This window comes from Roseomonas sp. KE2513 (assembly GCF_016107305.1).
In the GTDB taxonomy this organism is placed as follows: Bacteria; Pseudomonadota; Alphaproteobacteria; order Acetobacterales; family Acetobacteraceae; genus Roseomonas.
Genome location: NZ_RCVR01000005.1, coordinates 1 through 55,169, shown reverse-complemented (window position 1 = coordinate 55,169; position 55,169 = coordinate 1). Strand labels below are relative to the sequence as shown.

Annotated in this window: 56 protein-coding genes and 2 pseudogenes (1 of these 58 running past the window's edge); 33 read left to right on the top strand and 25 right to left on the bottom strand. The window is 69.7% G+C overall.

Annotation, left to right across the window (positions count from 1 at the left end):
* The 9 genes from D9599_RS06840 to D9599_RS06800 form a co-directional block, all read right to left on the bottom strand.
* Positions 1–1,181, bottom strand: the 5' portion of a protein-coding gene (locus D9599_RS06840; RefSeq protein WP_198380479.1) for an FGGY-family carbohydrate kinase. Its footprint begins 310 nt before the window's first position; the window shows 1,181 of its 1,491 coding nt (coding positions 1–1,181); its start codon is at positions 1,179–1,181; the stop codon falls past the left edge of the window.
* A 230-nt stretch (positions 1,182–1,411) separates the two neighbouring features.
* Positions 1,412–2,365 carry a tripartite tricarboxylate transporter substrate binding protein gene (locus tag D9599_RS06835; protein WP_198380478.1) on the bottom strand — a complete coding sequence of 318 codons (954 nt, stop codon included), beginning with the start codon at positions 2,363–2,365 and terminating at the stop codon, positions 1,412–1,414.
* A 54-nt stretch (positions 2,366–2,419) separates the two neighbouring features.
* Positions 2,420–3,376, bottom strand: a complete 957-nt coding sequence (locus tag D9599_RS06830) for a tripartite tricarboxylate transporter substrate binding protein (RefSeq protein WP_198380477.1) — start codon at positions 3,374–3,376, stop codon at positions 2,420–2,422.
* A gap of 27 nt (positions 3,377–3,403) precedes the next feature.
* Entirely contained in the window at positions 3,404–4,387 is a 984-nt protein-coding gene (locus tag D9599_RS06825; protein ID WP_198380476.1) for a VOC family protein, read from the bottom strand.
* Positions 4,384–5,238 (bottom strand): fumarylacetoacetate hydrolase family protein, encoded by an 855-nt coding sequence (locus D9599_RS06820; protein ID WP_198380475.1) that lies wholly within the window; start codon positions 5,236–5,238, stop codon positions 4,384–4,386. Before D9599_RS06820 ends, D9599_RS06825 begins: the two co-directional genes overlap by 4 nt.
* Positions 5,239–5,254: 16 nt before the next feature.
* Positions 5,255–6,745 (bottom strand): bifunctional 3-(3-hydroxy-phenyl)propionate/3-hydroxycinnamic acid hydroxylase, encoded by a 1,491-nt coding sequence (locus D9599_RS06815; RefSeq protein WP_198380474.1) that lies wholly within the window; start codon positions 6,743–6,745, stop codon positions 5,255–5,257.
* Positions 6,742–7,383 carry a nuclear transport factor 2 family protein gene (locus D9599_RS06810; RefSeq protein ID WP_198380473.1) on the bottom strand — a complete coding sequence of 214 codons (642 nt, stop codon included), beginning with the start codon at positions 7,381–7,383 and terminating at the stop codon, positions 6,742–6,744. The genes D9599_RS06815 and D9599_RS06810 overlap by 4 nt, the downstream gene beginning before the upstream one ends.
* A complete protein-coding gene (locus tag D9599_RS06805; protein ID WP_198380472.1) occupies positions 7,380–8,366 on the bottom strand; it encodes a tripartite tricarboxylate transporter substrate binding protein in 987 nt (328 codons plus the stop codon). Before D9599_RS06805 ends, D9599_RS06810 begins: the two co-directional genes overlap by 4 nt.
* Positions 8,367–8,465: 99 nt before the next feature.
* Positions 8,466–9,239: a helix-turn-helix domain-containing protein gene (locus D9599_RS06800; RefSeq protein ID WP_198380471.1), complete on the bottom strand. Its 774-nt coding sequence runs from the start codon at positions 9,237–9,239 to the stop codon at positions 8,466–8,468.
* Between the two features lie 94 nt (positions 9,240–9,333).
* On the opposite strand from D9599_RS06800, the gene D9599_RS06795 reads away from it, so the two are divergent.
* Positions 9,334–10,296 (top strand): hydroxymethylglutaryl-CoA lyase, encoded by a 963-nt coding sequence (locus D9599_RS06795; RefSeq protein ID WP_198380470.1) that lies wholly within the window; start codon positions 9,334–9,336, stop codon positions 10,294–10,296.
* Positions 10,293–11,495 carry a CaiB/BaiF CoA-transferase family protein gene (locus D9599_RS06790; RefSeq protein WP_198380469.1) on the top strand — a complete coding sequence of 401 codons (1,203 nt, stop codon included), beginning with the start codon at positions 10,293–10,295 and terminating at the stop codon, positions 11,493–11,495. Before D9599_RS06795 ends, D9599_RS06790 begins: the two co-directional genes overlap by 4 nt.
* Here D9599_RS06790 and D9599_RS06785 read toward each other — a convergent pair.
* Positions 11,492–11,692, bottom strand: a complete 201-nt coding sequence (locus D9599_RS06785) for a hypothetical protein (protein WP_198380468.1) — start codon at positions 11,690–11,692, stop codon at positions 11,492–11,494. The two genes, D9599_RS06790 and D9599_RS06785, sit on opposite strands and share 4 nt — an antisense overlap.
* 285 nt (positions 11,693–11,977) lie before the next feature.
* Here D9599_RS06785 and D9599_RS06780 point away from each other — a divergent pair, with 285 nt between their 5' ends.
* From D9599_RS06780 to D9599_RS06765, 4 genes are all read left to right on the top strand, one after another.
* Complete coding sequence (locus tag D9599_RS06780) at positions 11,978–12,715, top strand: DUF2189 domain-containing protein (protein WP_309228563.1); 738 nt, start codon at positions 11,978–11,980, stop codon at positions 12,713–12,715.
* Positions 12,716–13,011: 296 nt separating this feature from the next.
* Positions 13,012–13,443 (top strand): cytochrome c family protein, encoded by a 432-nt coding sequence (locus D9599_RS06775; protein WP_198380466.1) that lies wholly within the window; start codon positions 13,012–13,014, stop codon positions 13,441–13,443.
* 156 nt (positions 13,444–13,599) lie between these two features.
* Positions 13,600–13,941: a hypothetical protein gene (locus D9599_RS06770; protein WP_198380465.1), complete on the top strand. Its 342-nt coding sequence runs from the start codon at positions 13,600–13,602 to the stop codon at positions 13,939–13,941.
* A gap of 255 nt (positions 13,942–14,196) precedes the next feature.
* Positions 14,197–15,090 (top strand): dioxygenase, encoded by an 894-nt coding sequence (locus tag D9599_RS06765; protein WP_198380464.1) that lies wholly within the window; start codon positions 14,197–14,199, stop codon positions 15,088–15,090.
* A gap of 6 nt (positions 15,091–15,096) precedes the next feature.
* On the opposite strand, the gene D9599_RS06760 is transcribed toward D9599_RS06765, so the two are convergent.
* From D9599_RS06760 to D9599_RS06750, 3 genes are read right to left on the bottom strand one after another with little or no spacing between them, the layout of a single operon-like run.
* Entirely contained in the window at positions 15,097–15,375 is a 279-nt protein-coding gene (locus tag D9599_RS06760) for a hypothetical protein (protein ID WP_198380463.1), read from the bottom strand.
* A gap of 3 nt (positions 15,376–15,378) precedes the next feature.
* On the bottom strand, positions 15,379–17,664 hold the full coding sequence (locus D9599_RS06755; RefSeq protein WP_198380462.1) for a molybdopterin cofactor-binding domain-containing protein: 2,286 nt from the start codon (positions 17,662–17,664) through the stop codon (positions 15,379–15,381).
* An 11-nt stretch (positions 17,665–17,675) separates the two neighbouring features.
* Positions 17,676–18,140 carry a (2Fe-2S)-binding protein gene (locus D9599_RS06750; protein WP_198380461.1) on the bottom strand — a complete coding sequence of 155 codons (465 nt, stop codon included), beginning with the start codon at positions 18,138–18,140 and terminating at the stop codon, positions 17,676–17,678.
* A 134-nt stretch (positions 18,141–18,274) separates the two neighbouring features.
* On the opposite strand from D9599_RS06750, the gene D9599_RS06745 reads away from it, so the two are divergent.
* The gene (locus D9599_RS06745; RefSeq protein WP_198380460.1) at positions 18,275–19,741 is read left to right on the top strand and encodes an MATE family efflux transporter; all 1,467 of its coding nucleotides are present in this window, start codon (positions 18,275–18,277) and stop codon (positions 19,739–19,741) included.
* Positions 19,742–19,966: 225 nt separating this feature from the next.
* On the top strand, positions 19,967–20,152 hold the full coding sequence (locus D9599_RS06740) for a hypothetical protein (protein ID WP_198380459.1): 186 nt from the start codon (positions 19,967–19,969) through the stop codon (positions 20,150–20,152).
* A 52-nt stretch (positions 20,153–20,204) separates the two neighbouring features.
* Here the strand turns inward: D9599_RS06740 and D9599_RS06735 are convergent, their stop codons facing one another.
* Positions 20,205–20,432, bottom strand: coding sequence for a hypothetical protein (locus D9599_RS06735; protein WP_198380458.1), 228 nt, complete (start codon positions 20,430–20,432; stop codon positions 20,205–20,207).
* 142 nt (positions 20,433–20,574) lie between these two features.
* Here D9599_RS06735 and D9599_RS06730 point away from each other — a divergent pair, with 142 nt between their 5' ends.
* From D9599_RS06730 to D9599_RS06710, 5 genes are read left to right on the top strand one after another with little or no spacing between them, the layout of a single operon-like run.
* Positions 20,575–21,114 carry a hypothetical protein gene (locus tag D9599_RS06730; RefSeq protein WP_198380457.1) on the top strand — a complete coding sequence of 180 codons (540 nt, stop codon included), beginning with the start codon at positions 20,575–20,577 and terminating at the stop codon, positions 21,112–21,114.
* Positions 21,115–21,116: 2 nt separating this feature from the next.
* Positions 21,117–22,736 carry an FAD-dependent monooxygenase gene (locus tag D9599_RS06725; protein WP_232480254.1) on the top strand — a complete coding sequence of 540 codons (1,620 nt, stop codon included), beginning with the start codon at positions 21,117–21,119 and terminating at the stop codon, positions 22,734–22,736.
* Between the two features lie 11 nt (positions 22,737–22,747).
* Positions 22,748–22,933 (top strand): hypothetical protein, encoded by a 186-nt coding sequence (locus tag D9599_RS32225; protein WP_198380455.1) that lies wholly within the window; start codon positions 22,748–22,750, stop codon positions 22,931–22,933.
* Positions 22,930–23,913, top strand: a complete 984-nt coding sequence (locus tag D9599_RS06715; RefSeq protein WP_198380454.1) for an amidohydrolase family protein — start codon at positions 22,930–22,932, stop codon at positions 23,911–23,913. Before D9599_RS32225 ends, D9599_RS06715 begins: the two co-directional genes overlap by 4 nt.
* Positions 23,906–24,886, top strand: coding sequence for a tripartite tricarboxylate transporter substrate binding protein (locus tag D9599_RS06710; protein WP_198380453.1), 981 nt, complete (start codon positions 23,906–23,908; stop codon positions 24,884–24,886). The genes D9599_RS06715 and D9599_RS06710 overlap by 8 nt, the downstream gene beginning before the upstream one ends.
* A 13-nt stretch (positions 24,887–24,899) precedes the next feature.
* Here D9599_RS06710 and D9599_RS06705 read toward each other — a convergent pair whose 3' ends face one another.
* Positions 24,900–25,373 (bottom strand): MarR family winged helix-turn-helix transcriptional regulator, encoded by a 474-nt coding sequence (locus D9599_RS06705; protein ID WP_043834138.1) that lies wholly within the window; start codon positions 25,371–25,373, stop codon positions 24,900–24,902.
* A gap of 146 nt (positions 25,374–25,519) precedes the next feature.
* On the opposite strand from D9599_RS06705, the gene D9599_RS06700 reads away from it, so the two are divergent.
* On the top strand, positions 25,520–27,130 hold the full coding sequence (locus D9599_RS06700) for a thiamine pyrophosphate-binding protein (protein ID WP_198380452.1): 1,611 nt from the start codon (positions 25,520–25,522) through the stop codon (positions 27,128–27,130).
* A gap of 44 nt (positions 27,131–27,174) precedes the next feature.
* On the opposite strand, the gene D9599_RS06695 is transcribed toward D9599_RS06700, so the two are convergent.
* Both D9599_RS06695 and D9599_RS06690 read right to left on the bottom strand, forming a co-directional pair.
* A complete protein-coding gene (locus tag D9599_RS06695) occupies positions 27,175–27,321 on the bottom strand; it encodes a hypothetical protein (RefSeq protein WP_232480236.1) in 147 nt (48 codons plus the stop codon).
* A 201-nt stretch (positions 27,322–27,522) separates the two neighbouring features.
* On the bottom strand, positions 27,523–27,768 hold the full coding sequence (locus D9599_RS06690) for a hypothetical protein (RefSeq protein WP_198380451.1): 246 nt from the start codon (positions 27,766–27,768) through the stop codon (positions 27,523–27,525).
* 179 nt (positions 27,769–27,947) lie between these two features.
* Between D9599_RS06690 and D9599_RS06685 the strand changes: the two are divergent.
* A pseudogene (locus D9599_RS06685) lies at positions 27,948–28,649 on the top strand (IS6 family transposase).
* A 94-nt stretch (positions 28,650–28,743) separates the two neighbouring features.
* On the opposite strand, the gene D9599_RS06680 reads toward D9599_RS06685, so the two are convergent.
* Positions 28,744–29,553 (bottom strand): IclR family transcriptional regulator, encoded by an 810-nt coding sequence (locus D9599_RS06680; protein ID WP_198380450.1) that lies wholly within the window; start codon positions 29,551–29,553, stop codon positions 28,744–28,746.
* Positions 29,554–29,679: 126 nt separating this feature from the next.
* On the opposite strand from D9599_RS06680, the gene D9599_RS06675 reads away from it, so the two are divergent.
* The 6 genes from D9599_RS06675 (at position 29,680) to D9599_RS06650 (ending at position 36,236) form a co-directional block, all read left to right on the top strand.
* On the top strand, positions 29,680–31,770 hold the full coding sequence (locus tag D9599_RS06675; protein ID WP_198380449.1) for a hydantoinase/oxoprolinase family protein: 2,091 nt from the start codon (positions 29,680–29,682) through the stop codon (positions 31,768–31,770).
* Positions 31,767–33,593 (top strand): hydantoinase B/oxoprolinase family protein, encoded by a 1,827-nt coding sequence (locus D9599_RS06670; RefSeq protein WP_198380448.1) that lies wholly within the window; start codon positions 31,767–31,769, stop codon positions 33,591–33,593. Before D9599_RS06675 ends, D9599_RS06670 begins: the two co-directional genes overlap by 4 nt.
* A gap of 7 nt (positions 33,594–33,600) precedes the next feature.
* Positions 33,601–34,011 carry a hypothetical protein gene (locus D9599_RS06665; protein ID WP_198380447.1) on the top strand — a complete coding sequence of 137 codons (411 nt, stop codon included), beginning with the start codon at positions 33,601–33,603 and terminating at the stop codon, positions 34,009–34,011.
* Positions 34,012–34,034: 23 nt separating this feature from the next.
* The gene (locus D9599_RS06660) at positions 34,035–34,880 is read left to right on the top strand and encodes a fumarylacetoacetate hydrolase family protein (RefSeq protein WP_198380446.1); all 846 of its coding nucleotides are present in this window, start codon (positions 34,035–34,037) and stop codon (positions 34,878–34,880) included.
* Between the two features lie 83 nt (positions 34,881–34,963).
* Complete coding sequence (locus tag D9599_RS06655) at positions 34,964–35,236, top strand: hypothetical protein (protein WP_198380445.1); 273 nt, start codon at positions 34,964–34,966, stop codon at positions 35,234–35,236.
* 19 nt (positions 35,237–35,255) lie between these two features.
* Positions 35,256–36,236 carry a tripartite tricarboxylate transporter substrate binding protein gene (locus D9599_RS06650; RefSeq protein ID WP_198380444.1) on the top strand — a complete coding sequence of 327 codons (981 nt, stop codon included), beginning with the start codon at positions 35,256–35,258 and terminating at the stop codon, positions 36,234–36,236.
* Between the two features lie 181 nt (positions 36,237–36,417).
* On the opposite strand, the gene D9599_RS06645 is transcribed toward D9599_RS06650, so the two are convergent.
* Both D9599_RS06645 and D9599_RS06640 read right to left on the bottom strand, forming a co-directional pair.
* Positions 36,418–36,588 carry a hypothetical protein gene (locus D9599_RS06645; RefSeq protein ID WP_198380443.1) on the bottom strand — a complete coding sequence of 57 codons (171 nt, stop codon included), beginning with the start codon at positions 36,586–36,588 and terminating at the stop codon, positions 36,418–36,420.
* 209 nt (positions 36,589–36,797) lie between these two features.
* Positions 36,798–38,132 (bottom strand): FAD-dependent oxidoreductase, encoded by a 1,335-nt coding sequence (locus tag D9599_RS06640; RefSeq protein ID WP_198380442.1) that lies wholly within the window; start codon positions 38,130–38,132, stop codon positions 36,798–36,800.
* 181 nt (positions 38,133–38,313) lie between these two features.
* Here D9599_RS06640 and D9599_RS06635 point away from each other — a divergent pair, with 181 nt between their 5' ends.
* The 5 genes from D9599_RS06635 to D9599_RS06615 all read left to right on the top strand — a co-directional run bounded on the left by D9599_RS06635 (position 38,314) and on the right by D9599_RS06615 (position 42,487).
* Positions 38,314–39,438, top strand: a complete 1,125-nt coding sequence (locus tag D9599_RS06635) for an amidohydrolase family protein (RefSeq protein ID WP_198380441.1) — start codon at positions 38,314–38,316, stop codon at positions 39,436–39,438.
* Positions 39,435–40,538 (top strand): amidohydrolase family protein, encoded by a 1,104-nt coding sequence (locus D9599_RS06630; RefSeq protein ID WP_198380440.1) that lies wholly within the window; start codon positions 39,435–39,437, stop codon positions 40,536–40,538. Before D9599_RS06635 ends, D9599_RS06630 begins: the two co-directional genes overlap by 4 nt.
* Positions 40,538–40,948 carry a Rieske 2Fe-2S domain-containing protein gene (locus D9599_RS06625; RefSeq protein ID WP_198380439.1) on the top strand — a complete coding sequence of 137 codons (411 nt, stop codon included), beginning with the start codon at positions 40,538–40,540 and terminating at the stop codon, positions 40,946–40,948. Before D9599_RS06630 ends, D9599_RS06625 begins: the two co-directional genes overlap by 1 nt.
* A 1-nt stretch (position 40,949) precedes the next feature.
* Positions 40,950–41,444: a MarR family winged helix-turn-helix transcriptional regulator gene (locus D9599_RS06620; RefSeq protein ID WP_198380438.1), complete on the top strand. Its 495-nt coding sequence runs from the start codon at positions 40,950–40,952 to the stop codon at positions 41,442–41,444.
* 176 nt (positions 41,445–41,620) lie between these two features.
* Positions 41,621–42,487, top strand: coding sequence for a tripartite tricarboxylate transporter substrate binding protein (locus tag D9599_RS06615; protein WP_198380437.1), 867 nt, complete (start codon positions 41,621–41,623; stop codon positions 42,485–42,487).
* Between the two features lie 97 nt (positions 42,488–42,584).
* On the opposite strand, the pseudogene D9599_RS32425 reads toward D9599_RS06615, so the two are convergent.
* The 4 genes and pseudogenes from D9599_RS32425 to D9599_RS06590 all read right to left on the bottom strand — a co-directional run.
* A pseudogene (locus D9599_RS32425) lies at positions 42,585–42,881 on the bottom strand (transposase); the annotation flags it as partial.
* 12 nt (positions 42,882–42,893) lie between these two features.
* A complete protein-coding gene (locus tag D9599_RS06605) occupies positions 42,894–43,154 on the bottom strand; it encodes a hypothetical protein (RefSeq protein WP_198380436.1) in 261 nt (86 codons plus the stop codon).
* Between the two features lie 87 nt (positions 43,155–43,241).
* A complete protein-coding gene (locus D9599_RS31210) occupies positions 43,242–44,933 on the bottom strand; it encodes an SMP-30/gluconolactonase/LRE family protein (protein ID WP_232480235.1) in 1,692 nt (563 codons plus the stop codon).
* A 10-nt stretch (positions 44,934–44,943) separates the two neighbouring features.
* Complete coding sequence (locus D9599_RS06590; protein WP_198380665.1) at positions 44,944–45,942, bottom strand: tripartite tricarboxylate transporter substrate binding protein; 999 nt, start codon at positions 45,940–45,942, stop codon at positions 44,944–44,946.
* Between the two features lie 127 nt (positions 45,943–46,069).
* On the opposite strand from D9599_RS06590, the gene D9599_RS06585 reads away from it, so the two are divergent.
* From D9599_RS06585 to D9599_RS32420, 7 genes are all read left to right on the top strand, one after another.
* Entirely contained in the window at positions 46,070–46,750 is a 681-nt protein-coding gene (locus D9599_RS06585) for an RraA family protein (protein ID WP_309228562.1), read from the top strand.
* 45 nt (positions 46,751–46,795) lie between these two features.
* Positions 46,796–47,809: a hydroxyacid dehydrogenase gene (locus tag D9599_RS06580; RefSeq protein ID WP_198380434.1), complete on the top strand. Its 1,014-nt coding sequence runs from the start codon at positions 46,796–46,798 to the stop codon at positions 47,807–47,809.
* A gap of 19 nt (positions 47,810–47,828) precedes the next feature.
* On the top strand, positions 47,829–50,891 hold the full coding sequence (locus D9599_RS06575; protein WP_198380433.1) for an FAD-binding and (Fe-S)-binding domain-containing protein: 3,063 nt from the start codon (positions 47,829–47,831) through the stop codon (positions 50,889–50,891).
* Between the two features lie 31 nt (positions 50,892–50,922).
* Positions 50,923–51,915, top strand: a complete 993-nt coding sequence (locus D9599_RS06570) for a tripartite tricarboxylate transporter substrate binding protein (RefSeq protein WP_198380432.1) — start codon at positions 50,923–50,925, stop codon at positions 51,913–51,915.
* A complete protein-coding gene (locus D9599_RS06565) occupies positions 51,903–52,883 on the top strand; it encodes a tripartite tricarboxylate transporter substrate binding protein (protein ID WP_198380431.1) in 981 nt (326 codons plus the stop codon). The genes D9599_RS06570 and D9599_RS06565 overlap by 13 nt, the downstream gene beginning before the upstream one ends.
* A gap of 4 nt (positions 52,884–52,887) precedes the next feature.
* Positions 52,888–53,937, top strand: coding sequence for an amidohydrolase (locus tag D9599_RS06560; RefSeq protein ID WP_232480233.1), 1,050 nt, complete (start codon positions 52,888–52,890; stop codon positions 53,935–53,937).
* Between the two features lie 149 nt (positions 53,938–54,086).
* A complete protein-coding gene (locus D9599_RS32420; RefSeq protein WP_198380430.1) occupies positions 54,087–54,287 on the top strand; it encodes a tripartite tricarboxylate transporter substrate-binding protein in 201 nt (66 codons plus the stop codon).
* 366 nt (positions 54,288–54,653) lie between these two features.
* Here the strand turns inward: D9599_RS32420 and D9599_RS06545 are convergent, their stop codons facing one another.
* On the bottom strand, positions 54,654–55,046 hold the full coding sequence (locus D9599_RS06545) for a MarR family transcriptional regulator (protein ID WP_198380428.1): 393 nt from the start codon (positions 55,044–55,046) through the stop codon (positions 54,654–54,656).
* Positions 55,047–55,169 lie beyond the last annotated feature (123 nt).

The following is a 55,169-nucleotide window of genomic DNA, read 5'->3' as shown; positions in this document are numbered from 1 at the left end:
CGGATCTCCCGCACGGGGAGGCCCAGCGCGGCCTCCGCGCGGGCGAGGACAGTGCGGTTGAGGAAGGCCACGCCTTCAAGCACTGCCCAGGCAAGGTCCGTCGCCCCGTGCCGTCGGTTGAGGCCGAGCCAGGCCCCACGCAGGCGCGGATCCCAGTAGGGCACTCTCTCTCCTTGAAGGAAGGGGAGGAACAGGGCCGGAGAGGCGTCCCGTGGCAGCGCGAGCAGGCGTTGCAGCCCGTCCGCAGCCGGCCCTGCGCTGCCCTCGGCCAGGAGGCCGAGGAGCCACGGGACGCTGTCCGCGCCGGACTGGCTCGGGCCGCCGATCTGCTGCAAGCCGGGCCCCCAGTCGACCGAGAGTAGTCCGGGCGCCTCGACCGCCTCGGTGCCCAGCGCGCCCAGCACCTCCGTCGTGCCGGAGATGTTGTAGGCCAGGCCAGGGCGCAGCGCGCCGAGCCCGGCCACGGCCGCCCAGGTGTCGTTGGCACCGGCGAAGACCGGCTGTCCCGCCAGCCCCGCGAGCGCCCCGGGCAGATCGGACCGGACGGTGCCCAGCACTTCTGTAGGCAGGAGGAAGCGCGTCGAGGCAATTGCCGGTGGCAGGCCGATTATTCCTGCCAGACTGCCCTCACCCGGCCACGGGGCGAGCGTCGCCCGCAGCCGGGCGCCCGACACGCTGTCCGTCGCCATGCGCCCGGTGAGGCGGAAGTTGAGGTAGTCCTTGGGGTCGAGGACCGCGTGCAGCCGCTCCAGCACGCCCGGTTCGCGTGCCGCCAGCCATGCCAGGCGTGCGGCGGGGTGGAAGGCGTTGAGCTGGGCACGTTCCGGCCAGTCCCCCGGCACGCGGGCGAGCAGGGCGTCGGCCTCCGCCACCGCGCGAGTGTCGCGGAAGGTGATCGCCGGCCGCAGCACGCGGCCCTCCGTATCGAGGAAGATCTGCGTTCGCGTGAGGCCGCAGAGAGCGACCCCACGGACAAGGCCGAGATGGGCGTCGCTCTGCGCGAGAGCGTCGACGGCCTGGAGAAGCAGGCGCCACCAGTGATCAGGATCGGCCTCCATCGCGGTGGCGCCACCCGGCAGGTCGGCCGCCGCGGTCGCCTCAGCGACGGTCCGCCCGGCGGGGTCCAGAAGGGCGGCGCGGAAGGTGGTGGCGCCGAGATCGCAGGCGAGGATGAGGCTCATGAGGGCTGTGATGCATGGATCGGGCTTGAGTCCAAGGTGGGGGCGCGTGGGGCAGGAACTGTGCGCGCCCTCCCTGATGCGGCGCCGGCTGATCGTATCCGCTGGCGGGTGACGGCAGGTCCGGCGCGCACCGACGGCAGCCAGACTACCGAGCCACCCTGTTCAAGGCATCGCCGTGGACCGCCCGCCTGCGTGGGCAGCCGGCATGGTCACAAGTCTGCGCGGCCAGTCTACCGCACCAGGTTCATCTCCCGTAGGAAAGAGGCAGCGTTGCGGTATTCGGCGGACAGGCGTTCGCCGAAGGCTGCGGCGTTCAGGGGCGGCGCGATCTGGCCGGTGTTGGCAGCCATAGCGCGGTAACCCTCGCTCCGCACAGCGTCCAGGCAGGCGGCCTCCAGACGGTGCACCAGCGCGGGGGGCGTACCCTTCGGGGCCATGACGCCACCGAAGCCGCGCCAGTCCACCTGATAGCCAAGCTCCTTCAGCGTGGGCACCTCGGGCAGGCTGGGCTGCCGCTCATCCGCCACCACCGCGAGCGGGCGGATGTCCGTCCCGCGAATGGTCGCATAAGTCGGCATCGAGAAGGCGAGCGCGCCGGACTGGGTGTCCAGGATCATCTGAGGTGAGCTGCGGTAGGGCACGTGCGTCATCCGCGCGCCCGTGAGCTTCGACAGTTCCAGCGCGACGAGGTTGCCGACCGTGCCCGGCCCTGCATCGCCCCAGGAAATCTGCTCGGGCCGCGCGCGCCCGTCCGCCAGCAGTTCGGTGGCGGAGCGATAGGGTGAGTTCGCGGGCACGCCCAGGACGAAGATGTTCTCGAAGGTCTGGCATACCGGCTGGAGTGCGCCCCAGGCGTAGGGAAGGTTCGGCACGAGGAAAGGCAGCGTGGTGAGCATGCCGGACGGGCCGAAATAGAGGGTCGCGCCGTCCGGGCGGGCCGAGGCGGCCGCGGCGGCGCCGACCGCCCCTCCCCCGCCGTCCCGGTTCAGCACCACCACGCTCGCGCCGCCGCCGAGCGCGGCGCGCATCGCCTCCGCGAAGGGCCGCGCCATGATGTCCACGACGCTCCCGGCGGAGAAGGGCACGATCAGCGTGATATTGCGCGGCACTCCCTCCTGAGCCAGTGCCGGCCCGGCACCGGTGAGGGCCAGCGCGGCCGCGGCCAATACACGACGTGCGATCATCCCGTTTTCCTTTCCTCCTGCCTTCATGCTTCACGCCCCCGCTTCACGTGCGGGTTAGGGGCTTAGGTCGATGCCCTTCAGCAGCTCCGCCTTCTCCGCGACATCGCGCGCAAGGCGCTCGGCGAAGGCAGAGGCGCCGCTGTGATAGGCTGCCGGCTGTAGGGCGCGCCGCGCCGCGGCGCGGTACAGCTCCTCCGGCGCCACGGCGGCGCAGGCGGCCTCCAGCACGGCCACGCGCTCGGGCGGCGTGCCGGCAGGGGCCATCAATCCCCCGAAGGAGGTGGGCGCCACGTCGTAGCCCTGTTCCATCGCGGTGGGCACGTCGGGGAAGGCAGGGTTGCGCGCCGTGTCGAACACCGCGAGCAACCGCATGTCGCTGCGGCCCGAGGCGGAGCCGAGCACGATGGCGGCGAAGTCGATGCGGCCTGCCAGCGCGTCCGTCAGCACCGCGCCATCGCCCCTATAGGGCACGTGGGTCATCTCGATGCCCGCGACACGCGCCCATTGGAGGATGGCGAGGTGTGGGATGGAGGCGATGCCGAGGGAGCCGTAGGTGACCGCGCCCGGTGTCGCCTTCGCGGCCGCCACCAGGTCGGTCAGGCTGCGGAGCGGTGAATCCGCGCGCACGGCGATTGCCTGCGCGTTGGCGAACATCTGGCACACCGGCCGCAGCGCGTTCGGCCGCAGGCCAGAATTCGGCTGCGTCACCGGAAGCACGGAGAGTACCAGCGCCGGCACGAAGGCCAGGGTGTAGCCGTCCGGGGCCGCGCGCGCGACCGAAAGGGTGCCGACCGAGCCCGCCGCGCCGTCGCGGTTCACCACGACGACGGGCTGGCCCAGGCGCTCCGACAGGCCGGCCGCGAGGGCGCGGGCCATCAGGTCGGTCGCGCCACCGGCGGGATAGGGGTTGATCACCTGAATCGGCCGGGCGGGGTAGCTTTCCTGCGCCTCGGCCACGCGCAGCGCCGGCAGCGCGAGCAGCGCGCCGGACAAGATGCGCCTGTTGATCATCCTTCCCTCCCCTTCCGCTGTTCTTCGCTATTCCGCGCGGATCACGGCGTCGGCCCAGGCACATCCAGTGGCGAAGGGCGCGGGGCGTGGGTTGGGCACGCGCACGCCGCGGGCGGCGGCGTCCATGGCGATCGCGCGCATCCTCGCGCGGTCTTCTTCCGGCAGGTTGAAGCGCTCGTGGCCCCAGAGGGTGGGTCCGTCGAAGGTCTCGTGCGGCTGCCAGGTGGCGGGATCGATGATCTGGCCACCCCAGCCGTACTCGACGAAGAAGTCGGAGGGCGTGCGGGCATAGAAGGAGGTGACGTGGTCGTTGGTGTGGCGGCCGAGGCCGTAGGCGAGGCGCCCTTCCTCCGTGCGGGCAATGTCGTGGCCCTGGCCGACATCGTCGAGCGCGCCGAGCTCCACCATGAAGTGGTGCAGCCCTGTTTGCCCTGAGCCGACCATGGCGAAGGAGTGGTGCCGGCCGTTCACGTGGAAGAAGTAGAGTGGGTAGGGCTTGCGCGACCAGTCGCTGACGCCGAAGCCCAGCAAGTCGCGGTAGAAGGGCATGAGGGCGTCGGCGTCGGCGACGTGCAGCACCGCGTGGCCCATGCCGAGCGGTCCCGTGAGGAAGCCGGAGATGGGGCGGCCGGGGGTGAAGGCCGTGTCCGCGCGCAGACCGCCGTGGAAGACCTCCAGCGGCGTGCCCTGGGGGTCCTGGAAGAGGATGAGGTCGGTGACCTGGCGTTCGCCGGCCAGGGCGCGGCTGCCGCGGGACACCTTCGTGCCCGCGGCCTCCAGCCGCGCCGCGAGCGCGTCGAGCGCTGCGGCGTCGGCCACTTCCCAGCCGATGGTGGCCGGCGCCGCCTCCCTCGAGACGAGCAGGCGCTGGGCGCGGTCATCCATGCGGAAGGCCCGCATGCCGGCGCCGCGGTCCACGCGCTGCATGCCGAGCAGCCCGGTCGCGAAACCTTCCCACTCCGACAGCCTGTCGGAGCCGATGACCATGTAGCCCAGCGCCCGGATCGTCATGACACGGCTTCTTCCACCACGGGGTTGCGGAGCACGCCGATGCCCGAGATCTCGACCTCGGCGACGTCGCCGGGCTTCATCCAGAGCGGGGGCGTGCGCTTCATGCCGACGCCGCCCGGCGTGCCCGTGACGATGACGTCGCCGGGCAGGAGGGGCAGGATCGTCGAGAGGTAAACGATGATCTGCGGCACGGGGGTGATCAGCAGATCGGTCGTCGTGTGCTGGACCACCTGGCCGTTGAGGCGGGTTTCCAGCGTGAGCTTGGAGGGATCGGGGATCTCGTCCGCGGTGACGAGCCAGGGGCCGAAGCCGCCGGTGCCGGCGAAGGTCTTGCCCGCGGTGAACTGCGTCGTGTGGCGCTGCCAGTCGCGGATGCTGCCCTCGTTGTAGCAGGAGTAGCCGGCGATGTGCTTCAGCGCGTCCTCGGCCTTGATGTGGCGGCCGCCCTTGCCGATCACGACGGCCAGTTCGCCCTCGTAGTCGAAGTCGGTGGAGACGCGCGGGCGGATCAGCGGCTGGCCGTGGCCGACCTGGCTGGCGGGGAAGCGCGCGAAGAAGGCAGGGTTGGGGGTCTGCGCACGGCCGGTCTCGGCGACGTGATCGAGGTAGTTGAGGCCGATGCAGATGATCTTGTCGGGGTCGGGGATGACCGGCAGGAGCTTCAGGCTGTCGAAGGCGAGCTTCGGTGCGCCCTTGGCGGCGGCCTCGACCTCGCCGAGCAGGTCGGCGGCGATGAGGCCACGCAGGCCGGAGGCGCGGCCGGCGAAGGCGGCGCTCAGGTCGGCGACCTCGTTGCCCTGCACCACGCCGAAGCCGGGCTTACCCGCGTTCTCGAAGGAAACAAGCTTCATCAGTCAGTCCTTTTGGTCAGAGCGCCTCGGCGAGCGCCCGCATGTCGTCGGTGTTGCGCGCCGCGCCCAGCACGTGCCGGTCGGGGCGGAGCAGGACGGCCTGGGCATCCAGCCCGTCCAGCATCGCCGTGACTCCCGGGCTCGCCTCGGCCACCAGCACGGCTCCCCCCGCTGATAGACGGTCCAGGAGCTCGTGCGGGAGGCCCGCGGCGAAGTCCGGGCGCATCACGGCGGCGAAGCGTAGACCGACATGGTCGTCGAGCGGTAATCCGTTGCCCAGACGGGGCTGGGGTGGCAGGGCGCCCGCGTCCCGCGCCCAGCCGGCGGCGAGGCCGGGGCCGAGGGCGGGGCGTAAGGGCACGAGCCGGTCTGCGGCGCCGCCGGAGAGGGCCTCGGGAGTGAGGACGGACTCCATCGCCTTCGCGTTGATGAGGCCGCCGAGGCGGACGGCCTCGCGGATATAGCCCCTCGCGTGGGGTGCGCGCTCGGCGCCGTAGGTGTCGAGGAGGGCGTCGGGCGCCTCTCCGCGGAGGACGCGGGCGAGCTTCCAGGCGAGGTTGGCGACGTCCCGGATGCCCGCGCACATCCCCTGGCCGAGGAAGGGGGGCGTCTGGTGCGCGGCGTCGCCGGCGATCAGCAGGCGGCCCTCCCGCCAGCGGCGGGCGACGGTGCTGTGGAAGGTGTAGATGGCCGAGCGCTCGATGGTCGCGTCGTCCGGGCTGATCCAGCGGGCGAGGAGCGGCCAGGCGGCATCAGGGCGGGAAAGGGCGGCGAGGTCGTCCTCCTCCCGCAGCGCGATCTCCCAGCGGCGGCGGTTGCCGGTGCCGCGCACGTAAGTCGCGGGGCGGCGGGGATCGCAGTGCTGAACGGAGTGGTCGCCGAGGTCCGGGCGGGGACGCTTCAGGATGGCGTCCACGACGAGCCAGCGCTCGTGGAAGCCGAGATCCTCCATCGCCTCGCCGATCCAGCGGCGGACGAGGGAACGGGCGCCGTCGCAGCCGACGACGTAGCGGGCGCGGGCCTCGCCAGGCTGTCCATTGGAGAGGTCCTCGAAGCGGAGGCGAACCGACTCCTCGCCGGGCTCGAGGGCGAAGACCTCGGCGCGGTTGCGCAGCTCGACGGAGGGGAAGCGGGCGGCGCCCTCCCGCAGCACCTTCTCCAGGTCGGGCTGGTGGAAGCGGTAGGAGATGTTCCAGCCATGCGGGCCGACCGCGGCGGGGCGGGACCAGTCGAGCAGGAGGCGGCCGGCCGCGTCCACGAAGTGCATGCCGGGAGAGACGTGGGTGTGCGGCAGGATGGCTTCGGCAAGGCCCATCGATTGGAAGATGCGCATCACCTCGTCGTCGAAATGGACGGCGCGGGGCAGGTGGTAGGCCGTGGCCTCGCGCTCCAGCACGAGGGTGCCGATGCCCATCGCACCCAGCAGGTTGGCGAGGGCGGCGCCGACGGGGCCGTAGCCGATGATGGCGACGTCGTGGGCGGGCGTTTCCTGCGGCATCGTGCTCATTCGGCGGCCTCCAGCCAGGCCACGGCCTCGGCACGCAGCGCGGCCTCGGCGGGGCTGCCGCGGCCCGGAAGGTCGTGGGGGACGGTGCGGCCGGCCTTGCGCAGGCGCCAGGCGATGAAGCGGTGGCCGGGGGCGTCGCCCGCCAGCTCCTCCGCGCGGATCGGCACGACGGTGCCGGGGATGGCGGGGGCCATGCTGTCGTGGTCGTAGAGGGCGACGCGGTCGAGCAGGCGCCAGATACCGTCCTCGCGGCGCTCGATGCGGTCGAGGAAGCGCATGACGGTCTCGCCGACGACCTCCACGCCCTCCACCGTGCCGCGCATGAACAGGAGGACGTCGGTCTCGGCGACGGCGCGCGGGCCGTTCAAGGCGATGCGGGTGCCGGCCATGGCGTGCTTGGAGAAGGAGACGCTTGGGCGGGCGCGGCAGGTCTCGACGAAGCCGGCATAGGGGCCGTTGAACCAGGAGACGGCGATGTGGCCCTCCGGGTGAAAGAGATCGGCGAGGATGTCCCAATCGCCGCTGTCCCGGGCGAAGCCCCAGGCCTGCATGAGTCGGCGGATGGCGGCGAGATCGACCTCCTCAACCGCGGAGAGGGGTCGGCCGGGATGGGGCATGGGGATGGAGCGAGGGTTCATTCGATGGGGACTTCTAGCTCCCGCACGAGGCGGCCGAGGGTGTTGCGCTCGGCCGCCAGGAGCGAGGCCAGGGCGGCCGGGCCCTCGGCGGAAACGATAGCGCCGAGCTCGTTCAGGAGGCGGTCCCGCAGTTCGGGGGCGGCCAGCACGGCGGTGGCATCGGCCGCGACGCGCTCGATCACGCCCGGCGGGGTGGCGGAGGGCGCGAGGAGGGCGAACCAGCCGCCCCGGGCGAAGCCGGGGATGGTTTCGGCCGCGGTGGAAATGGCCTCGAGGCCGGGCATGCGTTCCGCCGCGGTGATCGCCAGCGGCGCCAGCGTGCCGCCGCGAACCTGCGGGGCGAGGAGCGGCGTGCCGTCGATCACGAGGTCCGTGCGGCCGGCGATGGTATCCGCCACCGCGGCCGGGCTGCCGTTGTAAGGGATGTTGGAGAGGGTGATCCCGAGGCCCCGCGCGATCTCCTCCCCGGCGAAGCGGGGCAGGCTCGTCGCGCCGCTGGTGGCAAGGGTGAGGGCGCGGCCGGGCTGGCGTCCGCGGGCCGCGAGATCGGTGAGGGAGCGCAGGCCGAGGCCGGCATGGGCCGCGAGGATGAAGGGCGTGTTCATCACGAGGGTAATGGGCGCGAGGTCGCGCGCGGGGTCGAAGGGCATGGCGCGCATCAGGTGCTGGTTCAGCACGAGCGGCGAGGCCTGGGAGAAGAGGAGGACGTGGCCGTCGGCCTCGGCCCGCGCCACGGCTTGGGCGCCGATGTTGCCGGCCGCGCCGGGGCGGTTGTCCACCACAACCGGCTGGCGCCAGCGGGCGGCCAGACGATCGGCGAGGAGGCGCATGGCGGTGTCCGGCGCGCTGCCGGCGGCGGCGGCGACGATCACGCGGACGGGGCGCGAGGGGAAGGCACCCGCCTGGGCCCGCGCGGACCACGGCCGAGTGGCCGCACCCAGGGCCAGGGCGGTGGCGAGCAAGGGGCGTCGTCCCACTGGCATCTGTTGTTTCCTCCCCGCGGCTCTGCGGCCGTGGGGATGGCTATAGGGGCGCTTTCCCCAAGGGCGCGAGGGCGGTGGCGGATCTGTCCACCTGATGAACTAGCCCTCGCCGGCGGCGAGGCGACTCTCGATGAGAGCGGCGGTCTCCCGCAGGGGTTCCAGGCATTGGCGGATGCCCTCCTCCTGCCGGACGACGCGGGCCATCCAGATGACGTTGATGCAGCCGAGGACCCGGCCGTTGAGTAGGATGGGCAGGCCGATGGAGCCGGTATGGGGCCAGGGAGCGCCGCCCTGGCGCAGGCCGTAGCCGCGGCGACGCGTGGCGGCGACGAGGCGGGCGACGCGGGCGGGCTCCCGCGCCATGGCGTCGGCGGGGTCATTGGAGGCGGCGAGAAGGGCGAGGAGGGCTTCCCGCTCGGCCTCGGGCGCGAAGGCGAGATAGGCGAGTCCGACGGTGCTGGCGAGCATGGGCAGGCGGCGTCCGACCATGCCGTGGTCGATCGATAGCGGCGCGATGCGGTGGGTGGTGTCGCGGATGACCATTCGCGTGCCCTCGAGCGTCGCGACGTCGCTCGGCCAGAGGATCCGGGCGGTGAGCGCGGCCAGCGCCGGCTTGGCGACGGCGGAGATCCAGTGCTCGTCCTCGAAGCCTTCGGCCAGTTCGCGCACGCGCAGGCGGGGGATGAAGCGGTCCTCGGTGGTGCCGCGGGCGACATAGCCGTCGTCGAGCAGGGTTTGCATGATGCGGTAGACGGTGGCGCGGGAGAGGCCCGTTTCGCGCGCGAGGGTCACGACGCTGGCGGTGCCGTGGCGGTTGAGGGCCGCGAGGACCGCGAGGCCGCGGGAGAGGGCGCGGATGGGCTTCGGCTGCATTGCTGGCTCCTCCTCCACCGGGCTTCCCGGACCCGCCCCAGGGGTGCACAAGCCTGCGGCCCCTCCCCTTCCGCCGCAATGGGATCCCCCTGACGTGACCGACCTTCCGAGCCGCGTTTCCATCAACGAGGAGGGCCCGCGCGAGGGCTTCCAGATCGAGCCGGGGCCGATCGCGACGGCCGACAAGGTGGCGCTGATCGAGGCGCTGGCGGCGACGGGGCTGCGGCACATCCAGGTGGCCTCCTTCGTCAGCCCGAAGCTCGTACCGGGCTGGGCAGATGCGGAGGCAGTGGTGGGCGGCTTCGCGCCGCGCGAGGGCGTGAACTACACGGCGCTATGGTTCAACGCGGCGGGGCTGGAGCGGGCATTGGCCTTTCGCGACCGGCTTAGCGTGACGGGCTCGATCTCGCTCTCGGCCTCCGAGGCGTTCTCCCGGCGCAACCTCAACCGCGACCGGCAGGGTAACATCGAGGCGATGCGCAAGCAGACGGCGGCGCATCTCGCGGCCGGCGTGCCGGTGCAGCGGCTCGGGATCATGGCGGCCTTCGGCTGCAACTTCTCGGGCGAGGTGACGCCGGCGCAGGTCTTCACGGCGATCGAGGACGGGCTTTCGATAGCGCGGGAGGCCGGGGTGACGCTGGAGCGGCTCTCGCTGGCGGATACGATGGGCTGGGCGAACCCGGTGCAGGTGGAGCGGCTGGTGGGCGAGGTGCGCTCGCGCTGGCCGGAGCTGGCGCTGACGCTGCACCTGCACGACACGCGCGGCATGGCGGTCGCCAACGCGCTGGCCGCGCTGCGGATGGGAGTGGCGAGTTTCGATGCGACAGTGGGCGGGCTCGGCGGCTGCCCCTTCGCCGCGCATCCCGGCGCGCCCGGCAATATCGCGAGCGAGGAGCTGGCGATGCTCTGCGAGGAGACGGGGATCGAGACGGGCATCGACCTCGACGCGCTGATCGAGGCGGGGCACCTGGCGGAGCGGATCGTGGGGCACAGATTGCCGAGCGCCTTGCTGCGCGGCGGAAGCCTGCGGGCGCTGCGCGCGAAGGTGGCGGCATGAGCGCGCGGCCTCTGGAAGGGCTGCGGGTCCTCGAATTCTCGCACACGATCATGGGTCCCTGCGCAGGGCTCATCCTCGCCGATCTCGGCGCCGAGGTGGTGAAGGTGGAGCCGGCGCCCGAGGGGGACCACACGCGGCGGCTGCCCGGCTTCGCGGCGGGGTTCTTCGCGACCTTCAACCGCAACAAGCGCTCTCTGGCCATCGACCTCAAGCAGGCGGAGGGGCGCGCGGCGGTGCACCGGCTGGTGGCCTCGGCGGACCTCGTGCTGGAGAATTACGGGCCGGGGACGATGGAGCGGCTGGGCTGCGGCTGGGCCGATCTTTCGCCGCTGAATCCGCGGCTCGTCTATCTCGCGCTGAAGGGGTTCCTGGCCGGACCTTATGAGAACCGGCCGGCACTGGACGAGGTCGTGCAGTTCCAGTCGGGGCTTGCCTACATGACGGGGCCGCCCGGGCAGCCGCTGCGGGCGGGCGCCTCGGTCGTGGACATCATGGGCGCGGTCTTCGGAGTGACGGCGGCGCTGGCGGCGCTGCGGGAGCGGGACGCGACGGGCAAGGGGCAGCGCGTGGGCAGCGCGCTGTTCGAGTCCGCGGCCTTCCTCGTGGGCTCGCACATGGCCGGCGCGGTGGCGACGGGCCAGCCCGTGCCGCCGATGCCCGCGCGGCGCGGTGCCTGGGGGATCTACGAGCCTTTCACCGGTTCCGATGGCGGGCAGGTCTTCGTCGGGGTGACGAGCGACGCGCAGTGGGTTCGGTTCTGCGCGGCCTTCGGGCTTGAGGACCTGGCCGCCGACGAGCGGTTGCGGCGCAACACAGACCGGGTGGCGGCGCGGCCCTGGCTGATCCCGCGGCTGCGCGAGGATCTGGGAAGGCTGGCGCGGGACGAGGTGGTGGCGCGCTGCGAGGCGGCCGCGATCTCATGGGCGCCGGTTGGGCAACCCGCGGATCTTTTCACCGACCCGCACCTGCTCTCGGGCGGCGGACTGCTGGCGACGGCGATGTCCACCCTTGCCGGCGACACAGCGGAGGCGCTGCTGCCCGCGCTGCCGATGGAAATGGGGGAGGAGCGCGCGCGAGCCGGGCTGCGCCGGCAGCCGCCGCGCATGGGCGAGCACAATGCCGAGGTGCTGGGCGAGGCCGGCATGTCCGCGGAGGAGATCGCGGCGCTCGCGCAGCGCGGGGTGCTCTGCGGCGGCTAGCCGCCGGCGATGCCCTCGATGACGATGCCGGTGCCGCCGCAGTTGGGGCACTCGGCGCCGCTCAGCTTGCCGCTACCCTGGCACTGCGGGCAGACGTTCTCGCCGGTGCCAGGCGTGCCGGGCGGGGCGTCGTCGCCCGGGTTCAGCGGGCCCGACTGCGCGTCACCCGATGCCTTTCCTTCGTTTGCGCCGGACATGCGGCCCCTCCCCCGATCTGGTTGATGAGGAAGCAACGCGAGCGCGCAAGGCGCGTTTCGCGACGCCGTTTGCGCAGCGCGTAGCGTAACACGCTTGCGTGACGCGCCTACGCAAGGTGGGCGTGCCAATCCAGTTGCCATGGGTCAGGTCTCGATGGCGGCTCGCCAAGGGCCGCGGTTGGGATCACCGATCAAGGCCGCCGCAGACGCGGCCGGAGGGATGGCTCGACCATGGTCCAGGCAACAATAACCACATTCCGCGCAAACACGATCACAGAGCCAGCGGTGCGCCGCATCGGCACGGGCGACGTATGGGATGCGCTCGCCCAAGGCTGGCGCGACTTCCTCGAGGCGCCGACGCAACTCTTCTTTCTTGCGATCATCTATCCCGTCGTCGGGCTGCTGCTCGGTGCCGCGGCGTCGGGCGGTGACCTTTTGACGCTCATCTGGCCGATGACGGCGGGCTTCGCGCTGATCGGGCCGATCGCGGCGCTCGGTATCTATGAGATGAGCCGGCGACGGGAGAAAGGATTGCCGGTTCACTGGGCGGACGCGCTCGGCGTGTTCCGCTCGGCGGGGATCGGCTCGATCATAGGGGTCGGCGTCGTGCTCGCCGCGCTCTTCGTGGCCTGGCTCGGCTGCGCGCAGTGGATCTACCGGGCAACGGTCGGGCCTGAGCAACCCGCCTCGTTCACCGACCTCTGGCGCATCGTTTCCGGCACGCCGGAGGGGATGCGGCTGCTGCTGATCGGCAATGCCGTGGGCTTCCTCTTTGCGGTCGCCGCGCTCTCGGTCAGCGTCGTGTCGATCCCGCTGCTGCTGGAGCGGGATGTGGGATCGCTGGCGGCGGTCCGCACATCGGTCAGGGCGGTGGTAGCCAATCCAGGGCCGATGGCGCTCTGGGGCTTGCTGGTCGCGGCGCTGCTGCTGCTCGGGTCGATCCCGATCTTCGTCGGGCTCGCCATCGTGATGCCAGTGCTCGGCCACGCGACCTGGCACCTCTACCGCAAGGTCGTCGCCTAAGGGACAGGGAGCGAGAAAGGGCGGGGGCCGGCTGGTCCCTGCCCTTTTTCTTGCGCGCCGCCCTCCCCGCGGACGCATCCATGGCCGGCGAGTGGTCGTTGGGCACGGTGCGGCGCGAGGGGCCGGCTTGTCGCCTCGGATCGCTCCGTCGCATCCTGGCGATCGCCGGTCGGTTCCTGGCCGCGCGCTTGCTCTTTGCCCGCGTCCACCCCGGTGGCGTGCGGCATCGCCCAACCGTCGGGCCCGGCGTTCTCATGGCGCGGGCCCGCCTTGCTCAAGCAAAGGGATCCGAACGCATGGATCGTCTCTCCGCCATCGCCGCGTCCCTGCTGCTCGGCCTCGTCGCTCTTCCCGGGTGTGCCCGGGCACAGGACGTGGCAGCCGGGCAGCGGGTCTTCTCGCAGTGCCGGGCCTGCCACCTCGCGGACAGCTCCGACCGCAACGGGGTGGGCCCGAACCTAGGCGGGGTCGTCGGGCGCCAGGCGGCGTCGCGCGCGAGCTTTACGCGCTACTCGGCGAACCTGAAGCAGCTCGGCGAGAGCGGCTACAGCTGGACCGAGGAGAACCTTCGCGCCTATCTCGCCAATCCGAAGGCGGTGGCGCCGCAGGGCAGCATGGCCTATCCCGGGCTGCGCAACGAGCAGCAGCTGACGGATGTCATTGCCTACCTGAAATCCGTCTCCGAGGCGCCGGCCGCGGCCCCGCCGGCTGCGGCGACGCCGGGCTGACTGACGGACGGCGGCGAGACGCGTTGCGAGGACGCACACCGGCCCGACTGGGCATGAGGAACGCGCCGAAAGATTCCGGTAAGGAAACTTCTTCATCCTGGGAACTCTGGCGCGCACGACTGCTGCGCGTCAGCATCACCGACAAGGAAACCTAGGATGCTCCGACGCTTCGTCCTCGCTGCCGGTCTGCTGGCGCTCGCCTCTGGCCCCACGCTGGCCCAGGGCTGCGACACGCGCTTCACGTTGCGCAACAGCTCTGGCGCCACAGTCAACGAGTTCTATTTCGGCCCCTCCTCCCGTTCTGATTGGGGCCGCGACCGGCTGGGCGAGAACGTGGTGCCGAGCGGACGCCTCGTGAACTACACGCCGGGTGGGCGCGGCGGGAACTACGACTTTAAGGTGGTATGGGCGAACGGCGAGATGGCCGAGCTGATGCGGGTGAACATCTGCGAGACCTCCGAGATCGTGGCGACGCGCAGCGGCATCGAAGCGCGCTGAGCTGAAGATTTCGGCTGGCCGTGCGAGTCTGCGAGGCTCCTCCCGGCCATTCTCGTTTTCAGCCGCCATGATCACGGCAAGGGCTCAGAGGGCCACCGGGACCAGTTCGCGCGGAAGCGGCCCCGGCTGGCCGAAGCCTTCCTTCCCTGGGCTGGGCGCCGGGCTTCTCGGCGGGGTTGTGTGGGGCGAAGATGGCGGGTCCGCGCGGGAGCGTGGCCGGTCAGGCCTGCCCGCGCCACAGAGGGAGGACGAGCCATGATCCTGCAGCGCCAGGAGGACGTGACGCCCGCGGTGCTCGAGGTGATGGAGCGCACGCATGATCCGCGCATGCGGCAGATCATGGTATCGCTCATCCGCCATCTCCACAGCTTCGTGCGCGATGTGCGGCTGACCGAGGCGGAGTTCCGGGCGGCGAATGCGCTCCTGAACGAGATCGGGCAGCTGACGACGGATACGCACAACGAGATGGTGCTCATGTGCGGCTCGCTGGGCGTATCCTCGCTCGTCTGTCTGCTGAACAACGGGGACAACGGGAATACCGAGACTTCACAGTCGCTGCTCGGGCCTTTCTGGCGGCTGAACTCGCCGCGGGTAGAGAATGGAGGCTCGCTGCTGCGCTCGCCGACGCCGGGGGAGCCGCTGTTCATGGCCGGGCGCGTGCAGGACGCCGAGAGGCGGCCGATCACAGGGGCGGAGGTGGATGTCTGGCACTCCTCCCCCGTCGGGCTCTACGAGAACCAGGATCCGGACCAGGCGGACATGAACCTGCGCGGCAAGCTGACGACGGATGCGGAGGGGCGGTTCTGGTTTCGCTCGATCAAGCCGGCAGGCTACCCGATCCCGACAGATGGCGTGGTCGGGCGGTTGCTGGCGATGCAGGACCGGCATCCCTTCCGGCCCGCGCATGTGCACGCGCTGATCTTCAAGGAGGGATTCAAGACGCTGACCTCGCAGGTCTACGTCGAAGACGATCCCTATCTCGACACCGACGTGCAGTTCGGCGTCACGCGGGCGCTGATCGGCGACTTTGTCCGCCACGAGGAGCCGCACCCGACGGCCTCGGACGTGACCGGGCCGTGGTACTCGCTCGACTACACCTTCACGATGGAGCCGGGCGAGGCGGTGCTGCCGCGGCCACCGATCAAGTAGGCGGCGTCAGCGGGACTGGTCGGGGGTGGGGCGCTGCGCGGTGCCCATCCCCGGTCCGGGCGCGCGCTCCCCGCCCGAGGTCGGGGGCGAAGCGGCCGGGGTGGCGACGGGGCTGCGCGTGGCCGGGGCGGGCCCCTGCCCCATCGTCCGCGTCTCGCGGCCGGGGGTGATGATGGTCGTGGGCGGGCCGCCCTCCCCCAGCCGCGCCGGGGTCTGGGCGAGAACAGCAAAGCCTGGGGCAGCGGAGGCGAGGAGGAGCGCGGCGAGGACTAGCGGGGCGCGCATCGCTCAGGCCCCCGCCAGCGCGGCCTTCACGCGCTCGGGCGTGAAGGGGCCACGGCGCAGCCGGGCGCCGGTGGCGTCGAACACCGCGTTGGCGATGGCGGCGCCGGCGGTGCGAACGGCGGGCTCCCCTGCCCCGGTCGGCCGGATGTCGGGGCGGTTGATGAGGACCACTTCCACCACCTCTGGCGCCTCGGTGAGGTCGAGGATGGGATAGGTGTTCCAGTCCACGCTCGTGACGTTGTTGCGGTCGAAGGTGACCTCCTCGTGCAGGGCGCGGCTGGTGCCGTAGATCACCGCGTTCTCGACGCAGCGGCGCAGCCCGTCCGGGTTGATGATCAAACCGCAGTCCTGGCCAACCACCATGCGCTTGAGGCGGATGGCGCCGCTGCGGCGATCTACCTCCACCTCGGCCACCAGGCCGACGACGGTGCCGTCGCGCCTCGCGAGGGAGACGCCGCGGCCGCGGGCGATATCCCCTCCCCCGCCGCGTGGTCCGGCGGGGCGGGGCTGCCAGCCGGCCTTGTCCGTGATGGCGCGGAGGATGGCGATGTCGCGTTCCTCGCGCAGGTGGCGGAGGCGGAACTCGACGGGATCGGCGCCTGTCGCGGCCGCCAGTTCGTCCACGAAGCTCTCGGCGGCGAAGATCAGCTCGGGGCCCAGCGGGTCGCGCAGGTGGGAGGTGCGGAGCGGCGAGGCGCGGTCCAGTAGCGGGGGGATCGTCTCCCAGGCCATGGTGCGGGCGGGGAAGGCGTAGGGCTCGGTCGGCACGAAGTCGCCGGGAAAGAGGTAGGTGTCCTGCGGGTTCAGCCCGCCGCCCATCGACTGGCTGGCCAGGCTGTCGCGCGGGTCGGCCTCGCTGGTTGCGATGTTGGTGCGCGAGAAGGCCTTTGAGCTGAACTCGATGCCCGTCACGCGGCCTTGTTCGTCGAGGCCGGCGCGAACGCGCTGGACGGAGGCGGGGCTCTTCGTGTCCCAGCCGTGGCCCTCGTGGCGCATGTACTGGACGCGTACGGGCTTGCCGAGCTCGCGCGAGAGGAAGGCGGCGTCGAAAGGCGTGTCGCCGGCGTCGTTGCGGCCGTAGGAGCCGGGGCCGGTGACCCAGACGGTGTGCACCGTCTCTGGCGACACGCCGAGGAACTTCGCGACGCCGTCCCGCACGGCATGGGGCTTCTGAGAACCGGTCCAGACGCGCACGCCCTCGGGGCGCACATCGGCCAGGGCGCAGCCGGGACCCATGCTGCTGTGGGAGTGGAAGGGCCACTCGTACTCGGCGGAGATCACGCGCGCGGCGCCGGCGATGGCGGCCGCGGCGTCGCCCTGCTGCATGGGGACGCCGCGCTTGGTCGTGGGGGCGTTGCGGATGTGGTCGTAGATCGAAGCCTGCTCCGGGAATGGCGGGGGCACGGCCGACCACTCGACCTTCAGCGCCTCGGCGGCGCGGATCGCGTCCCACTCGCGCGGGGCGGCGACGGCGAGGAAGCCCTCCTTCCAGACCACGCGGATGCCGGGGATGGCGGATACCGAGGATTCATCCACGGCGATCGGCTTCGAGCCGGCGACGGGTGGGCGGATCATGCGGGCGTGCAGCATGCCCGGCAGGCGGATATCGGTGACGTAGTCGTGGCGGGCGAAGGCCTTGTCGGCGATGTCGCGGCGCGGCACCGCGGTGCCAACCACCTTGTAGTCGGCGATCGGCTTCGTGCGCGCGCGCCCCTCCACGTTGAGGTCGTTGCCGTAGCGGCCGTTCCACTTCACCTCGGCGTCAAGGCGGCGGTCGCCGATCAGTTCGCCGTAGTTCAGGCGGCGATCGGGCTGTGCGGCGACGCTGATGGTGCCGTCCACGACGCGGAGCGCCTCGGGCGCGACGCCGAGGCGGGCGGCGGCCATCTCGACTAGCAGCAGCCGTGCCTCGGCGGCAGCGTTGCGCAGCGGCACGGCGCCCTGGGAGACGCCGGAGGCGTTGCTGGCGCCGCCCTGGTTCACGGTGCGGGCGGTGTCGCCCATGACGACCTTCACGCGATCCGCCGGGAGGTCGAGTTCCTCGGCCACGATCTGGGCGACGGCGACGTCGAGACCCTGGCCGCCGTCGATCTTGCCGAAGAAGGCCGTGACGGTGCCGTCGGCGTGCACCGCGATATAGGAGGCGAGCTGGCCGGGCGGCGGCAGGGGGGAGATGGGAGCCGCGGGCGGCGCGGCGCCCTGGGCGAGGGCATCGGGGCCTCTGACAGTAACAACGAGGGCGCCCATGGCGGCGCCGAGGGCCGCGCGGCGGGAGAGCTGGATGGTCATGGCGCGGCCCCTCAGGCGAGGCTCGCCGCGCGCTTGACCGCGCGCAGGATGGCCATGTGGGTGCCGCAACGGCACTTGAGGCCGGTCAGGGCCTCCCGGATCTGGTCCTCGCTCGGGTCCTTGTTGTCCCGCAGGAAGGCGGCGGCGGTCATCATCCAGCCGTTGATGCAGTAGCCGCATTGCGGCACCTGCTCATCTATATAGGCCTGCTGCACGGGGTGCGGGTGTTCGGGCGTGCCGAGGCCGGCGAGCGTCGTCACCTGCTTGCCCGCGACGGAGGCGGTAGGCGTGACGCAGGAGCGGGTGGGCGCGCCGTCCACATGCACCGTGCAGGCGCCGCACTGCGCCAGGCCGCAGCCGAACTTCGGGTTGTTCAGGCCGAGGTCATCGCGGAGCGCGTAGAGCAGCGGCATCTCCGGATCGACCGTGACGGTCTGATCCTTCCCGTCCACTCGGAAGGTGATGCTGGTTTGCATGGAGCGTCCCTCTGCCCTCGTCTGCACGTTTGCCGCGCCTTGTCGGCGGAAAGCCTGGACCCGGCGGCGGCGGGGCACAAGCGGTCTCGCGGGCGGCCCGGCGCGCGGCCGGGCAGCGCGTGCTAGGGACGGGCATGCAGCCGCCCCAGACGCCCTCCTCCGCCGCCTCCGGCGCGCCCGCAGAGGCGCGCTTCGTCACGGGATCCACGCTCCGGCACGTGCTGGTGATGGGCAGCACGGGAGCGGTCGGGCTCATCGCGGTCTTCGCGGTGGACCTGCTGGGGCTATTCTATCTCTCGCGACTTGGCGAGCAGCCGGTCGCGGCGGCGGTGGGCTTCGCGGGGGCGGTCGGGTTCTTCCAGATTGGGGTGGGGATCGGGCTGTCTATCGGGCTCGGCGCCGTCGTGTCGCGCGCGATCGGCGCGGGGGAGATGGCGACGGCGCGGCGGATCGCGGCCTCGGGGCTGGCGGTCATGACGGCCGCCATGGTGCTGATCGGCCTGGCCACGGCGTTGGCAGCGGATACGATGCTCGGCTGGCTGGGCGCGACGGGGGAGGTGCACCGGCTGGCGGCCCGCTACCTTATCATTGTCGCGCCCTCGGTGCCGCTGCTGGGGCTGGGGATGGGCCTTTCCGCCCTCCTCCGCTCGGTGGGCGACGCGCGGCGGGCGATGAACGTCACCCTTTTCGCTGCATTGGCGACGGCGGTGCTGGACCCGTTGCTGATCTTCGCCCTCGGGCTTGGGTTGGAGGGGGCGGCGATCGGGGCGGTGCTCTCGCGTCTCGGGCTGGCGTGGTTGGCCTGGCACGGGGCGGTGCGGCGGCACGGGCTGGTGGGAAGGTTGGAGGCAGGGGCGCTGGTGGCGGACGCGCGGCGGGTGATGACCGTGGCGGCGCCTGCGGTCCTGACGAATCTCGCCACCCCCGTGGGGTCTGCATGGGTGACGCAGGCCATCGCCGGCTTCGGCTCCGCGGCCATCGCGGGACAGGCGACGATCGAGCGCCTTTCGCCGGTCGCCTTCGGCATCGTCTATGCGCTGAGCGGGGCAGTGGGGCCGATCATGGCGCAGAACCTCGGCGCGGGCCGGGCGGACCGAGTGCGGGCCACGCTGCGGGACAGCATGCTCGTGGTGCTGGGCGCAGTGCTGGCGGCCTGGGCGGCTCTATGGGCCCTCCAGGATTTCATCGTCGCGGCCTTCTCGGCGGTCGGGGAGACAGCGGCCCTCATCCGGCTGTTCTGCAACCTGCTGGCGGGCGGGTTCCTCTTCACGGGCGGTCTTTTCGTGGCGAACGCGGCCTTCAACAACCTCGGATACCCGCTGCTTTCCACGGCCTTCAATTGGGGGCGGGCGACGCTGGGGACGATTCCCTTCGTCGCGCTCGGCGTTCCCTACGGACCGGGGGGTGTTCTGATCGGGCAGATGGCGGCGGCCGCGGTGTTCGGCACGGCGGCGGCGCTAGTTGCCTTTCGCGTGGTCGGCCGTCTGCACGCGACAGATACAGAGGAAGCGGCGGGGGTGGAGCTCGCGCCCGCAGGTTCCGGCGCGCCGGCGGTGGCCGCGCTGGCGGCGCGGGCGGACCGCGGGAGGATAGGCACCTAGCTTAAGCCGACTTGGCGGGACTGATTTTCTTCCGCCCCTGAACCGGCCTGGCGAGATCGGCGCGACGGAACGGGATGACGGCATTTCCAGTGGAGGCGCTGCGTCGCGTTGACCTGCTCGTTCCGGACCTGGAGGCGGCGGCGCTTCCCCAACCGGGCCATTTTTCGACGCATCAAAATTCTTCGCCGGCCGTAACAGAGGCGGGCTTGGAAGCAAGGGGGCGGCATGGCCGGAACGGAAGCTGGCATCGACCGGGTCCGAGCCGTGGAGGCGGCGGTCCGCCTCTCTGGCGAGTTCGGCGCGGTCGAGCACTCCATCCAGCAAATGCACCTGCTGATGGAGTGCGGCCAGGAGGCGGAGGCTGCCCTTTGGGTCGAGCTCGCCTTCACCATCGTCGAGCGCGGGCGCTGAGGGCCGGCCGCCCCTGCCGAAAGACCGGGAAGGATGGCCGGGCTCCTGTTCCTCAGCGGCGCGAGGAGGCGACCCTCCGCTCGGGCTCCTTGCAGATCCGCAGTTCCAGTTCTTTCCGCCGGGCTGCCTGATAGGCGTCCTCGGCGCTCCGGAAGCCGGTGCCAAAGCTGACCGAAAGCCCGCCGTCATTCGCCAAGCGCCAACGCCACTTGTTCGCGCCGGAGCCCCCCCGTTCCACCACGATCCTGACCTCGTCCAGGCCTCGATCTCCACCTCTCATCGATACCCGATCCCTCTTCGCACTGAGATGTTCCCCACACCTCACTAACTCGTGATCGCGGGTTATCACAAGATCATTCTTGAGGGCCGAGCGCTCGGTGCTCCGCCATTCACGCCGGGTGTGACATCGGTGCGCAGGGGCGGTGTCGGCTAGCGGTCCCGGGGATCAGGGGCGAGTTAACCGCACGGCTTGCGTCACCTTCAGGGCGGACTCGGGCGACACCTTTGCCACCAGCTTCCTTCTCGACAACAGGCGGGACTTCTTCACCATCACCGATGGGAACTTCTCCTCCGTCACGCTGAACACGGCGGCGGATGCCGTTGCCGACCTGCGTCAGGTCCAGCTTGGCGGGAACACCCCGCTGACCTTCGTGCCCGAGCCGGCTTCCTTTGCCCCCTTCGGCCTCAGCCTGCGGGGCATGGAGCTGGTGCAGCGGCATCGCAGCAGCAACCGATCCGCCCCGCTCGGGGGTTGGTTCGCGGGGCGGCTCTCGAAAGAGGGCTACCCAACTTCTTTCATCTCCCGTGCTCCTGCCGTGCCGGTATTCGGCGGCGCGGTGTTCAGGACTCTTGCAGCCGAATGCATGAGCGCCCTAGGATGGTTGCGCGCGCAACCTTTTGTCGGGTTCATCGGCGGCAACGCCCAGGCTCCGGCCGGTGAACCAGGAGTTCGGACAGCGTGAGCATGAACGAGCGGCCGCAGATCCTGCCCGTCCTTATCGTCGGGGGTGGCCCGGTCGGGCTGACGCTCGCCGCACTGCTCGGGGAGCAGGGCATGGCGGCGACAGTAATCGAGGCCGACGAGGGCTACTGCACCGGCAGCCGCGCGATCTGCATCTCCCGCCGCTCGCTGGAGATCCTCGGTTGGGCGGGGATCGATCGGCCGGTGGTCGAGAAGGGCCTCGGCTGGACCTCGGGGCGCAGCTTCTACCGGACGACGGAGGTGCTGCACTTCCGCATGCCCTCCGGGCCGGACGATCGCTTCGCGCCCATGGTCAACATTCAGCAGTATTACGTGGAACGATACGCGCATGAGGCCGCGCTGCGGGGCGGCGCGACCGTGCACTGGTCCACGCGCGTGGTCGGGCTGCGCCAGCACGTGGGTCATGTGGAGGTGGAGTTGCAGCCGGCGGAGGGCGAGCCCTTCGTCCTGAGCGCGTGCTGGGTGGTCGCCTGCGATGGCGGCCGCAGCACGACCCGGGACCTGCTCGGCGTGAAGCTGGAGGGCGTGCAGTACGAGGGCCGCTACGTCATCGTCGATATCGAGCAGGAGACGAGCCGGCCGGTGGAGCGGCTCGCCTGGTTCGATCCGCCCTCGAACCCCGGCTCGACCATCCTGATGCATCGCCAGCCCGACAATGTCTGGCGCATCGACTACCAGCTGCGGGACGACGAGGATCCCGAGGAGGCGATCAGGCCCGAGAGGGTGCTGCCGCGGGTGAGGAGCCACCTGGAGATGATCGGGGAGACGGCGCCGTGGAAGCCGCTCTGGATCTCCATCTACAACGCGAAGTGCCTCACCCTTGGCGACTACCGGCACGGGCGCGTGCTCTTCGCGGGGGATGCGGCGCATCTCGTGCCCATCTTCGGCGTGCGTGGGCTCAATTCCGGGCTCGATGATGTCGGCAATCTCGCCTGGAAGCTCGCGCGCGTGCTCGGCGGGCGCGCCGGGGAGGACTTGCTGTGCAGCTATACGGAGGAGCGGCTTCACGCGGCCCGCGAAAACATCGCCTATGGCGCGAAGAGCACCGAGTTCATGGCGCCGCCAAACTTCGCCTTCCGCCTGATGCGCGACGCCGCGCTGCGCCTTTCGGTGGAGGACGAGACGGTACGCTCCCTCATCAACCCGCGCCAGTCGGCACCGGTCGGCTATGTGAACTCCTCCCTGCGCGAGGTGGATGACGACGCCGCGCGGCTGGGCCGGTCCGCCCTCCCCGGCCTGCCGGCACCCGACGCACCGCTCGCCTCGGCCGAGGGATGGCACCATTTGAGCGAGGCTTTTGGACGGAACTTCGTGCTGCTGCGCTTCGCGGCCGATGCGCCCTTCGCGGGATCGCCGCGCTACGAGGGCCTGACGGAGCTGACGCTGCTGCCCGCCGACGATGTACCGCGGCCCGGCTGCCCCGTTGATGCCGAGGGGTTGGCGCGGGAGCGCTACGGCGCACCGGAGGGCGCGGCCTGGCTTATCCGGCCCGACGGCTATGTTCTCGCGCGCTGGGCCAGCCCCGACCCGTCGGCGCTGGCGACGGTGCTGGACCGGCACCTCGGCGCGCCGCTGCGCCTCGCCGCCAGCGAAGCGGCCTGAGGGCTGCTGACGTGGAAGCCGAGGACCTGGATCGCTCCTACACCGCGCTCTGCGAAGCGATGGGGCGCGTCGGCGAAGGCAAGGCGTCCTTGCTGCTCGCCATGGTCAGCCTCGCGCTCATCGCCCGGCAGGGCTCGGCGGAGGATGTGCTGCCGATCATCGAGAGCGCCGCAACAAGCATCGGGGAAACGCCGTGACTGGCCCACGCATCGACGTTCATCATCATATCCTGCCCGCGCATTATGTGGAGACCGTGGGGCCGGGCCCGATCGGTTCCCAGGGTTCCTCCGGCCGCGTGCCGGCCTGGAGCCTGGAGGGCGCGATCGGCTTGATGGACGAGGCGGGCATCTCGACCGCCATCACCTCGGTCACGGCACCGGGCGTCGCGACGCTGGAGGCGGGCGCGGCGGCCGGCCTCGCCCGCTGGTGCAACGACTACGCGGCGCGCATGGTGAGCGACCGGCCCTCCCGCTTCGGCATGTTCACCTGCCTGCCGATGCAGGGCATGGACACGGCCATCGCCGAGGCGGTCCGCAGTTTCGACGAGCTGGGGGCGGACGGCGTGTGCCTCCTGTCGAACTACGAGGGGCGCTACCTCGGCGAGGAGGCTTTCCGGCCGCTCTACGAGGAGCTGGACCGGCGCGCGGCCGTGGTCTTCGTGCACCCGACCTCGCCGGCGCAGCTCGTCAGCGCGGGCGGGCTCTCCGCCTCCACGCTCGAGTTTCCGTTCGACACGACGCGCGCCATCGCGTCGCTGATCTTCTCCGGCGTCACGCGCGACTACCCGTCGATCCGCTGGATTCTCTCTCATGCCGGCGGGGCGATGCCCTATCTGGCCGGCCGGGTGGAATGGCTGACGCGCAACAACCCGTCGCTGCGCGAACGCATTCCCGAGGGCTTCGCACGGGCAATGGAGCCGCTCTTCTTCGACTGCGCGCTCTCGGCCGATGCCGTGCACTTCGCGGCGCTGCGCGCGCTCGTTCCCGACAGCCAGATTCTCTTCGGGACCGATTACCCTTTCGGCCCGGCCGGGCAGATGGCCGGGACGGTCGATGCTCTCGCAGAACTTGGGCTATCGGCGGAGACGCTGGGCGCGATCGATGCAGGAAATGCGCTGCGGCTCTTCCCGCGGCTGGCCGCCCTGCTCGCCCCTATCACGGAGGCGCATCATGGCTGACGCTTCCCAGCTCGGCCGGCGGGCGGCGCTCGGGCTGCTCGGGGGTGCGCTTCTGCGGCAGGGCGCCCGTGCGCAGGGTGCTTATCCCGCGAGGCCGGTTCGCATCGTGGTGCCCTTCCCGCCCGGAGGCGGCAACGACATCGTGGCGCGGCTGATCGGCGAGTACCTGGCGCCGCAACTCGGGCAACCGGTCGTGATAGACAACCGCTCCGGCGCAGGCGGGAACATCGGCACCGATCTCGTCGCGAAGTCGCCGGCGGACGGCTACACGCTGCTGCACGTCGCCAATACCGTCGTGATGAACCCCTATCTTTACCGCCGTCTGCCCTTCGACGTGCAGAAGAACCTGGAGCCGGTGGCTCTGCTGGCCACGACGCCGATTCTGCTGCTGGCCGGGCGCGATTCCGGCATCGGAAGCCTGGAGGCGCTGCTGCGGCGTGGACGGGAGCGCGGCAATCCGCTGACCTATGCGACGCCTGGGAACGGTACGCCGCACCACTTTGCGATGGAGCTGCTGAAGGCGCGCAGCGGGATGGAGCTGCTGCACGTACCCTACCGCGGCACCGGGCAGGCGATCACGGATGTGCTCGCGGGGCGCGTTCCCGTGCTCGTCGCGACGCCTTCCACGGTGATCGAGTTCGTGGCCAACGGGCAACTGCTGCCGCTGGCCACGATGGAACCCGTGCGGTCGGACACAGCGCCGAATGTTCCGGCTGTTGGGGAATTCCTGCCGGGCTTCGAGGTGACCATCTGGCACGGGCTGATGGGGCCGGCCGGCATGCCGGCCGAGGTGGTGGGCAGGCTCGACGGTGCGCTCAGAAAGGCGCTCGAGGATCCGTCCTACAGGGCGCGGCTCGCTGCGGTGGGCTTCGCGCCGAAGCTGGAGCCGGCCGCGGCGATGTCGGCGCGCATCGCGGCCGATCTGCGAACCTGGCGGGACGTGGCGGCGAGCGCCGGCATCGTGGCGGAGTGAGGGACCAGCCGCGTCAGGAGGTCTCCGCCATGCCCGACCGTGCGAGCGCGTCGTCGATCACCCGGTCGAGCAGGCGACCGAGGGACGCCCGCTCCTCCGCGCTGAGACCGCCGAAGATGATGCCGTTCTGGCGCTCGATCATGGCCATCGCCCTCGCCCAGCGCCTCTCGCCGTGAGGGGTCAGGGTGAGCACGACGCTCCGGGCATCCTCCGTGGAGATGCGCTTGAGCACGAGCGACTGCTCGACGAGCGACTGGGCCGCGCGGCTCGCCTGGGCCTTGTTGAGGTTCGCGCGCCGGGCGAGGTCCTGCACGGAAAGGGGCGCGAAGCTGCCGATCGCCGCGAGGCAGCGGCCCTCGCCGAGCGGCAGGCCGACCTCCGCGAGATAGGCCGCCTCGCTCTCGCGGTCGGTCAGCTTGTGGACGCGGTGGAGCCGATAGGTCAGCGCGGTTTCGAGCGAGAACTGCGTCTCGGACTTGCGGGGCATCGGCCGTGGGATTCCTGTGCCTGGTCAGCCTTCGGTTGGGAAAGGCCCGGGACCGCCCCCTGCCTGGGCCGTGCTTATCGCCTCGTGCCGCGGCGGTCCACCGGCTGGGCGCTCACACGGACAGGTGGTGGCAAGAGGGAGAAGAGATGAAGCTCGCATCCGCCGTGGCCCTGGCCCTGATGGATCATGGGGTCCGTACCCTCTTCGGGGTTGCGGGGGATACGAATCTCCCGGTCATCGACAGCTTCTGCCGCGAGCATTCCGGCACCTATGTCGCCGCCGGGCACGAAGCGGGGGCGGTTCTCATGGCTCTCGGCTTCTCGGCCGTGAGCAGGGAGGTGGGGGTTGCGACCGTCACGCGCGGGCCGGGGCTCACCAATGCCTTTACGGCACTCACGGAAGGTGTGCGCGGCTCCACGCCGATGGTCCTTGTCTGCGGTGATTCGCCGTCTGGGGACCTGACGCATCCGCAGGAGATCGACCACCGCGAGGTCGCCGCGTGCAGCGGTGCGGGGTTTGTGGGGGTGCTCTCGCCGGCTTCGGCCCTCGGCGACGTGGCGCGCGCCTTTCGCCGCAGCATCGTCGAGCGACGACCCATTGTGCTGAACATCCCGAGGGACATGCTCGGGCAGGAGGCGGCCTATGGCCGCAAGGTGCACCGGATCCCGGTGGACCGGGCCGTCGTGCCCGCGAGCCCCGACCTGGACGACGCGGTGGGCATCATCGCCGCCGCCAAGCGGCCGATCATCTTGGCCGGGCACGGGGCGGCCGGCGCTGAGGCGAAGGCGGCGCTCCTGCGGCTCGCGGCGCGTACGGACGCCTTCCTGGCGACGACGCTGCGGGCGAAGGACCTCTTCGCCGGCGAGAGGTTCGACATCGGCATCTTCGGCAGCCTGAGCACGGATGCCGCGGTGGAGGTGATCATCGAGAGCGACTGCGTCGTCGCCTTCGGTGCCTCGATGAACCGCTTCACCACCGGCCATGGCAAGCTGCTCTCGGGCAAGCGGGTGGTGCAGGTGGACCTGTCGCCGGCCGCGATCGACCGGCATCTCTCCCCGGGCGTGGGTTTGGTGGGCGATGCCGCGCTGACGGCGGAGGCGATCCTGCACTGGCTCGACGAGGCGGAGATCCCGCCCTCGGGGTTCAGGAACGGAGCGCGCGCGGCGGAGGAGCGGCCCCATGCCGCACCGCCCAGCGGGGCGGAAGGGACGGTCCATATAACGACGGCGCTGAAGCGGCTGGACGCTGCGCTTCCGGCGGACCGCGTCCTCGTCACCGATGGCGGGCGCTTCATGGCCGAGGCCTGGAAGCACATGCATGTCCCTGGTCCCGCCTCCTTCGTGAAGACGACGCATTTCGGCGCGGTCGGCATGGGCATGCCCTACGCTATCGGGGCTGCAGCGGCGAAGCGGGATAGGCCGGTGATCCTCGTGGCGGGCGACGGAGGCTTCATGCTGGGGGGGCTGTCCGAGTTCAACTCAGCGGTGCGGGACCGCTCCAACATCATCGTGGTCCTGTGCAACGACGGAAGCTACGGCGCCGAATACGTCCAGCTCGCGGAGCAGGGAATCGATCCGGGGATTATGACATTCCGCTGGCCGGAGTTCGCGGGGGTGGCGCAGGCGCTGGGCGGAACGGGCTTCACCGTGCGGTCCGACGCTGAACTCGAAGCGGTGATTGCACGACTTCCTGGGCTCCAGGGGCCCGTGCTGATCGACATTAAGATCGATCCGGACAGGGTTCCGCCGCTGCACTGACGGGCGGCGCAACCGGGAGGAGGTAGTCTCTCCCGGCGCCTCTCTCAGTAACGCTTGTAGGAAAGGAACTTGCCGGACATGGTGATCCGCCCGCGGGCGCCCTTCTGGTCGGGCGGTTGTGCGAGCTTCACGTCGTAGTCGATAGCCGACATGATGCCGTCGCCGAATTCCTCGTAGATTTCTCCTGCCATGTGGTGCCGTAGACGAGGTTCGGCTCGTAGAAGCGTAGACGAGGGGAGTGGTCGGCGGCATCGGCTGGGCTCCGCCATCAGAGATCTCGCAAAGCGTCGCCGTCTCCTCCTCGTCGAGGCCAAAAAGTTCGGCAATGCCCTCGGCGTGGTGAGGCGCGGCGCTCATCTGGTCCATGCAGAGGGCACAGGTCCAGACAGGGCTCAGGCCGATTTGCGCGGCGACATCGGGCGGAAGGACAGCACCACGGCGGCACAGGTGTCATCGAAGAAGGTCACCGCGCAGAACAGCGGGAAGGAGGCCAGCACGACGGCAGGGGCAGCAAGGAGGCCGGCGAGCTTGCCGCATTCGGTCCACGTCAGGAAGGCGGCGACCGCGGCGCCCGGCGATGACGCCCGCGGGCAGGGTGCAGGCCGCCACGCGCACCACGAAATCGCTATGGGCAGCATGGCCAGCGCGGGGCTGGGCGCGAGCGTGTTCCCGACGGCCCCACCCGCCGCGTAGACGACCGCCGAGTTCGCGCCCGCGAGCGCCTATGCGACCGCGAGCCTCAGGGTGCTGCCTCGCTCTGGCATTGGCAAGTTGATGAGCTGTGGTCGGAGTGACTGAGCGGGGGCAGCCTGACGAGATGACGCCAGAACGCCCCACCTGTCCGGGATATCGTTTGCCGGCAGTGATCATCAGCCACGCGGTCTGGGTCTATCACGTGTTCAGCTCGAGCCTGCGAGACGTGGAACTGATCATGGCAGAGCGCGGCATCACCGTCCCTTACGAGCGCATCCGGTGCTGGTGCCGCAAGTTTGGATCCCAGATCGCCCGCAAGCTGCGGCGCAGCCGGCCGAAGCCGGACTATACCTGGCACCTCGACGAGGGTTTTTGCGCATCAACGGCGTGCTGCACTACCTCCGGCGCGCCGTGGACCAGCACGGCGTGGTGCTGGACTCAGGACCGGCGGAACGGGAGTGCGGCCAAACGGTTCTTCAAGCGCCTGCTGTCCGGGTTCAAGTACAAGCCGCGTCGCTTGGTTACTGATGGGCTGAAGAGCTACGGCGTGGCGCAGCGCGAACTCCTGCCCAATGTCCGGCACCGGAGCAGCCGATACCTGAACAACCAGACCGAGAACTCGCATCGGCCCACCCGACGACGAGAGCGGCAGATGAAAAGCTTCAAGTCGGCCGAACAGGCACAGCGGTTCCTCTCGGCGCACAGCATGATCTGCGGCCATTTCCGTCCTCGCCGGGACCTGATGACGGCCAGCGAGTACCAGCGCACCCGGACCAAGGCCTTCCAGATCTGGCAGCAGGAGACCTGCGCCGAAGCGGCACCATGATCCTGCCGCCCTTTCAGTCAAGCGACCGAACGTGTCTTCTCGTCAATCAACTTGCCAATGCCCAAACCCGCCAGAAGAGAACAGAACCTACCGCTTAGCTGAAGGCCGCGAGCGCCAGACCGAGTTCCTGAGCGCGCGCGAGGAGTGGCGCTTTCGCTCGCTCAACGATCTCGGCTCGGCTCGTGCGCATCGCGGGTGCGGCGACGCTGATCGCGGCGACGGCGTAGCCGTCTCGGTCAAGCACTGGCGCGGCGAGGACGCGCAGCCCGTTGACGCTGGCCCAGTCCGTCAGTGCAACACCATCCCGCCGCACCTCGGCGAGTCTCTCCCGGACCTCGTCCGCTGACCCTGGAACGTCCGGCCCAATCCGCTCGAAGCGGCTTGCGGCGAGGACCGCATCGAGGTTTGGCTCCGGCAGGAAGGCCAGCAATGCTTGGCCGATGGCGGACGTGGTGGCCGGGATGCGCGAGCCGACCCGGATGTCCACGCCCATCCGCACGAGGCCCGCCTGCACCCGCTCGACGTAGACGACGTCCACGTCGTCGAGCACGCCGAGGCTCGCTGCCTCGTTGACCTCGCCGACGAGACCCCGGAGTACGGGGCGCGCGAGGTCTCGCAAGCCCCGGCGGGCGATGGCGTTGAACCCGAGTTCGAGCGGCTTAAGGGTAAGGCGGTAACGGCGCGTCCTTGGCACCGGCGCGACGTAGCCGAGCGAGACGAGCGTGTTCAGCATCCGAAAGGTCGTACCGGCATCCAGCCCGGCACGTACGGCGATCTCGCTTTGCAGGAGTTCCGGCTCCTCGGCAGTGAAGGCTTCCAGGACGCGGAAGCCCTTGGCCAGGGAGTGGACGAGGTTTTTGTCCTTGGCTCCCGCCGGAGCGTCATCGTGAGCGCCCTTCGGCATGCGAATGTTCCTTCGGATTTATCGTTGACATGGGTCCGCGCGCCTCGATAGACGAGTGCCACCCGTCACGAAACCTTCTTCGCATTCCGAAGATTGGTCAAGAGAGCCAGGAGGAAGCGCGCCCCTATGCCCCTCGACAACCCCTCTGCAGCTGGGCGGCCTCGCCTCCGGATGGCCGTGGACATCGGCGGAACCTTCACGGACCTTGCCGCCTTCGACGAAGCGGCGGGCGAGCTGCGCTTCGGCAAGGCGCTGACCACCCACGGCAAGCTCGTGGACGGCATTCAGAACACGGTGGACATCGCCGGCGCCTCCTTTGCCGACGCGCACCTGTTCCTTCATGGCTCCACCATCGCCATCAACACGCTGCTCGAGCGGACGGGGGCTAAGACTGTCCTTCTGGTCACCGAGGGCTTCCGCGACATCTACGAGATCGGCCGCGTGAACCGGCCGGATGCCTACAACCTCTTCTTCCGCAAGCACGTCCCGCTGGTGGACCGCTCCTCGCGTCTGGAGGTGCATGAGCGCCTGCTGGCGAGCGGTGCCGTGCACAAGCCGCTGGATGAGGACCACCTCCGCTCCGTCCTGCGGTCCCTGGAGCCGGGGCAGGTCGAGGCGGTCGCGATCCTCCTCCTCCACTCCTACCGCAACCCCGCGCACGAGGTTCGGGTCAAGCAGATCGTCCGGGAGGAGTTGCCCGGCGCCTTCGTCTCGGCCTCGCACGAGCTGAGCCAGGAGTATCGCGAGTTCGAGCGAGTCTCGACGGTCGCCGCCAACGCCTATGTCGGCCCGCGTGTGGCCACCTATCTCGGCGAGCTCTCGGAGCACCTCGCTAGCCACGACTTCGGTGGCGCCTTCTTCGTCGTCCAGTCCACGGGCGGGCTCTTCCCGGTGGAGCACGCCCAGCGCGACTGCGTCCGCATGCTCGAATCCGGTCCGGCCGCGGGTGTCATCGGCACGCAGGCGATCTGCGAGGGCCTGGGCCTGAAGGACGCCATCGCCTTCGACATGGGTGGCACCACGGCCAAGGCCGGCGTGATCTACCGGGGCAAGCCACTGACCACCGGCTCGGCTCTTCTCGGCGGCTACGACCAGGCCCTGCCGATCCAGATCCCCATGACCGACATCTTCGAGGTCGGCACCGGCGGCGGCAGCATCGCGCGCCTCGGCCAGGGCAACGCCCTCCGCGTCGGCCCCCAAAGCGCGGGCTCGATGCCCGGTCCGGTCTGCTACGGGCGCGGCGGCACCGAGCCCACCGTCACGGACGCCAACCTCCTCCTCGGCCGGCTGGACCCGGAGCACTTCCTCGGCGGCACCATGGCCCTCGATCTCGCCGGTGCGCACCGCGCGATGGAGGAGAAGATCGCCGGCCCCCTTGGGATGGAGGTGATGCAGGCGGCCGACGGTATCCTCCGCATCGCCGTCACCACCATGTCCTACGCGGTCAAGGCGGTCACGACGGAGCGCGGCCTGGATGTCGGCGGCTTCGTCATGGCGGTCTATGGCGGCGCCGGGCCGCTGCACGCCTCGGCCATCGCGCGGGAGATCGGCATCCGGCAAGTGATGATCCCCTACGCGCCCGGCTACTTCTCCGCTTACGGGATGCTCTTCAGCGATCTCCGCTATGATTACGTTCGCTCCTGCTTCCGTCGCCTGGCGACCGTCGACTTCGCCGAGATCGAGGGCCTCTACGCCGCGATGGAGGCGGAGGGGCGGACGGCGATCGAAGCCTCCTCCGTGAAGCCCGAGCGGATTGAGATCGAGCGCGCGGCTGACATGCGTTATGTCGGCCAGGAACACGCGGTCACCGTCGAACTGCCGCGCGAGGTCTTCGAGCGGGGCGACCGTGAGGCGATCAAGCGCCACTTCGACGCGGAGCATGAAATCCGCTACGGCACGAGCGCCCCGGGCGAGCCGGCCGAGCTCGTCTCCCTCCGCGCCACCGTCTCCGGCGTCATGCGAAAGCCGCCGCGGCATTCCGTGCCGGCCGGCGGCCCGGAACCCGATCCGGAGGCTCGAGTTCGACGCAAGCAGGCCTACTTTGGCCGCCTGATGGACACACCGGTCTACGCCCGCGATCGCCTGAAGGCTGGCAACCGTATCTCCGGGCCTGCCCTCATCGAGGAGCACGCCTCGACCACCGTCCTGCAACCCGGCGACACCCTCGAGGTGGACGCGGCGGGCAACCTCCTCATCGCTATCGGGAGCGACGCATGATGAACGACAGGACCAACTCCGCATCGGCTGCCCCGAAGGTGGACGCCGTCACCGTCGAGATCGTCCGCCGCGGCCTCATCGCCGTGACGGAGGAGATGAAGACGAACCTGATGAGGACCGCCTACAATCTCATCATCTACGAGGCGCTGGACTTCACCGTGGGCCTCTTCACAAAGGAGGGCGAGACGATCTCCATCGGGCTCGGCCTGCCAATGTTCATCCGCGGCATGTCGGAGACCGTAAAGGCCAAGATCCGGCACTTCGGCTACGAGAACATTCACGAGGGCGACATCCTCGTCACTAACGATGCCTACACGACGGGGTCGCACCTCAACCATTTCACCTTCACCATGCCCATCTTCCACGAGGGCGAGCTGATCGGCTTTACCTGCTGCATGGCCCACTGGCTCGACGTCGGCGGCACCCTCGGGACGGTCACCACGGACATCTACTCCGAGGGGATCCAGATACCCATCGTGAAGTACCGCCGCAAAGGCGAGGTGAACCAGGACTTGGTGGATATCATCGCGATGAACGTCCGCCTCTCCGAAAAGGCGATGGGGGACCTGCGCGCACAGATCGTCGCGATCACCACGGGCGAACGGCGTTACCTCGAGCTCGTCACCCGCTACGGCTGGGATGCCGTGCGCGGCGCAATCTCAGTCATCATGGACCAGTCCGAGGCCCTCGCCCGCGCCAACACGATGAACATCCCGGACGGGGTCTACGAAGCGGAGTCCTTCATGGACGACGACGGGCTGGAGGTCGGCGAACCCGTATCCATCCGCGTTCGCGTCGAGAAGCGCGGCGACGAGATGACGGTGGACCTCTCCGACGTCGCCAAACAGGTGCGCGGCTTCTACAACTCCGGCGTTACCACCGGCATCGCCTGCGCGCAGGTGGCCTTCAAGTGCCTAGCCACCCCCACGGACTATCCGGTGAACGAGGGGAGCTTCCGGAACCTGAAGGTCATCATGCCCATGGGCACGGTGGTCAGCGCCGAGCGGCCCGCGCCTATGCGCGTCTGGATGACCTATCCGATGACGGTTATCGACACGATCTTCAAGGCCATGGCCAAGGCCATCCCTGACCGCGTCGCCGCCGGGCACCACGCCGACCTCGTCTTCCCGAACATCCACGGCATCAACCCGGCGGACGGCAAGTTCTACATTGTTGGCATCGGACCGCTCGGCGGCGGGTGGGGCGCGAAGGCGACCGAGGACGGTATGTCGGCCACCGTTTGCATTAACGACGGCGACACCCACAACTCGCCGACGGAACAGCTCGAAGCCAAGTATCCGGTTGTCGTCGAGCGCTACGCTCTGCGGGAGGATAGCGGCGGTGCCGGGCGCTTCCGCGGCGGCCTCGGCTGCGAGCAGGTAGTGCAGGCGCTCGCCCCCTTCCAGCTCACCACCCGCATCGACCGCGTCCACTGCAAGCCCTGGGGCCTCGACGGTGGCGGCGACGCGGCGGGCAACGGCATCGGGCTGCGCCGGAACGGGGTATGGGAAAACGAGTTCCCGAACGCGAAGGTCTTCAACGTCCGCCTGAAGGCCGGGGACGCTTACATGATGCGCTCGGGCGGTGGCGGCGGCTTCGGCGTCCCGGTCGAGCGCGACCCCGCCCGCGTCGCCCGCGACGTGCGGGAGGGCTACGTCTCCCGCGCCCTCGCGCTCTCGACCTACCGCGTGGTGCTGGACGGGCGGGGCGAGGTGGACGAGATGGCGACCCGGAGCCTCCGCGCCCGGACCGACATCGCGGCCCCGCTCCAGGCGGGGACGACCGATGAGGCGGGGCCGCAGCTCGAAGTCACGCCGGGCTGAGGGGGTGATGACCGTGGTGGGGACAGCGGAGGACCTGGTCGAGCGGGTCTCGCGGCTCGCGAATCTCTGGCGGGCCGTCGTCTCGCGGCCCGTCCACCCCGTCGGCTGCACCTGCATGGGTCACTTCCTCATCCCGGCGATGAACCCGCAGGACATGGAAGCCGACATCCTCGACTACATGCGTAGCCGCTATGCGGCGGAGAACATCGCTGCCCTCGTCACGCTGCTGGATGCGCGCGAGCGGGAGCGCGAGGCGACGGACATTCGCCCCCTCGGCTTCCGCGCCTGGCTCCTTCGCCTTCCGGCGGCGGGCGTCGAGCCCGGAGCTCTGGACCGCTTCGTCACGGACCTCACCGCGACGCTCGAGTCCTTCGAGCCGACCGGACCGTCGCCCGGCGGTGGCCTCATCTGCACCTGACCTCCCGAACGGAAGGATACGTCATGCGCCTCGTCTCGCTGCTCCATAGTGGCCGCCCAGCTTGCGGGCTGGTCGCTGGGGACGCCGTCCTCATCGCCCCACCCGCACCCTATGTCGACCTGAAAGCGGTGATCGAGGCGGGCGCGTTGGCCGATTTCGCCCGGGTCTGCGAGGGCTCCGGCGAGCGCGTGCCGCTGGAAGGGGCGACGCTCCTCCCCGTCATTCCCAACCCAGGCAAGATCCTCTGCATTGGCCTGAACTACGAGACGCACCGGCGTGAGACGGGGCGCGACGTCGTCGATAACCCGACGATCTTCACTCGTCTCGCCGATAGCCAGGCAGCGCACGGTCAGCCGCTGCTGCGCCCCCGCGTCTCCACCGACTTTGATTCCGAGGGAGAGCTCGCCATCGTCATCGGCAAGGGTGGCCGCTACATCCCGCGCGACCGGGCGATGGAGCACGTCGCGGGCTACTCCTGCTACAATGACGGCTCCGTCCGCGATTGGCAGCGCCACACCCACCAGTTCACGCCTGGGAAGAACTTCCCCCAGACCGGCTCGTTCGGGCCCTTCCTCGTCACGGCGGACGAGGTTGCAGAACTGGACTCGCTGCGCCTGACGACGCGGGTGAACGGGCAGGTCGTGCAGGATACGACGCTGGACCACATGATATTCGACGTGCCACGGATCATCGAGTACTGCTCCGCGTTCACCCCTCTTTCGCCTGGCGACGTGATCGCTACCGGCACGCCGGGGGGCGTCGGCGCGAAGCGACAGCCGCCCCTCTGGCTCAAGCCCGGCGACACGGTCGAGGTCGAGATCACCGGCATCGGCCTGCTGCGGAACGGGATCGCCGACGAGGCGGCCTGAGCCGCCGATATGGGCGGGAGCCGGTGACGCCGCTTCCCGCTCGCCGGAGCGGTGCGAACGAGAAGGCCACGGAGAAGCGAGCCATGTCGACCGCGTCCGATGCGGTAGGGGGTAGCCGCGTCTTCGGCGGCACCGTCGATATCGCACCGCGCATCGAGCGCCTGCCAATCACGTCGCACGTCTTCTGGACGCTGAACATCATCGGCGCAGCGACTTTCCTCGACGGCTACACCGTCCCCGCCAGGCGGTTGGCGCCGTCACCGCAGCCCTCGCTGTCGGGACGAAGTGTCGCGCTCTGGAAGAACTCTCTCCTTAACGGGGAAGCTCAGCCAAGTCGGGGGGTAGCCCGGCAATGAATCAGAATGGGAGGAAGAGATGCAGCGGCGAGAGGTCATGCTTGGTGCGGCGGCAGGTGGGGTGGCGGCACTGGCCGCGCGGTCAGGGCAGGCACAACCAGCCGCATACCCGAATCGCCCGGTGCGGATGATCATTCCCTTTGCGCCAGGCGGCGGCGTGGACGCAGTCGGCCGCACCATTGCGCAGCGCCTGTCCGAGCGGATGGGCGTGCCCGTCGTCGTCGAGAACCGGGCGGGGGGCAGCGGCACGATCGGAGGACAGGCAGTGCAGGCGGCGGCGGCGGACGGCTACACGCTCCTGTTCAGCGCCTCCACCCACGTCATGGCGCGGCAGGTTCTGCGCCGTCCGCCTTACGACCCGCTGACTGATTTTTCCCCCGTCGCACTGCTTGGCGAGGCACCCCTGCTGCTCGTCCTCTCGCCGAACCGATCGCAGTCGAACATTACGGACATTGTCACAGCAGCCCGCCATAGCCCGGATAGCTGGACCTTCGGCGCCTCTGCGCTCGGCTCTGCCGGGCACCTCGCGACGATTCTCTTCCTAAAGCTCGCCGGGCTCGACCTCGTCGTCGCGCCCTATCGCGGGACTGCGCCGGCCCTCACGGACGTTGCGGCCGGCAACGTGCAGCTGATGATCGACCCCGTTCTTGCCCTGCTTCCGCTCGTGCAGAGTGGTGGAGTCAAAGGTGTCGCGATCACCTCCGCGCACCGCAGCTCCCTGGCCCCCAACATTCCCACGTCCGCTGAGGCAGGGATGCCTGGACTTGAATTCTCGTCCTGGTACGGGCTCTGGGGCCCGAAGAACCTCCCAGTCCCCCTTGTAACAACGCTGAACGGGCACCTCGCGGAAATTATGCGGGAACTGGCAACTGTCGAGCGGTTCACGACCCTTGGTCTCGAACCGACCTATGCCGCCGCGGATGAGTTTCGTCGCTTCATGGCGAGCGATGTTGCTCGAAACAGCGAGCTTCTGCGCGGCGCCAATTTCCAGCCAGAATAGAAGTACGCGGGCACGGATACGGTGGCGGTCGCCATGCGGCTGATGCCGCGCAGGATGATCTTGATATCCCGTGAATCGCCGAGCGCGGCCATCTCCCGCGCAAGGCTGCTTTTATTGAAGCCAGGCGCGGTCAGTTGGTCGCGGAACCACGCCGCTTCGTCAGCGAGGTCGCGCGCTTCGCTTACCTAATGTCGATTTTGATGAAGTTGCGGATGGCATCCCACGACCGACGCCACCACGGGCGGCGGTCCTCCGAATCGGGCGGGGTAGGGCCGCGCTTCTCGACCTTCACCTCGACCTTGAGACCGAGCTTGCGCGGCCGAGACGCGCCCATTGCATCAGCGTAAGACATGTCTCGAATCCTCCGCCTGAGCCCGACCTTTATGCGTCAGCATGGCCTATAGCTAAAACGGAATGATTAGCGGTCGTGCGGAACATCCACCAATGGGCGCACGACGCAGGCCGAGCACCGGAGCCGCGCGATCACCTGATAGAGGTAGGCGCGCGGAGCCTTGTGCCCGACCGCCAGCTGCCGCCTTCGGAGACCTTCCCGCCTGAGCTTCACCCAGTCGGCGCTTCGTCGTTGCGATGCAAGTTGTCGGCAACGCGATTCTGCAGGGCGGAGATGTCGATTTGATGCACGCTGCCGCTTCCCGCCAAGTCGAGCGCGTGCGCCGCCGCCATGCCCATTGCGATGCAGGGACCCATCACCCGCACGGAGGAAAGGGCGGCGTTGTCTGCGTCGATGCAGCGGCCGGCCGCCACCACGTTGTCGCCATCCTCCGGCACCAGGGCGCTGAACGGGACAGTGTGCAGGTGATCAGGGCCAAAGGGGTTCCATTTGTGCTCGGCGCCGGCGTCGTGCAGTTCGATCGGCCAAGCGGTGCGGAGGATGGCGTCCGGGAAGCGCGTACCCCGGCAGACATCCTCCACCGTCAGCTGCTCGCGGCCCTTGATCCAGCGCGTCTGTCGGATGCCGGGAAAGCCGTAGGCGCGCACGCGGGCTCGGCCGAAAGCATCCGGGAACTGATCGCGCAAGAAGCTCACGGCGCGGTCTGCCTGATCGCGCCCTTCCAGTGTCACGGCCGACGCGGCGAAGGGCTCCAGCGGCGTCTCGATGTGAGTCATATTCATCATGGCGATGCCGCTGCCGGGAATGACGAAACTCAGCCCCTCCCGGCGCAGTAGGCCGTAGTCCCCGGCCTTCTCCCGCATCCGCGCCGGCAGCGCCTCGCGGGAGGGAATGCGCGCCTCGTCGATATTCTCCAGCACCACCATCTGTGTGCCGAAGACCGGCCCATCGGCGGGCTCGCGGCAGGCGAAGCCCGCCTGCCAGGCGAGCGCCGCGTCGCCGGTCGCGTCCACGAAGCCCGACGCCTCCACGGTGACATCGCCGTAGCGGGTGGAGAGGTGCAGGCGTGTCACGCGGCGGCCCTCCACCTCCACCTCGCGCAGCACGGCGCCGAGGAGGACAGTGATTCCGGCCGCGCGCACCGTCTCCTCAATCCAGCGGCCGAGGGCAACGTCGTTGTAGATAAGGATATTGTTTACGAGGCCGGGGCGATAGTAGGCGGTGCCCTGCGGCACCATGTCGCGCACGATGCTCTCAGCGATGCCGTAGGTGAGCTGCCGCCCGTTCTCGCCGTTCGAGTACAGGCCGCAGATCGTACCGACAATAGAGTTCACGGCTTGGCCGCCAAGCACCGGCAGCCCGTCTACCAGCAGTACGCGCCGCCCTATCCTGGCCGCCTCCACCGCGGCAGCGATGCCGGCGATGCCAGCACCAACCACGCAGAGATCCGCCTCGCGCGCCGCGGGGGAGGCGGCTTTCTCGCGGCGCACGATCCGCGTGGCCGTAGACACTTTCGGCACGATCGTCGCCGGCTGTTGCGCCATCCGTTTCCTCCTGGCCCAGACCGCCGGGCGTCGCCTTGCCTGAAGCGGAGGCTAAACCTTTGCCGCCCACCGGCCAGTCCCCTTGGATGCAGATCGCCGATTTATGTTGACACGTCACCAAACATGTCCACCTTGTTCCCCGACTTGGAGAGGCGTTCTGAAGCCTAGGGAGGAAACGAGAATGGACGACACCGATCGTCCTGCGCCCCTGTCCCGCTTCGCGGGCGGGGTGGACTGCGACCTCCACCCGGCGGTGCCGGGCATGGACGTCCTGCTGCCCTACCTCGACGATTACTGGCGCGAGATGGTGGCAGTGCGCGCGCTCGACCGCCTGAACCTGAGCCTTACTAGCTACCCCAAGGGCGCTCCGATCACCTGCCGGCTCGACTGGCGGCTAGCCGATGGGAGCTGGCCCGGCGCCTCGCTGGAAGCGATGCGGCGGCACGTCCTGGACCGCTACCGACCCGGCTTCGGCATCCTGAACCCGCTTTATGGCGGCACCCTCATGCACAGCGAGGACATGGCAGCGGCCCTATGCCGCGCGACAAACGAATGGATACGCGACGCCTGGCTGAACCAGGATTTCCGCTTGCGGGCCTCGATCGTCATCCCTGCCCACAACACCGTACTCGCCGTCGAGGAGATCGAGCGTTGTGCGGGGGACCCGCGCTTTATCCAAATCCTTATGCTCGTCTCGGGCGAGGTCACGCTCGGCCGTCGCCATCTCTGGCCGATCTACGCAGCCGCCGAGCGCCTGGGTCTGCCGGTCGGTATTCATGCCGGCAGCTCCTATCGCTCGGCGCCCACATCGGTTGGATGGCCCTCCTATTTTGTGGAGGATTACATCTCCCAGAGCGCCGCCTTCGAGCAGCAGCTCCAGAGCCTTATCGCCGAGGGCGTTTTCGCCAAGTTCCCGGGCCTGCGCGTCGTGATGATCGAGTCCGGCCTCACCTGGCTCAGCGGCTATATCTGGCGCGCGGACAAGACCTGGAAGGGCGTGCGCGCGGAGGTGCCCTGGGTCACCCGGCTGCCCTCGGCCATTCTGCGCGACCATGTTCGCTTCACCGTGCAGCCGGTGGACGACCCGGACGCGGCAAAGGGCATCGGGCGGTTGGTCGAGCACCTCGGCTCGGACGAGCTCTTCCTTTTTTCGACCGACTACCCGCATTGGCAGTACGAGGGCGACGACGCGCTGCCACCGGACCTGTCCGAGGCGCTGCTGCGGAAGATCGTGCACGACAACCCATTGGCGACCTACCCGCGCCTCCTCAAGCCCGCCACCGCAGCAGCGGAGATGCCCGCATGAGCGCCACCGCCCTGGAGACCTCCCGCCCAGTCGCGGCGAAGCGACAGGTCATCGACTGCGACATCCACCCCGCGATGACGTCCTGGACGGAGGTCCACCCCTATCTTGAGCTGCGCTGGATCGAGCACCTCCAGACCTATGGCAGCCATCTCCGCCACGCCTTCTCCGAGGCGCTGACGCATCCCCGCATGTCGCCCGACGCGGCGCGTGTGGACGCCTACCCCGAGGAGGGCGGCCCACCCGGCTCCAGCCTCGACCTGATGCGGCGCCAGCACCTGAACCCCAACGGCATCGAGCACGGCATCCTCATCCCCCTGCGTTGGAATCCTGGCAGTCAGCGCAACCTCGATTTCGGCGTGGCGCTGACCCGGGCCATGAACAGCTGGCAAGCCGAGCGCTGGGTGGGGCAGGAATCGCGGCTGAAGGGTTCGATCCTCGTCGCGCAGGAGGATGCCGTCGGATCGGTGGACGAGATTGAGGCGCGGGCGGGCGATCCGCGCTTTGTGCAGATCCTCATCCTGCCGCGCACGGACGAGCCACTGGGCCGCCGGCGCTACTGGCCGATCTTCGAGGCGGCGGAGAGGAACAATCTTCCCATCGCCATCCATGTCGGCGGCACCAACGGCCATCCTTCCACGGGCGGCGGGTGGCCCTCCTACTACATGGAGGAGCACCACGCCGTCGCGGAGTCGATGCAGGCCATCGTCGTCAGCCTCATCTTCGAGGGCGTGTTCGAGCGGTTTCCGCGGCTGCGCTTCGTCATCATGGAGGGGGGGCTCGGCTGGATCCCGTCTCTCTGCGCCCGCATGGACCGCAATTGGGAACGGATGCGAGGTGAGGTGCCGCATGTCCGGCGCCGCCCGTCCGAGTATCTGCGTGAAAGCATCTGGTTTACCACCCAGCCGATGGAGGAGCCTGAGCGCCCAGGGCAGTTGCTGGAGCTCATGGACCGGATCGGCTGGGACCGGCTGCTCTTCTCCACAGACTATCCGCACTGGGACTTCGACGATCCGCGCTACGCCTTCCGCGCGCCGCTTACCGGGGCGCAGAAAGATCAGTTGCTTTTCGGCAATGCCCAACGCTTCTACGGCTTCCCCTGATGGCGCGCCACGTCGTCGCGACGGTGGAGGAGATCCCGCCGGGCGCCCGCAAGCGCGTCGAGGTCGAGGGGCGCGGAATCGCCGTCTTCAATATTGGGGGCGCGTACTTCGCCATCGCCGACCGCTGCCCGCACGAGGGTGCCTCGCTCTGCGATGGGCGCCTGACCGCGCTGGTGGAGGCGAGCGAGCCCGGCCACTACGCCCTGAGCCGCCGCGGTGAACTGGTCCGCTGTCCCTGGCACGGATGGGAGTTCGACATTCGCACCGGCCGATCCTGGTGCGATCCGAAGCGCCTGAAAGTGCGGAGTTACGAGATATCTGTCGAGGCGGGCGGCGCGGTGGCATCAGAACTGCGGGCTGAGACCTTCCCCGTTTCGGTTGAGGCGCGGTTCGTCGTCGTCGAGGCCTGAGGTGGAGGCGACGGCGACCGGGCGGGACGAGGACGAGGAGCTGGGCTTCCTAGCGGAGACGGTGCTCGCGGTGCGCGTGATAACCCTCGCAAACCGGCTGACGCGGAACGCCTCCGCCTTTTACCGGGAGAACCTGGACCTCGGAATGGTCGAGTGGCGCCTGCTCTTCGCACTGGAGAAGCTGGGCACGCTGACTGTCGGGGCGCTGGCCAAGGCGGCCGAAACCGAGAAGGCCGCGGCGAGCCGCGCCATTCGCGGCCTGGAGGAGCGTGGCATGGTGACGGCCACCGGCCTTGGCGGGCAGGGTGGTGCGGTCGCCATCTCCATGACCGCCGACGGAATGCGCTTGGCAAAGGCGGCGGTGCGGATCTCCGGGGAACGCGACGCACGGCTGCTCAACGGGATCGACCAGGGCGACCTCATCGTATTTGACAAGGTGCTGCGGCAGCTCATGCGGCAGGTGCAGGCAATGGCTGAGGTGCCTGGGACGGCGTGACGGCTGCGCGCCACCTGCGGCCCACAAGGTCACGGGAAGGCACAAGGGGGGAGAGAAGGGTGTTGAAGAACGGTTCCAATTGCGGGTTCTCGCGTCGCCTTCTGCTTTGGGCGCCCGCGCTGGCGATGCCAGCCCGAGCACGCGCCCAAGCGGGATGGCCCACGGCCCCCATTCGCGTGATCACCCCCGCTAGCCCCGGTGGATCGACCGACGTGATGGCGCGGCTGGTCAGTGAGGGCCTGTCGCGGCACTTCGGCGTACCCTTCCCGGTGGACACGCGCCCAGGCGCGGAGGGCAGCATCGCGGCGCAAGCCTTCGTGCAGGCGCCACCCGGCACGGCGTTGTTCTTCACCAACGCAGGCACGATCACGACCACGCCGGTCCTCATCCCCCGTTTGCCCTATGATACTCGGGCCGATCTGGTGGCCATCGCGCCTGTAGCGACAGATTTTCTTGCCTATGCGGTGCGCCCCGACTTCCCCGCAGCCTCGCTCTCTGAGGTCTTCGAGCGGATCCGCGACCGGCCGGGCGACATCAGCTGGTGCTCGGCGCCGGGGGGCACGAACCTGCTCACCAACGCCTATCTCCGGAGCCGCGGGCTGGATGCGGTCTTCGTTAATTATCGAACCACCGGGCCGGCGGCGCTGGACACGGCGGCGGGGCGCGTGGACTTGACGGTGCAGCCGCTCGTGACCCTCGCGCCGCTCGTGCAGGAAGGCAGGCTGCGGCTGCTGGCCGTGACCACCTCCATCCGCTCCCCGGCTTGGCCGGACGTGCCGACCGTGAAGGAGGCGGGTGCGCCCGAACTGGAGGTGGAGGGCATCCCGGGCCTTTTCGGCTGGAAGGGCATGCCCGAAGATCTCAGGGCCCGGCTGACCGCGGCCGTGCAGGACGTGGTCCGCGCCCCCGAGACGATCGAGCGCATGCGGAGCCTCGGCCTCGTGCCGCGCATCACGACAGCTCAGGAACTGGAGCGCGACCTGCGAGAGATGGGCGGACGTCTCGCGGAAGTGGCCCAAAAGTACGGCGTCCGGTCGGAGTAGCGACCTCCGTGATGGCGAGGATGGCCACTTGGGATCTGTTCTAGGGTGAAGCCGTCATGTGGCCTGACGCTGGGTTAGGGTAACGTTGAACCCGAGTTCATCGAGCTTGCGGGCGAAGCGGACGCGCCCGGTCCGTCGAAGTGGTCGGGGCCGAGATCGGCATAGACGACACCTGGGCGGAGCATCCAGCGCGCGGCGGTAATGATAGCGGCGGCAGCGATGATGGCCTCGCGCTGACGGCGGCGTGCTTTAAGGCGCCCGAACAGGCCCGCAGGTAGGTGCCTTTGACCCGAACCGCGCACCAAGCGATCTGGACCAGCAGGGTCTTCAGCCATGTCGCGCCCTTGCGTAACTTGGTGGGGCGGCGCTTTCCCGCGCTCTCGTCGCTTCTCGGGCAAAGGCCGGCTCAGGAGATAAGGTGGGCGTCGCTGGGAAAGCGGCTCATGTCGGTGCCGGCCTCGGCGAGGATAAGGGTGGCCGAGCGCGTGCTGCCCCGAGGGATGGTGGTCAGCCGCGTGGCGGCGTCGCGGAAGGCCGCGAGGCAATCGCCCAACTCGGCGTCGATCTCCGCGATGGCGGCATCGATGGCATCCGCCTGGCGGAGGTGGATCCTCAGCAGTAAGCACTGGTGGTCAGCCATCCGGCGCCGGAGTGCTTTGACGGGCACCGTCGGCGTCCTGTGGAAGGCATCCTGACAGCGGACATGCCGGCGCAAGCCAACGTCCAGCCCCACTCGACCAAACCGACTTTCGCTCTACCCGGTCGGGAACACACCACCGAGCGAGCGCGTCAGATCTGCTGCGACCTGGAGGAGTATCGGACTGGCCGTTCCCGCCGCCTCCCGGGTAAGCCGGGTTACCGGCCCGGTGAGACAGAGCGCGCCCGCGAAGCTCTCGCCCGGCCCAAAGACGGGGGTGGCCATGCCCGCGACATGTGGATCCCTCTCGCCGCCCGTGTAGAGCGGAACCCTGGTCGAGGCCGCCTCGGGTGGCAGAGGCACAGTTCCGAACATCCGCAGCACGTGGGCGATGGCGGAGTTGTCCATCGGCAGCATATCGCCCTGCCGCACGTGCAGCCTCAGCCGGTGCGGAGAATCGACACGGTAGAGACAGAGCCGGTGCTCACCGCTCCGCACGTAGAAGGACGCGCTCTCGCTCGTCTCTGCCACCAACCGTTCGAGCGCGGGCATGACATGAGCCTCCACGCGGAAGGACTGCTGGTAAACGGCTCCAAGCCGGAACAGCTCCGCTCCCAGGCGGTAGGATCCATCCGCCAGACGGATGAGGTAGCCGTGCGCCTCCATGGTGATGGCCAGCCGCATGATGGTGGTCTTCACCAGCCCCGTCCGCGCGGTCAGCTCGGCCAGGGTGATGGCGTCGTCCCCCTTGCGGAAGGCGGACAGCAGGGTCAGGGCTCGGCCCGCCGAGGCGACACCCTCCAGCGATGCCTTCGGACGGGTCTGGGTCGTCATGACGGCCACCGTTAGGGGCCGCTCCCTCCCTCGGCAAGCCACTCGCGCCGTCAGGGGGCGTGGGGGGGGAAGCGGAAGCCCCGGCACCTCCAGGGTGGTCCTCAGGATACTCCCTGTCTCCGACTCCGTGATGAACAGGTCTCGCCCTTCCGGCCCGCCGAAGGCGAGGTTGGTGGTGGACCAGCCGGCGCAGGAGGCGATGCGCGCCAGCGGCTCCGCCCGGGGCGACAGCCGCCAAACGGTCCCGAAACCGGCATGGGCCACAAGGAGGCAACCCTCGGCGTCCAGCGCCAACCCATCCGGCCCGCTCGGGCCGCCGTGCAGATGGCAGAAGATGCTTGCCTTTGTCACGCTCCCGTCGGCGTGCAGCGGCAGGCGCCAGATCTGGTTTGCGCGCGTCACCGCTACCAGCAGGAAGGAGGCGTCCAGCGCCACCACGATGCCGTTCGGGCTGGGCACCGTGCCGATCAGTAGGTCGAGCCGCCCGTCCGTCCCCAGGCGGTACACCCGCCCGGTCGGGTCCTGCAGACCGGTCTGCCCCTGGTCCGTGAAGTACATCTCGCCGCCCGGCCCGAAGGCGAGGTCGTTGACGCCCTTGAAGCTCTCGGATCGGGCCGTCTCCAGGAAGGGCGTGACCTGCCCGCTCCCTGGATCCAGCAGCATGATCCCGCGCTTGTAGTCCGTGATGAAGATCCGCCCGTCCCGGTGGATCTTCAGCCCGTTGGGCCAGCCGTCGTACTCGGCCACCTGCTCCCACTCGCCTTCGGCGGAAATGCGAAAGACGCGCCCGAAGGGGATGTCCGTGACGTAGAGCCGCCCCTGCCGGTCGAAGGAGGGGCCTTCGAGAAAGCTGTCCACCGGCCGCCCGGCACGGTTCGCATCGCTCCAAGCGGACCGCCGGGACTTACGGTAACGGTCAGGCAACCGTGTAAAGACCTCGGTCTCGATGCGAGGCGGCGGGGCGAAGAAGCTCATCGCTGCCGCCTCACTGCCGCTCGATGCCGCCCGCGGCCGCGACCTCGCGCCAGCGGGCGGCCTCCTCCGTCAGCAGCGCCGAGAAGGCGGCCGGGGCGATGCCGCCGGGCTCGGAGCCGAGATCGGCGATGAAGGCCTTCATGTCAGGCGCGGCGAGGGCGCGGACCACTTCCCTGTGCAGCTGTCCCACGATCGCGTCCGGCGTGCCCTTCGGCGCGGCTAGCCCCGACCAGTTGATCACGCTGAAGCCCTGCAACCCGGCTTCCGTGAAGGTTGGCACATCAGGGAGGGCAGTCACCCGGCGGTCTCCGCTGATCGCCAGCGGGCGGAGCTGCCCGCCGCGGATGTTCCCCAGCGCCGAGCCGGGCGAGAGCATCACGAGGTCCACGTTGCCGGATAGTACGCCGATCACGGCCTCGCCCGCACCGCGATAGGGCACGTGATAGAGCTTCACCCCCGCCGCGCGCTCGAACGCCAGCGTCGCGAAGTGCGGCGCGCTGCCGATCCCGCCCGTGCCATAGGTCAGCTTCTCCGGATCTCTCTTCGCGGCCGCGATGAGGGAGGCGAGGTCACGGTAAGGCGACTTCTCACCGACCGCGAGCAGGACGGGCGAGAAGGCCGTGACCGTGATCGGCTGGAAGGCGGCAGCCTGGTCGAATGGCAGGCGGCTGAAGAGGTAGGGCAGCATGGCGTAGGTGTTGTCCATCGCCAGCAGCGTGTAGCCGTCCGGCGCGGCCCGCGCGGCCTCGCCCGCGCCGATCGTGCCCGTCGCACCCGACTTGTTCTCGACGACGAAGGTCTGGCCGAGTTGCTCCGACAGCTTCTGCGAGATCCGGCGCGCCAGCGTATCCACAGCACCCCCAGGGGCCCAGGGCACGATCACCCGTACGGGACGGGACGGGTATGCCCCTTGTGCCAGGGCCGGGCGGAAGGGTCCGGCGAAGGGAACTGCCAGACCGGCCCCGATTAGGGCGCGGCGGGCGATGCGATGGGGGTGGCGATTGAACACTTGCGCTTCCTCTTCCCGCTCGGCTATTTCGAAACGGCGTTGCGTTTTCTTCGGCTGTTCTGGCACCGGGAGCGCGGCAGTGTCAACAAAACGGCGCGCGACAGCGCCGGCACCTGGGAGGACGGCCGTGGCGATCGGCTTCCGCATTCATCGGCGCACCCAACAGGTGGACGCCGCCCTCGTTGCGCGTTTCCGCGACCTGCCCGTCGCCAATGTCAGCGATGTCATGTCCCGCATGACGGCCGGCGGCGCGCGGCTGCGGCCGATGCAGGCCCCCGGCGTGGTGATGTCGGGCCCTGCCCTGACAGTGAGGACGCGCCCCGGCGACAACCTGATGATCCACAAGGCTATCGCGCTGGCGCAGCCCGGTGACGTGATCGTGGTGGATGCAGGCGGGGACCTGACCAACGCGCTTATCGGCGAGCTGATGCTGGCGCAGATGGTCAGGCGCGGGCTCGCCGGCATCGTCATCAACGGCGCCATCCGCGACAGCGCGGCCATTCGCGCACAGAACTTCCCGGTCTTCGCCGCCGGGATCACGCATCGCGGCCCCTACAAGGACGGCCCGGGCGAGATCAACGTACCGGTCGCCATCGACGGCATGGTGATCGCGCCGGGCGACCTCGTCCTCGGTGACGATGACGGCCTCCTCTGCGTGCCCCTAGACGAGGCAGAGGCGATCCACGCCGCGGCCAGCGCGAAGCACGCGACGGAGGGGAAGCAGATGGCCAACATCGCGGCCGGGACGCACGACGCCTCCTGGGTGGACGCGACGCTGCGCCGCCTGGGCTGCGAAGGCCTCGACTAGGCCCGCCCCCCTTCCCTTCCAGACCCCACGCCGAGAAGCCGCCTCATGCCCGACGCTGCCCGCCCCAACGTCCTCGTCTCCGCCGCCTGGCTGGCCGCGGAGGCCGTCGCCATGCTGGAGGAGGGGGGCTACGCCGTTCGCTGCACCAGCGGCTACCCGGGCGAGGAGGAGCTTCTCACCGCCATTCGCGAGCACCGGCCGGTGGCCATCCTGCACCGCCAGGGCATCATCAACGGCACGGCGATGGACGCCGCGGCGCCCGCGCTTCGCGTGGTCGCGCGGCACGGCGCGGGGATCGACGGCATCGACATCCCCGCCGCCCGTGCCCGCGGCCTGACCGTGACGCGGGCGGCCGGGGCGAACTCTCGCTCCGTCGCAGAGCACGCGATGGCGCTCATGCTCACCATGCTGAAGGATCTTCCTTCGGTAGTGAACGGGATGCGCGAAGGGCTGTGGGAGAAGACCTCCCGCATGACCCGCGACATCGATGGCATGACGCTGGGCATCGTCGGCTACGGTGCGATCGGCTCCAAGGTGGCTCGCATGGCGGACGCCTTCGGCATGCGCGTGCTGGGCTATGACCCGTTGCTCCCCGCAGGCCGGCTCGCTGGCCCGGCCGAGCGCGTGGAAACACTGCCCGAGCTGCTGCGCCGGTCCGAGGTGCTGTCCCTGCACTGCCCGCTGGAGCCGGAGACGCGCAACATGATCGGTGCGAACGAGCTGGCGATGCTGCCGAAGGGAGCCATCCTCGTGCACACCGCGCGCGGCGGGATCGTGGACCAGGACGCGCTCCTGGGGGCGCTCGATTCCGGCCAGCTGAGCTGGGCCGGCGTGGATGTTTTCGCCAAGGAGCCGCTGGAGGAGGGGAGCCCTTTCCGCACCCACCCGCGCGTGGTGTCCACCCCTCACCTGGCCGCCAACACGCCTCGCGGCGCGGCCGGCATGGCCTGCGGCGCGGCGGAGAGCATTATCGCCGTACTCGCCGGGCGCCTGCCCGCGCTCGAGGGTGCGGTCGTGGTGCCGGGCGGCCTGCCGGCCGGGCTCGTCCCGGCGGCCTGACGGAGCGGTAGGGGCAACCATGATCCCGCGCCTCCCCGAGGCGCCTCCACCGGAGGCGCTCACCCGCACCTTCCTGGACGCGCTGCGGGCGGCCGGGTTCACGGGGGAGATCGCGGCGGGCGACGCGGACCGGATGGTCTTCGCCACGGACAACTCCATCTATCGCGTCCCGCCCCAGGCCGTGCTCTTCCCGCGGGACAGCGCGGACGTTGCCCGCGCCATGCGCCTCCTCTGGGAGGAGCGATTCCGCAGGGTGGTGCTGGCGCCGCGCGGCGGCGGCACGGGCACGAACGGCCAGTCGCTGACGGCGGGCATTGTGCTCGACCTCTCGCGCCACATGAACCGTATCCTGGAGATCGACCCGGCCGCGCGGCGCGTGCGCGTGCAGGCGGGCGTGGTGAAGGACCAGCTCAACGCGGCGCTCGCCCCGCACGGCCTCTTCTTCGCGCCGGAACTCTCCACCTCCAACCGCGCGACGATCGGCGGAATGATCGCGACGGACGCCTGCGGCCAGGGCTCCTGCCTCTATGGCAAGACGCGTGACCATGTGCTTGGGCTCACCACCGCCCTGGCCGATGGCACGATCTGGAACTCAGCGCCGCTGGAGGAGGAGGCGCTGCGGGACATCCAGGACCGGAAGGATCTGGTGGGCGCCATCCATCGCGCGGTGGACACCATCCAGCGCGAGCATGCCGCCGAGATCGAGGCGGGATTCCCGAAGCTCAACCGCTGCCTCACCGGCTATGACCTAGCCCATATCCGTGACCACGAGAGCCGCTTCGACCTCAACAGCGTGATCTGCGGGGCGGAGGGCACGCTCGGCGTGGTGACGGCGGCCACGCTCAAGGTCCTGCCCCTGCCCGGGCACGTTGCCTTGGTGAACCTGCGCTACGACAGCTTTGACGCTGCGCTGCGCGATGCCGGCGCGCTGCTGGCCTTCGGCGCCGCCTCCGTCGAGACGGTGGACAGCAAGGTCCTCGCCCTCGCGCAGAAGGATATCGTTTGGGAGGGGGTGCGGTCCTTCTTCCCCGAGGATGCCGGGCGCCCGACCCGCGGGGTGCTGCTGGTGGAGTTCGTCGGCGACGCGGCCGACGGGGTCCAGGCCGCGCTCGGGCGTCTGACCTCGATGCTGGACACCGAGGGCTTCGGCGGCCGCCGGCTGGGCTACACGGTCGCCCGCGGTGAGGCGGCGGTGGGCCGCATCTGGGACATGCGCAAGCGCGCCGTCGGCCTACTGGGCAACATGGCGGGCGAGCGGCGCCCCATCCCCTTCGTCGAGGACACCGCCGTCCCGCCCGAGCACCTAGCCGACTACATCGCCGATTTCCGCGCGCTGCTGGACGGTGCCGGGCTGGACTACGGCATGTTCGGCCACGTCGATGCCGGCGTGCTGCATGTTCGCCCCGCGGTCGACATGAAGGATCCGGCGCAGGAGCGTCTCATTCGCGAGGTCTCCGACGGCGTCGCGGCACTGACGCAGCGCTATGGCGGCCTGCTCTGGGGCGAGCACGGCAAGGGTGTGCGCTCCGAGTACTCGCCGCGCTTCTTCGGTCCGCTCTACCCGCTGGTACAGGCTGTGAAGGGCGTCTTCGACCCGCACAACCAGCTCAACCCCGGCAAGATCGCCACGCCCCCGGAGGGCGGCGCGCTGCTGCGGGTGGATGGCGTCCCCACGCGCGGGCAAGCCGACCGTGCGATCCCGGAGGCGGTGCGCGCGCCTTACGACACGGCGATGCACTGCAACGGCAACGGCGCATGCTTCAACTGGGACGCGGATGACGCGATGTGCCCGTCCTGGAAGGGCACCCGCGAGCGCCGGCACTCGCCCAAGGGCCGCGCGATGCTGGTGCGGGAATGGTTGCGGCGGCTGAGCGAGGCCCGGTTGGACCCGGTCGCCGAGGCTCATGCCTTGCGGGCCGCGCCGCCACTACGGAACTTCCTCGCCCGCCTCCGCAACACCCTCGCGAAGTGGCGCGGCGAGGCCGACTTCTCCCACGGCGTGAAGGAGGCGATGGACGGCTGCCTCGCCTGCAAGTCCTGCACCGGCGGCTGCCCGATCAAGGTGGACGTGCCGGGCTTCCGCGCCCGCTTCCTGGAACTCTATCACGGCCGCTACCTGCGCCCGTTGCGCCACCACCTCGTTGCGCGGGCGGAGGGCCTGCTGCCGCGGGCGGCGCGCGTGCCGCGCCTCTACAATCTCGTCTTCGGCAGCGCGCCAGGCCGCGCCGTGCTGCGCACCGTGGGCCTCGTGGACAGCCCGCCCGTCTCCGGCATCGACCTGGGCACGGAGCTTGCCGCCCGTGGCATCGCCTACGCCCATCCGGCAGCGCTGCGCGCCCTCCCGGAGGAGGACCGCGCGCGCGCCGTGATCTTCGTGCAGGACGCCTTCACAAGCTTCAACGAAACGCGCCTCCTGCTCGACGTGCTGGACCTGGCGCTGGCCCTCGGCGCGCGGCCCTGGGTCGCGCCCTTCCAGCCCAACGGCAAGCCGCTGCACGTGCACGGCTTCCTCGGCGCCTTCGGGAGGGCAGCCGTGGCGAACGCAGCAATGTTGAGCGCGCTGGCAGAGACCGGGGTCCCGCTGGTCGGGATCGACCCGTCCATGACGCTTACTTACCGCTCGGAATACAAGGAAGCGGGTGCCGCCGCCCCGGCCGTGCTGCTGCTGCAGGAATGGCTGTCGCACCAAAATGGCGAGGCGCCGCGCGCCGCCGCACCGGGACCGTACCGCCTTCTCCTGCACTGCACGGAGCGCACCAACGCCGCGGCTTCAGCGCGCGAGTGGCGCGCCGCCTTCGCCCGCCATGGTCTGGCGCTCGAGGTTCCGCCCGCCGGCTGCTGCGGCATGGCCGGCACCTACGGGCACGAGGCCGAGCACCGGTCGATGTCCGAGCATCTCTACGGCCTGAGTTGGGCACCACAGGTCAGGAGCGGGGGCGAGGTCCTGGCCACCGGCTTTTCCTGCCGTTCCCAGGTCAAGCGCCTCGACGGTGTCGCGCTGCGCCACCCCGCTCAGGCGCTGCTGGCCGCGATCCGCGAGGGCCACCGCGAGAGCGGCGCCACCCTGCCGAAGGCGGCCTGAACAACGTCGATGACATGGAGGAGGAAACAGAATGACGACATGGACAAACCCTGGACGCCGCCGGCTGCTGTCAGCCGGTGCGGCGCTCGCCGCTGCGCCGCTTGCCCGCCCTGCCCTCGCGCAGGCCGTCTGGCCCGTCGGGCGCTCCATCGAAATCGTGGTGGGCTTTGCGCCCGGTGGCGGCACCGACGTGATGCTGCGCGCCCTCGCGCTGTTCATGGCGGCGGAGCTGCCCGGCGCGAACTTTGTCATCAGTAACCGCCCGGGGGCGGGTGGGGAAACCGCCTACGCCGCGCTTCAGGCTGCAAGGCCGGACGGCTTCACCATCGGCGGCATCAACACCCCCGGCTACCTTTCCGTCCCGATCGAGCGCCGCGTACGCTACGATCGCACAAAGATCCGCGCCATTGCGCGCCTCGTGGACGACCCAACTGCCTTCGTCGTGCACCAGGATTCTCCCTACAAGACGCTTGCCGATCTCGTGGCGGACGCCAAGCGTCGGCCCGGGCAGATCAGCGTCGGCTCCTCCGGCGTCGGCACGGACGACCATCTCGGCCTCACGCTCTTCCAGGCTGCCACGGGAACGGAGTTCATCCACGCGCCCTATGCCGGGGCGGGGCTGGTGAAGAATGCCGTGCTGGCGCGCCACATCGACGTGGCCGGGCTCAACCTCGGTGAGATCGGCATGCTGGGCCAGGACAAGCCGGCGCTCCGGCCTCTGGCCGGCATGGGCGAGCACCGCTGGGACCTGATGCCGGACGTGCCGACCTTCCGCGAGGCTGGATACGACGTGGTCATGACGAGCGAGCGCGGGATCGGCGCACCGCGGGGCGTGCCGGACGAGATCGCCCTGCGCCTGCAGGAAGCGATCGCACGCGTGGTCGCCAAGCCGGAATGGACCGAGAAGGCGCGGCAGCTCGAACTGCCCATGGCCTACCTGCCGGGCGCCGAATGGGAGGCGCAGATGCCGGCCCAGGAGGCCCGCTACCGTCAGATCTGGGAGAAGACCCCGTGGCAGCAGTGACCCCTTGCCGCCGCGCCCTCCTGCTTGCGGCGGCGGCGCTTGGCCTGTCCGGCCGCCTTGCGCGCGCGCAGGACGGCAACTGGCCCGAGCGGGCGGTGCGCGTCATTCTGCCCTGGCCGCCCGGCGGCACGGCCGACATCGTCGGACGCCTCTTTTTCAATGCCGTCTCGCAGGGCACGGGCAAGCCCTTCGTGATCGAGAACCGTCCCGGCGCGACCGGCACGATTGGCGCGGCCGCCTTCGCGCAGTCCGCCCCAGACGGCTACACCGTCATGCATGGTTCGACCGGCCTCTCGGTTGAGAAGGCCCTCTTCAGTAACCTGCCCTATGATGCCCAGCGGGACTTCATACCGGTCTTCCGCACCGTCACCGTGCCGCAGTTCGTGCTGGTGCCTGCAAGCCTGCCGGTCCGCACGCTCTCGGAGCTGATCGCCTATGCCAAGGAGAAGCGCGGCATCAACGGCGCCTCGGCCGGCATCGGCTCCATCCAGCACCTCTCCATGGAGCTCTTCGCGCGCCAGACGGGCTTGCCGGTCAACCACGTCCCCTATCGCGGCGGCGCACCCATTTACACCGACCTGATGACAGGCACGGTCGATCTCTACTTCGGCAACGCCAATGCGCCGGTGGCTTTCGTCAAGGAGGGTAAGCTCCGTGCCCTCGCCCATACTGGCAGAGGGCGGCTCACCTCGCTGCCGGATGTCCCGCCGGTCTCGGACCTCCTCCCCGGCTTCGAGACCTATGAGTGGAACGGCGTTTTCCTGCCCAAGAGTACCTCCCCGGCCGTGGTGGCACGGCTGAACACCCTGCTGAACGAGGCGCTTGGCCGACCGGATGTGGCCGAGAAGCTCCGGAGCCAGGACCTTCAGGCAGAGCGCAACACGCCCGAGGAGTTCGCCGCCTTCTTCGCGAACCAGAGCCAGCGCTGGCAAGGCTTCGTGCGCGAGGCCGGGATTCGGCTGGAGTAGCGCGATGGCAGGACCCGGGCACACCTCCCCGCACCTTCCGGTGCGCGAGGACTGGCTGGCGATGGTGCAGGAGGAGATCCTTCTCCCCACCCTGCCGATCGTGGACGCGCACCACCACCTCTGGGACCGTCCTGGCAGCCGCTACCTGCTGGAGGAGTTGCTGCGCGACACGGGCAGTGGGCACGACGTGCGGGCGACGGTCTATATCCAGGCGCGCTCGATGTACCGAGCCGAGGGACCGGAGGAGGCTCGCAGCCTCGGCGAAACAGAGTTCGCAAACGGGGTCGCGGCCCAAAGCGCGAGTGGCCTCTATGGCCCGATCCGCGCCTGCGCGGGGATCGTCGGCATGGTGGATTTGATGCAGGGCGACGGTGTCGTCCCCCTGCTGGAGCGGCACATCCGCGCGGGCGGAGGACGTTTCCGCGGCGTGCGGAACCAGACGGCTTGGCACGCGGCGCCGGAGATCAACTCGAACCCTGTTCCGCCCCGCCCGGGCCTGCTCTCCGAGCCTGCCTTCCGTCGGGGAGCCGCGCGCCTCGCGGAGCACGGGCTGTCGCTCGATGTCTGGGCCTACCACACCCAACTCGACGAGGTGCTCGCCCTGGCCCGCGCCCTCCCCGATCTGACAGTGGTCCTGGATCATTGCGGCGGTCCGCTCGGGGCCGGGCCTTATCGGGGGCGCCGTGCAGAGGTGCTCGCGGAATGGGGCGGGCGCGTGCGCCTTCTCGCCGCGTGCCCGAACGTAATGGTGAAGCTCGGTGGCCTCGGCATGGCGGTCGGGGGCTTTGATTTCGAGCATCAGGACATACCGCCCACCTCCGAGCAGCTGGTGGCGGCCTGGCGCCCCTACCTGGAAACCTGTGTCGAGGCGTTCGGCGCCGTGCGCTGCATGTTCGAGAGCAACTTCCCCGTGGACAAGGGCAGTACCGGCTACGTCGTCCTGTGGAACGCCTTCAAGCACTTCGCCGCCTCTGCCTCGGCGGAGGAGAGGACCGCGCTGTTCAGCGGCACGGCGATCCGCACCTACCGTCTCCCGCCTTCCCCGGCAGACTAGACGAGAAGCAAGGAAACACCGGAATCATGATGGCGCGTCGCACCCTGCTCGCCGCCCCGGCGCTGCTCGCGCTATCCGTCACGGCGCAGGCGCAGTCTTGGCCCACGCGGCCCTTCGCCTGATCGTCACATAACCCGCCCGGCGGCGCTGTGGACCTCGCCGGCCGACTGATCGCCGAGGGCCTGAGCGCGCGCCTGGAGCAGTCCATCGTCGTGGAGGACCGCACTGGCGGGTGCGGCACGATCGGCACGGCCGCCGTCACCAATGCGGCGGCGGACGGCTACACGTTGGGCGCCAGCGCGGTAAACAGTCTCGCCATCGACCAGTACCTCTACCGCAACCTGCCTTAAGGCCTCGAGAAGGATCTCGTGCCGGTTTCACTCGGATGGAAGGCGTCTCTCGTCATCGTGGTGCCGACCGAATACGTCCCCTCTCGAACTCTCCAGGAGTTCGCAACCTGGGCAAAGGCTCGGCCCGACGGCGCAGCCTTCGGCAGTTCGGGCGTGGGCACAACGGGCACGTGAGGCCATGGCGGTTTGAGCAAAATCACAAACAAGCCGATGTTCTCAGATATGCTGTCGCACCTGGCCGCTTGGCTCATTCGCCTCTCACATCTGAGTGGCGTCCAACCCAACCGCTAATTTGTCAACATTATCGCTGCTACACCACGCGATAGAATGCAACTTGGCTTCGGCGCAGGTTGAGCTCTGCAAGCGCTAGGAAGCGCTTGCCTTTTCACGCGCAGCTGGTGCCCTCGTTACCTTTTGGAAGGCGGTGCCAGCTTCGACCATGGTGGCGCTGATCTCGCGCAGCAGGGCACTACCTTTGACGGTGCACTGCACGAGCACGGAGCGGCGGTCCTTGGGGTCAGTCTTACGGCGGGCAAAGTCGAACTCGCCCAAGCGATCCAGGGCGCGGGTGATCGCGGGCTTGGAGACGTTCAGCGCCGAGGCCAGGCCGCGCACTGTATGCGGCCCCTCTCCTAGGTAGACGGTCAGGAAGACGCCGAGCTGCCGCGCGGTGAGGTCAGGCCCGTCGCGGCGGACGAGCGAGACGGTCGTTTCCCGCAGAACTTCGATGAGCTGGTCCGGTGTGCCTTGCACGAGCACCGATCTCCTATGTCAGGGGCTCACAGGAAAGCCGGACGCCCGAGCGTCCGGCCTTTGTCATGTCAGCGGCAAGCGGTGCGGCACCGCCTGCCGAACCCTGAGCTCAGGCGCGCAGGTTCTTGG

Excerpts from the sequence above, each read along its gene's own strand:
- D9599_RS06630 (WP_198380440.1), top strand. The coding sequence starts at position 39,435 with ATGAGCGCCACCGCCCTGGAGACCTCCCGCCCAGTCGCGGCGAAGCGA.
- D9599_RS06705 (WP_043834138.1), bottom strand. The coding sequence starts at position 25,373 with ATGCCCCGCAAGTCCGAGACGCAGTTCTCGCTCGAAACCGCGCTGACC.
- D9599_RS06635 (WP_198380441.1), top strand. The coding sequence starts at position 38,314 with ATGGACGACACCGATCGTCCTGCGCCCCTGTCCCGCTTCGCGGGCGGG.
- D9599_RS06700 (WP_198380452.1), top strand. The coding sequence starts at position 25,520 with ATGAAGCTCGCATCCGCCGTGGCCCTGGCCCTGATGGATCATGGGGTC.
- D9599_RS31210 (WP_232480235.1), bottom strand. The coding sequence starts at position 44,933 with ATGAGCTTCTTCGCCCCGCCGCCTCGCATCGAGACCGAGGTCTTTACA.
- D9599_RS06790 (WP_198380469.1), top strand. The coding sequence starts at position 10,293 with ATGAGCGCGCGGCCTCTGGAAGGGCTGCGGGTCCTCGAATTCTCGCAC.
- D9599_RS06740 (WP_198380459.1), top strand. The coding sequence starts at position 19,967 with ATGGCCGGAACGGAAGCTGGCATCGACCGGGTCCGAGCCGTGGAGGCG.
- D9599_RS06695 (WP_232480236.1), bottom strand. The coding sequence starts at position 27,321 with ATGGCAGGAGAAATCTACGAGGAATTCGGCGACGGCATCATGTCGGCT.
- D9599_RS06670 (WP_198380448.1), top strand. The coding sequence starts at position 31,767 with ATGATGAACGACAGGACCAACTCCGCATCGGCTGCCCCGAAGGTGGAC.
- D9599_RS06800 (WP_198380471.1), bottom strand. The coding sequence starts at position 9,239 with ATGCAGCCGAAGCCCATCCGCGCCCTCTCCCGCGGCCTCGCGGTCCTC.
- D9599_RS06675 (WP_198380449.1), top strand. The coding sequence starts at position 29,680 with ATGCCCCTCGACAACCCCTCTGCAGCTGGGCGGCCTCGCCTCCGGATG.
- D9599_RS06660 (WP_198380446.1), top strand. The coding sequence starts at position 34,035 with ATGCGCCTCGTCTCGCTGCTCCATAGTGGCCGCCCAGCTTGCGGGCTG.
- D9599_RS06785 (WP_198380468.1), bottom strand. The coding sequence starts at position 11,692 with ATGTCCGGCGCAAACGAAGGAAAGGCATCGGGTGACGCGCAGTCGGGC.
- D9599_RS06650 (WP_198380444.1), top strand. The coding sequence starts at position 35,256 with ATGCAGCGGCGAGAGGTCATGCTTGGTGCGGCGGCAGGTGGGGTGGCG.
- D9599_RS06745 (WP_198380460.1), top strand. The coding sequence starts at position 18,275 with ATGCAGCCGCCCCAGACGCCCTCCTCCGCCGCCTCCGGCGCGCCCGCA.
- D9599_RS06765 (WP_198380464.1), top strand. The coding sequence starts at position 14,197 with ATGATCCTGCAGCGCCAGGAGGACGTGACGCCCGCGGTGCTCGAGGTG.
- D9599_RS06645 (WP_198380443.1), bottom strand. The coding sequence starts at position 36,588 with ATGTCTTACGCTGATGCAATGGGCGCGTCTCGGCCGCGCAAGCTCGGT.
- D9599_RS06725 (WP_232480254.1), top strand. The coding sequence starts at position 21,117 with ATGAACGAGCGGCCGCAGATCCTGCCCGTCCTTATCGTCGGGGGTGGC.
- D9599_RS06625 (WP_198380439.1), top strand. The coding sequence starts at position 40,538 with ATGGCGCGCCACGTCGTCGCGACGGTGGAGGAGATCCCGCCGGGCGCC.
- D9599_RS06735 (WP_198380458.1), bottom strand. The coding sequence starts at position 20,432 with ATGAGAGGTGGAGATCGAGGCCTGGACGAGGTCAGGATCGTGGTGGAA.
- D9599_RS06655 (WP_198380445.1), top strand. The coding sequence starts at position 34,964 with ATGTCGACCGCGTCCGATGCGGTAGGGGGTAGCCGCGTCTTCGGCGGC.
- D9599_RS06825 (WP_198380476.1), bottom strand. The coding sequence starts at position 4,387 with ATGACGATCCGGGCGCTGGGCTACATGGTCATCGGCTCCGACAGGCTG.
- D9599_RS06575 (WP_198380433.1), top strand. The coding sequence starts at position 47,829 with ATGATCCCGCGCCTCCCCGAGGCGCCTCCACCGGAGGCGCTCACCCGC.
- D9599_RS06820 (WP_198380475.1), bottom strand. The coding sequence starts at position 5,238 with ATGAAGCTTGTTTCCTTCGAGAACGCGGGTAAGCCCGGCTTCGGCGTG.
- D9599_RS06710 (WP_198380453.1), top strand. The coding sequence starts at position 23,906 with ATGGCTGACGCTTCCCAGCTCGGCCGGCGGGCGGCGCTCGGGCTGCTC.
- D9599_RS06755 (WP_198380462.1), bottom strand. The coding sequence starts at position 17,664 with ATGACCATCCAGCTCTCCCGCCGCGCGGCCCTCGGCGCCGCCATGGGC.
- D9599_RS06690 (WP_198380451.1), bottom strand. The coding sequence starts at position 27,768 with ATGCTGCCCATAGCGATTTCGTGGTGCGCGTGGCGGCCTGCACCCTGC.
- D9599_RS06665 (WP_198380447.1), top strand. The coding sequence starts at position 33,601 with ATGACCGTGGTGGGGACAGCGGAGGACCTGGTCGAGCGGGTCTCGCGG.
- D9599_RS06560 (WP_232480233.1), top strand. The coding sequence starts at position 52,888 with ATGGCAGGACCCGGGCACACCTCCCCGCACCTTCCGGTGCGCGAGGAC.
- D9599_RS06680 (WP_198380450.1), bottom strand. The coding sequence starts at position 29,553 with ATGCCGAAGGGCGCTCACGATGACGCTCCGGCGGGAGCCAAGGACAAA.
- D9599_RS06760 (WP_198380463.1), bottom strand. The coding sequence starts at position 15,375 with ATGCGCGCCCCGCTAGTCCTCGCCGCGCTCCTCCTCGCCTCCGCTGCC.
- D9599_RS06770 (WP_198380465.1), top strand. The coding sequence starts at position 13,600 with ATGCTCCGACGCTTCGTCCTCGCTGCCGGTCTGCTGGCGCTCGCCTCT.
- D9599_RS06805 (WP_198380472.1), bottom strand. The coding sequence starts at position 8,366 with ATGCCAGTGGGACGACGCCCCTTGCTCGCCACCGCCCTGGCCCTGGGT.
- D9599_RS06810 (WP_198380473.1), bottom strand. The coding sequence starts at position 7,383 with ATGAACCCTCGCTCCATCCCCATGCCCCATCCCGGCCGACCCCTCTCC.
- D9599_RS06815 (WP_198380474.1), bottom strand. The coding sequence starts at position 6,745 with ATGAGCACGATGCCGCAGGAAACGCCCGCCCACGACGTCGCCATCATC.
- D9599_RS06835 (WP_198380478.1), bottom strand. The coding sequence starts at position 2,365 with ATGATCGCACGTCGTGTATTGGCCGCGGCCGCGCTGGCCCTCACCGGT.
- D9599_RS06775 (WP_198380466.1), top strand. The coding sequence starts at position 13,012 with ATGGATCGTCTCTCCGCCATCGCCGCGTCCCTGCTGCTCGGCCTCGTC.
- D9599_RS06750 (WP_198380461.1), bottom strand. The coding sequence starts at position 18,140 with ATGCAAACCAGCATCACCTTCCGAGTGGACGGGAAGGATCAGACCGTC.
- D9599_RS06570 (WP_198380432.1), top strand. The coding sequence starts at position 50,923 with ATGACGACATGGACAAACCCTGGACGCCGCCGGCTGCTGTCAGCCGGT.
- D9599_RS06580 (WP_198380434.1), top strand. The coding sequence starts at position 46,796 with ATGCCCGACGCTGCCCGCCCCAACGTCCTCGTCTCCGCCGCCTGGCTG.
- D9599_RS06830 (WP_198380477.1), bottom strand. The coding sequence starts at position 3,376 with ATGATCAACAGGCGCATCTTGTCCGGCGCGCTGCTCGCGCTGCCGGCG.
- D9599_RS06640 (WP_198380442.1), bottom strand. The coding sequence starts at position 38,132 with ATGGCGCAACAGCCGGCGACGATCGTGCCGAAAGTGTCTACGGCCACG.